56 protein-coding genes and 1 pseudogene (2 of these 57 only partly in view) are annotated in these 57,010 nt (G+C 46.8%); 22 read left to right on the top strand and 35 right to left on the bottom strand.

Annotated features, from left to right (window positions below; all coding sequences use genetic code 11):
• The 6 genes from ACWQXP_RS21055 to ACWQXP_RS21030 form a co-directional block, all read left to right on the top strand.
• Positions 1–86, top strand: the 3' end of a protein-coding gene (locus ACWQXP_RS21055; RefSeq protein WP_454064852.1) for a hypothetical protein. Its footprint begins 139 nt before the window's first position; the window shows 86 of its 225 coding nt (coding positions 140–225); the start codon falls outside the window, past its left edge; it ends in the stop codon at positions 84–86.
• A 176-nt stretch (positions 87–262) separates the two neighbouring features.
• Entirely contained in the window at positions 263–1,033 is a 771-nt protein-coding gene (locus tag ACWQXP_RS21050; protein ID WP_454064851.1) for a hypothetical protein, read from the top strand.
• A 233-nt stretch (positions 1,034–1,266) separates the two neighbouring features.
• Positions 1,267–1,716 (top strand): MarR family winged helix-turn-helix transcriptional regulator, encoded by a 450-nt coding sequence (locus ACWQXP_RS21045; RefSeq protein ID WP_454064850.1) that lies wholly within the window; start codon positions 1,267–1,269, stop codon positions 1,714–1,716.
• A gap of 103 nt (positions 1,717–1,819) precedes the next feature.
• On the top strand, positions 1,820–2,689 hold the full coding sequence (locus ACWQXP_RS21040) for a pirin family protein (protein ID WP_454064849.1): 870 nt from the start codon (positions 1,820–1,822) through the stop codon (positions 2,687–2,689).
• Complete coding sequence (locus tag ACWQXP_RS21035) at positions 2,686–3,630, top strand: glutathione S-transferase family protein (protein WP_454064848.1); 945 nt, start codon at positions 2,686–2,688, stop codon at positions 3,628–3,630. Before ACWQXP_RS21040 ends, ACWQXP_RS21035 begins: the two co-directional genes overlap by 4 nt.
• A 61-nt stretch (positions 3,631–3,691) precedes the next feature.
• Complete coding sequence (locus ACWQXP_RS21030) at positions 3,692–4,039, top strand: SnoaL-like domain-containing protein (protein ID WP_454064847.1); 348 nt, start codon at positions 3,692–3,694, stop codon at positions 4,037–4,039.
• 28 nt (positions 4,040–4,067) lie between these two features.
• On the opposite strand, the gene ACWQXP_RS21025 is transcribed toward ACWQXP_RS21030, so the two are convergent.
• On the bottom strand, positions 4,068–4,478 hold the full coding sequence (locus ACWQXP_RS21025) for a type II toxin-antitoxin system VapC family toxin (RefSeq protein ID WP_454064846.1): 411 nt from the start codon (positions 4,476–4,478) through the stop codon (positions 4,068–4,070).
• On the bottom strand, positions 4,475–4,717 hold the full coding sequence (locus ACWQXP_RS21020) for a FitA-like ribbon-helix-helix domain-containing protein (protein ID WP_454064845.1): 243 nt from the start codon (positions 4,715–4,717) through the stop codon (positions 4,475–4,477). Before ACWQXP_RS21020 ends, ACWQXP_RS21025 begins: the two co-directional genes overlap by 4 nt.
• 377 nt (positions 4,718–5,094) lie before the next feature.
• Here ACWQXP_RS21020 and elbB point away from each other — a divergent pair, with 377 nt between their 5' ends.
• Positions 5,095–5,748 carry an isoprenoid biosynthesis glyoxalase ElbB gene (elbB, locus tag ACWQXP_RS21015; protein ID WP_454064844.1) on the top strand — a complete coding sequence of 218 codons (654 nt, stop codon included), beginning with the start codon at positions 5,095–5,097 and terminating at the stop codon, positions 5,746–5,748.
• Between the two features lie 159 nt (positions 5,749–5,907).
• The gene (locus tag ACWQXP_RS21010) at positions 5,908–6,744 is read left to right on the top strand and encodes an SDR family oxidoreductase (protein ID WP_454064843.1); all 837 of its coding nucleotides are present in this window, start codon (positions 5,908–5,910) and stop codon (positions 6,742–6,744) included.
• Here the strand turns inward: ACWQXP_RS21010 and ACWQXP_RS21005 are convergent.
• From ACWQXP_RS21005 to ACWQXP_RS20990, 4 genes are all read right to left on the bottom strand, one after another.
• Positions 6,733–7,557 (bottom strand): M48 family metallopeptidase, encoded by an 825-nt coding sequence (locus tag ACWQXP_RS21005; protein ID WP_454064842.1) that lies wholly within the window; start codon positions 7,555–7,557, stop codon positions 6,733–6,735. The genes ACWQXP_RS21010 and ACWQXP_RS21005 overlap by 12 nt on opposite strands.
• Positions 7,554–8,024 (bottom strand): YbjQ family protein, encoded by a 471-nt coding sequence (locus ACWQXP_RS21000; RefSeq protein WP_454064841.1) that lies wholly within the window; start codon positions 8,022–8,024, stop codon positions 7,554–7,556. The genes ACWQXP_RS21005 and ACWQXP_RS21000 overlap by 4 nt, the downstream gene beginning before the upstream one ends.
• Positions 8,025–8,032: 8 nt before the next feature.
• A complete protein-coding gene (locus ACWQXP_RS20995; RefSeq protein ID WP_454064840.1) occupies positions 8,033–8,347 on the bottom strand; it encodes a YbjQ family protein in 315 nt (104 codons plus the stop codon).
• 409 nt (positions 8,348–8,756) lie between these two features.
• Positions 8,757–10,346, bottom strand: coding sequence for a cytochrome c4 (locus ACWQXP_RS20990; RefSeq protein WP_454064839.1), 1,590 nt, complete (start codon positions 10,344–10,346; stop codon positions 8,757–8,759).
• Positions 10,347–11,024: 678 nt separating this feature from the next.
• On the opposite strand from ACWQXP_RS20990, the gene ACWQXP_RS20985 reads away from it, so the two are divergent.
• On the top strand, positions 11,025–11,156 hold the full coding sequence (locus ACWQXP_RS20985; protein WP_454064838.1) for a hypothetical protein: 132 nt from the start codon (positions 11,025–11,027) through the stop codon (positions 11,154–11,156).
• Positions 11,157–11,598: 442 nt separating this feature from the next.
• On the opposite strand, the gene ACWQXP_RS20980 is transcribed toward ACWQXP_RS20985, so the two are convergent.
• From ACWQXP_RS20980 to ACWQXP_RS20965, 4 genes are all read right to left on the bottom strand, one after another.
• Positions 11,599–12,213, bottom strand: a complete 615-nt coding sequence (locus ACWQXP_RS20980; protein WP_454064837.1) for a class GN sortase — start codon at positions 12,211–12,213, stop codon at positions 11,599–11,601.
• A 155-nt stretch (positions 12,214–12,368) separates the two neighbouring features.
• Positions 12,369–14,579 (bottom strand): marine proteobacterial sortase target protein, encoded by a 2,211-nt coding sequence (locus ACWQXP_RS20975; protein WP_454064836.1) that lies wholly within the window; start codon positions 14,577–14,579, stop codon positions 12,369–12,371.
• 127 nt (positions 14,580–14,706) lie between these two features.
• Positions 14,707–15,579 carry an OmpA family protein gene (locus tag ACWQXP_RS20970; protein ID WP_454064835.1) on the bottom strand — a complete coding sequence of 291 codons (873 nt, stop codon included), beginning with the start codon at positions 15,577–15,579 and terminating at the stop codon, positions 14,707–14,709.
• A 447-nt stretch (positions 15,580–16,026) separates the two neighbouring features.
• Complete coding sequence (locus tag ACWQXP_RS20965; protein ID WP_454064834.1) at positions 16,027–16,305, bottom strand: hypothetical protein; 279 nt, start codon at positions 16,303–16,305, stop codon at positions 16,027–16,029.
• A 252-nt stretch (positions 16,306–16,557) separates the two neighbouring features.
• Between ACWQXP_RS20965 and ACWQXP_RS20960 the strand changes: the two genes are divergently transcribed.
• Positions 16,558–16,797, top strand: coding sequence for a hypothetical protein (locus tag ACWQXP_RS20960; RefSeq protein WP_454064833.1), 240 nt, complete (start codon positions 16,558–16,560; stop codon positions 16,795–16,797).
• A 22-nt stretch (positions 16,798–16,819) separates the two neighbouring features.
• Here the strand turns inward: ACWQXP_RS20960 and ACWQXP_RS20955 are convergent, their stop codons facing one another.
• The 11 genes from ACWQXP_RS20955 to ACWQXP_RS20905 all read right to left on the bottom strand — a co-directional run bounded on the left by ACWQXP_RS20955 (position 16,820) and on the right by ACWQXP_RS20905 (position 29,362).
• Positions 16,820–17,065, bottom strand: coding sequence for a hypothetical protein (locus tag ACWQXP_RS20955; protein WP_454064832.1), 246 nt, complete (start codon positions 17,063–17,065; stop codon positions 16,820–16,822).
• Positions 17,066–17,446: 381 nt separating this feature from the next.
• Positions 17,447–18,142 carry a TIGR04283 family arsenosugar biosynthesis glycosyltransferase gene (locus tag ACWQXP_RS20950; protein WP_454064831.1) on the bottom strand — a complete coding sequence of 232 codons (696 nt, stop codon included), beginning with the start codon at positions 18,140–18,142 and terminating at the stop codon, positions 17,447–17,449.
• Positions 18,143–18,170: 28 nt separating this feature from the next.
• Positions 18,171–18,827 carry a hypothetical protein gene (locus tag ACWQXP_RS20945; RefSeq protein WP_454064830.1) on the bottom strand — a complete coding sequence of 219 codons (657 nt, stop codon included), beginning with the start codon at positions 18,825–18,827 and terminating at the stop codon, positions 18,171–18,173.
• Positions 18,811–19,833: a radical SAM protein gene (locus ACWQXP_RS20940; RefSeq protein ID WP_454064829.1), complete on the bottom strand. Its 1,023-nt coding sequence runs from the start codon at positions 19,831–19,833 to the stop codon at positions 18,811–18,813. Before ACWQXP_RS20940 ends, ACWQXP_RS20945 begins: the two co-directional genes overlap by 17 nt.
• A gap of 171 nt (positions 19,834–20,004) precedes the next feature.
• Positions 20,005–20,859, bottom strand: a complete 855-nt coding sequence (locus ACWQXP_RS20935; protein ID WP_454064828.1) for a DUF547 domain-containing protein — start codon at positions 20,857–20,859, stop codon at positions 20,005–20,007.
• A 281-nt stretch (positions 20,860–21,140) separates the two neighbouring features.
• Positions 21,141–22,880, bottom strand: coding sequence for a hypothetical protein (locus ACWQXP_RS20930; protein ID WP_454064827.1), 1,740 nt, complete (start codon positions 22,878–22,880; stop codon positions 21,141–21,143).
• A gap of 670 nt (positions 22,881–23,550) precedes the next feature.
• Entirely contained in the window at positions 23,551–24,522 is a 972-nt protein-coding gene (locus ACWQXP_RS20925) for an aldo/keto reductase (RefSeq protein ID WP_454064826.1), read from the bottom strand.
• Positions 24,523–26,097 carry an alkaline phosphatase family protein gene (locus ACWQXP_RS20920; RefSeq protein WP_454064825.1) on the bottom strand — a complete coding sequence of 525 codons (1,575 nt, stop codon included), beginning with the start codon at positions 26,095–26,097 and terminating at the stop codon, positions 24,523–24,525. It lies immediately after the preceding gene.
• Positions 26,081–27,022 carry a glycosyltransferase family 2 protein gene (locus tag ACWQXP_RS20915; RefSeq protein WP_454064824.1) on the bottom strand — a complete coding sequence of 314 codons (942 nt, stop codon included), beginning with the start codon at positions 27,020–27,022 and terminating at the stop codon, positions 26,081–26,083. The genes ACWQXP_RS20920 and ACWQXP_RS20915 overlap by 17 nt, the downstream gene beginning before the upstream one ends.
• On the bottom strand, positions 27,019–27,996 hold the full coding sequence (locus ACWQXP_RS20910; protein ID WP_454064823.1) for a lysylphosphatidylglycerol synthase transmembrane domain-containing protein: 978 nt from the start codon (positions 27,994–27,996) through the stop codon (positions 27,019–27,021). Before ACWQXP_RS20910 ends, ACWQXP_RS20915 begins: the two co-directional genes overlap by 4 nt.
• A 205-nt stretch (positions 27,997–28,201) precedes the next feature.
• On the bottom strand, positions 28,202–29,362 hold the full coding sequence (locus ACWQXP_RS20905) for a glycosyltransferase family 4 protein (protein ID WP_454064822.1): 1,161 nt from the start codon (positions 29,360–29,362) through the stop codon (positions 28,202–28,204).
• 252 nt (positions 29,363–29,614) lie between these two features.
• Between ACWQXP_RS20905 and ACWQXP_RS20900 the strand changes: the two genes are divergently transcribed.
• The gene (locus ACWQXP_RS20900; protein ID WP_454064821.1) at positions 29,615–31,276 is read left to right on the top strand and encodes a hypothetical protein; all 1,662 of its coding nucleotides are present in this window, start codon (positions 29,615–29,617) and stop codon (positions 31,274–31,276) included.
• 80 nt (positions 31,277–31,356) lie between these two features.
• A complete protein-coding gene (locus ACWQXP_RS20895; protein ID WP_454064820.1) occupies positions 31,357–32,418 on the top strand; it encodes a WD40 repeat domain-containing protein in 1,062 nt (353 codons plus the stop codon).
• 121 nt (positions 32,419–32,539) lie between these two features.
• Here ACWQXP_RS20895 and ACWQXP_RS20890 read toward each other — a convergent pair whose 3' ends face one another.
• From ACWQXP_RS20890 to ACWQXP_RS20855, 8 genes are all read right to left on the bottom strand, one after another.
• Positions 32,540–33,061, bottom strand: coding sequence for a hypothetical protein (locus ACWQXP_RS20890; RefSeq protein ID WP_454064819.1), 522 nt, complete (start codon positions 33,059–33,061; stop codon positions 32,540–32,542).
• 255 nt (positions 33,062–33,316) lie between these two features.
• Positions 33,317–33,574: a hypothetical protein gene (locus tag ACWQXP_RS20885; protein WP_454064818.1), complete on the bottom strand. Its 258-nt coding sequence runs from the start codon at positions 33,572–33,574 to the stop codon at positions 33,317–33,319.
• Positions 33,540–33,776 carry a hypothetical protein gene (locus tag ACWQXP_RS20880; RefSeq protein ID WP_454064817.1) on the bottom strand — a complete coding sequence of 79 codons (237 nt, stop codon included), beginning with the start codon at positions 33,774–33,776 and terminating at the stop codon, positions 33,540–33,542. The genes ACWQXP_RS20885 and ACWQXP_RS20880 overlap by 35 nt, the downstream gene beginning before the upstream one ends.
• Before the next feature lie 57 nt (positions 33,777–33,833).
• The gene (locus ACWQXP_RS20875) at positions 33,834–34,445 is read right to left on the bottom strand and encodes a hypothetical protein (RefSeq protein ID WP_454064816.1); all 612 of its coding nucleotides are present in this window, start codon (positions 34,443–34,445) and stop codon (positions 33,834–33,836) included.
• Positions 34,446–35,588, bottom strand: coding sequence for a HupE/UreJ family protein (locus tag ACWQXP_RS20870; RefSeq protein WP_454064815.1), 1,143 nt, complete (start codon positions 35,586–35,588; stop codon positions 34,446–34,448).
• Positions 35,585–36,769, bottom strand: a complete 1,185-nt coding sequence (locus ACWQXP_RS20865) for a tetratricopeptide repeat protein (RefSeq protein WP_454064814.1) — start codon at positions 36,767–36,769, stop codon at positions 35,585–35,587. The genes ACWQXP_RS20870 and ACWQXP_RS20865 overlap by 4 nt, the downstream gene beginning before the upstream one ends.
• Positions 36,770–36,853: 84 nt before the next feature.
• Positions 36,854–38,344, bottom strand: coding sequence for a DUF4331 domain-containing protein (locus ACWQXP_RS20860; protein ID WP_454064813.1), 1,491 nt, complete (start codon positions 38,342–38,344; stop codon positions 36,854–36,856).
• Positions 38,345–38,385: 41 nt separating this feature from the next.
• A complete protein-coding gene (locus ACWQXP_RS20855; protein ID WP_454064812.1) occupies positions 38,386–39,219 on the bottom strand; it encodes a PEP-CTERM sorting domain-containing protein in 834 nt (277 codons plus the stop codon).
• 249 nt (positions 39,220–39,468) lie between these two features.
• On the opposite strand from ACWQXP_RS20855, the gene ACWQXP_RS20850 reads away from it, so the two are divergent.
• A complete protein-coding gene (locus ACWQXP_RS20850; RefSeq protein ID WP_454064811.1) occupies positions 39,469–40,077 on the top strand; it encodes a sigma-70 family RNA polymerase sigma factor in 609 nt (202 codons plus the stop codon).
• Positions 40,074–40,697 carry a cupin domain-containing protein gene (locus ACWQXP_RS20845; protein WP_454064810.1) on the top strand — a complete coding sequence of 208 codons (624 nt, stop codon included), beginning with the start codon at positions 40,074–40,076 and terminating at the stop codon, positions 40,695–40,697. The genes ACWQXP_RS20850 and ACWQXP_RS20845 overlap by 4 nt, the downstream gene beginning before the upstream one ends.
• A 114-nt stretch (positions 40,698–40,811) precedes the next feature.
• On the opposite strand, the gene ACWQXP_RS20840 is transcribed toward ACWQXP_RS20845, so the two are convergent.
• The 4 genes from ACWQXP_RS20840 to ACWQXP_RS20825 all read right to left on the bottom strand — a co-directional run bounded on the left by ACWQXP_RS20840 (position 40,812) and on the right by ACWQXP_RS20825 (position 45,575).
• Entirely contained in the window at positions 40,812–41,786 is a 975-nt protein-coding gene (locus ACWQXP_RS20840) for an alpha-L-glutamate ligase-like protein (protein WP_454064809.1), read from the bottom strand.
• A 22-nt stretch (positions 41,787–41,808) separates the two neighbouring features.
• Positions 41,809–43,329 (bottom strand): inactive transglutaminase family protein, encoded by a 1,521-nt coding sequence (locus ACWQXP_RS20835; RefSeq protein WP_454064808.1) that lies wholly within the window; start codon positions 43,327–43,329, stop codon positions 41,809–41,811.
• Between the two features lie 6 nt (positions 43,330–43,335).
• Positions 43,336–43,860, bottom strand: coding sequence for an ATP-dependent zinc protease family protein (locus tag ACWQXP_RS20830; protein ID WP_454064807.1), 525 nt, complete (start codon positions 43,858–43,860; stop codon positions 43,336–43,338).
• 188 nt (positions 43,861–44,048) lie between these two features.
• Positions 44,049–45,575: a trypsin-like peptidase domain-containing protein gene (locus tag ACWQXP_RS20825; RefSeq protein ID WP_454064806.1), complete on the bottom strand. Its 1,527-nt coding sequence runs from the start codon at positions 45,573–45,575 to the stop codon at positions 44,049–44,051.
• 430 nt (positions 45,576–46,005) lie between these two features.
• Between ACWQXP_RS20825 and ACWQXP_RS20820 the strand changes: the two genes are divergently transcribed.
• The 6 genes from ACWQXP_RS20820 (at position 46,006) to ACWQXP_RS20795 (ending at position 51,580) form a co-directional block, all read left to right on the top strand.
• The gene (locus tag ACWQXP_RS20820; protein WP_454064805.1) at positions 46,006–46,146 is read left to right on the top strand and encodes a hypothetical protein; all 141 of its coding nucleotides are present in this window, start codon (positions 46,006–46,008) and stop codon (positions 46,144–46,146) included.
• Positions 46,147–46,696: 550 nt separating this feature from the next.
• Complete coding sequence (locus tag ACWQXP_RS20815; protein ID WP_454064804.1) at positions 46,697–47,548, top strand: sensor histidine kinase; 852 nt, start codon at positions 46,697–46,699, stop codon at positions 47,546–47,548.
• Positions 47,545–48,891 (top strand): sigma-54-dependent transcriptional regulator, encoded by a 1,347-nt coding sequence (locus tag ACWQXP_RS20810; protein WP_454064803.1) that lies wholly within the window; start codon positions 47,545–47,547, stop codon positions 48,889–48,891. The genes ACWQXP_RS20815 and ACWQXP_RS20810 overlap by 4 nt, the downstream gene beginning before the upstream one ends.
• Before the next feature lie 294 nt (positions 48,892–49,185).
• Positions 49,186–49,422 carry a hypothetical protein gene (locus ACWQXP_RS20805; protein WP_454064802.1) on the top strand — a complete coding sequence of 79 codons (237 nt, stop codon included), beginning with the start codon at positions 49,186–49,188 and terminating at the stop codon, positions 49,420–49,422.
• Positions 49,423–49,731: 309 nt separating this feature from the next.
• Positions 49,732–50,841: a hypothetical protein gene (locus ACWQXP_RS20800; RefSeq protein ID WP_454064801.1), complete on the top strand. Its 1,110-nt coding sequence runs from the start codon at positions 49,732–49,734 to the stop codon at positions 50,839–50,841.
• Entirely contained in the window at positions 50,834–51,580 is a 747-nt protein-coding gene (locus ACWQXP_RS20795; protein ID WP_454064800.1) for a gamma-glutamyl-gamma-aminobutyrate hydrolase family protein, read from the top strand. The genes ACWQXP_RS20800 and ACWQXP_RS20795 overlap by 8 nt, the downstream gene beginning before the upstream one ends.
• A gap of 43 nt (positions 51,581–51,623) precedes the next feature.
• Here ACWQXP_RS20795 and ACWQXP_RS20790 read toward each other — a convergent pair.
• Together ACWQXP_RS20790 and ACWQXP_RS20785 are read right to left on the bottom strand one after the other, a co-directional pair.
• Positions 51,624–52,278: pseudogene (locus ACWQXP_RS20790) on the bottom strand (IS1595 family transposase).
• 63 nt (positions 52,279–52,341) lie between these two features.
• Positions 52,342–54,987: an MGH1-like glycoside hydrolase domain-containing protein gene (locus ACWQXP_RS20785; protein ID WP_454064799.1), complete on the bottom strand. Its 2,646-nt coding sequence runs from the start codon at positions 54,985–54,987 to the stop codon at positions 52,342–52,344.
• A 375-nt stretch (positions 54,988–55,362) separates the two neighbouring features.
• Between ACWQXP_RS20785 and ACWQXP_RS20780 the strand changes: the two genes are divergently transcribed.
• Together ACWQXP_RS20780 and ACWQXP_RS20775 are read left to right on the top strand one after the other, a co-directional pair.
• Positions 55,363–56,274, top strand: coding sequence for a mechanosensitive ion channel domain-containing protein (locus tag ACWQXP_RS20780; protein ID WP_454064798.1), 912 nt, complete (start codon positions 55,363–55,365; stop codon positions 56,272–56,274).
• Positions 56,275–56,514: 240 nt separating this feature from the next.
• Positions 56,515–57,010, top strand: the 5' portion of a protein-coding gene (locus ACWQXP_RS20775) for a hypothetical protein (RefSeq protein ID WP_454064797.1). The gene runs 71 nt beyond the window's last position; the window shows 496 of its 567 coding nt (coding positions 1–496); the start codon lies at positions 56,515–56,517; its stop codon lies off the right edge, out of view.

Genomic DNA, 57,010 nt, shown 5'->3' with positions numbered 1-57,010 from the left:
AATGGTCGAATGGACCTCGAAACAAAAGAGTGCAAGCCAAGAAAATTGAATTGGAGTTACTTCGTCAGCAAAGCGACTCAAAATGAATAATAACCCCATTGTCTCTCAGGAAGTAAAGAGGAGAAAGGTTTTATGGAAAATAACTTCAGGGGTAATATAATTAGTAGTCAAAATATTTGCCTTTCTCCTTTAACTGACGTTTTGAAAATATTCTTTAAACTCGCATAATATCTTACGAGTCTAATCCTTTCGACTCTTTACAATGATCGATTCTGCTTTTGAGGAAAAAATTATACGAAACGTTTTGCAGTCTAAAGGGGTAGGGAGGCATGCAGCAAGATCGGCTCTCCGCTATTTAGAGCGGGGAGTAGAATTAAGTAGTAGCATGCCTGAGCTAGCTGTTTTTTCTGGTATTACCGCTGAAGAAGAGGCTGCTACCGCTGTGTTTCATGCCTTAAGAAAGCGAAAGTATGCTGGAGCAGAAAAACTGAATCCTCGGGATCATGTTCATAAGTCAGCATTGTATCCATTTCTTAATGGGATTGGAAAATGGTTTGAAAAAAATAAATTTTTTGGTAAGGATCCACAGCTAATTTTTGATAGAAGTCTTTCTCCAAACGAGAAAGAATTATTGCAAATAAGATTTAAGATGAAAGATCCTGATGGAAAGCTTAAGTGGGCTCAACTTGATTCGCCATTAGAGTTTAATGTGCGAGTAGATGACAGCCTTACTAATTTTGAGCTTGAATTAACAGAAGTGGCGGCTGTGAATAACGCTCAGAATATCTCGAAATATATTAAATCCTTGGCTAATCGACGTAATAGGGTGCTGTATGCCGCACCTGGTGGAATACCTCATGTCAAGACGGGCGTAGAGTCATTCTTAATATTTAAAAAAGAGGTCGTATTCAAACATCTAATGACTTATCTTTTAATTGAACCGTATTGCAACCGCCAGCAATTTGTCTCACAGTCGCTGGATGCCTTTCTGCAGCTCCTCAAACTTCTAAAGAAGGAAAATTTTGGAAAGTGACTATATATACAATCTGCTAAGGTGAAGACTGCTTGTGGTAAAAAACCATAAAAATATGGAGTAGAAGCTAAATGTATAAGTTGAGAAATAGGTGCTGCTGATCTGTAGGTCTTGACAATTGTACTAATTAGTATTAATTTAATTAGTACTTAATAGCTGATAGTCCAGGAGGGGACGCAAAGAATATGCTGAGCAATAACGTATGAATATGAACATGGTGAGAAAAATCATCTATGCCTATTAAGGACTATCGACAGGACCCATATCTTTCGTTGCTCAGGCCGTTAGTTGAGGCCTATTTAGCTTTTTATCGGGCGGGAACACGGCACATCGAATCGATGGGGCTCACGTCAGCGCAGTTTGATGTGATTGCTGAACTGGGGGGTACCGATGGTCTGACATGCGTAGAGCTTGGTGAAGGGACGCTAATTACCAAGGGGACATTGACGGGTGTGTTGGATCGACTCGAAGTAAAAGGCTTGTTGACGCGAAAAAAAGTCAAGGGAGATCGACGAGCGACGAATATTCTGTTAACTAGCAAAGGTGAGGCACTGTATAAAAAAGTCTTTCCGGCTCACGCTGAATTTCTTAAGCCATTTTTTGAACAGGCTCTCACGAAAGAGGAGGTGAAGCTGATGAAGCCATTATTAAATCGGCTTCGAGATAGCTTTGAAGGTTCCTAGCAGTTCTCTAAGACATGCAGAGTCAAATTGAGATGTTGCATTTATATTTTTATATTGATGAGTCATTTACGAAAAATGTTTTTATGCAGAAGTGAGGTGAATTATGAGCACACGATATAGAAAAGTGAAAACGGTTATTGAGCCAAAGGCGGTTTTGGAAGGGGCGGGTGTGAAACTGAAAAGAAGTCTTGGAGGTGAGGAGCTAAACTATCTTGATCCATTCCTTCTTTTTGATCATTTTGGGTCGCCGCATACTGAGGATTATCAAGCCGGGTTTCCGATGCATCCGCATCGAGGAATTGAGACGGTGACCTACATGTTGGCGGGGGAAGTCCAACACCGAGATACATTAGGGAATGAAGGGAGTATTGGGGCAGGAGATGTCCAATGGATGACGGCTGGAGGTGGGATTTTACACGAAGAAATGCCTCAAGTTCGTCCTGAAGGCAATGCCGGGTTTCAACTGTGGGTGAATCTTCCGGCCAAACTTAAGATGACGCAACCGCGATATCAGGATGTTTCGGCGAGTGAGGTTCCTGAAGTGACCTTAGAGGTTGGTACAAAAGTTCGTGTGATCGCTGGAACAGTTGAAGGGACTGATGGTGCCGTCAAGAATATTGCTGCCAATCCGACATATCTTGATGTCCTGGTTCCGGCCCATGGTTCATTTGTTCAGCCCATCCCGCAAGGATATACGGCATTTGCCTATGTGTTTGAAGGAAAGGGGGCGATTGTTCATGATGATGGACAAGATTGGGTGACTAGCCCAAGACTCGTTGTGTTGGATAAGGGCAAGGAATTGAAGATTATCACTGAAGATGAACCAATTCGATTTTTGTTGATTTCTGCAAAGCCCTTACATGAACCGATTGCACGCTATGGTCCCTTTGTGATGAATACGCAGGAAGAAATTCAGCAAGCCTTGACTGACTTGAGGCAGGGGACTTTTATTTGGACAGGAGCCACATTATGACTATGAAGGGCCAATTTCCAGATGAACAAAACGAAGAAGGGGCATTTACCCGTCAGGAAGATATGTTTCGCAGTTGGGTGACGGAAGAGGTAAGTTCAGAATTCCCAGCCGAAGCGGGACGCTATCATCTCTATGTGTCCTTAGCCTGTCCCTGGGCGCACCGAACCATTATTGGACGAAAACTCAAGGGACTTGAGAACATCATTGGCATGACGGTTGTTGATCCCATTCGTGACGACCGTGGATGGGCGTTTCGAGAAGGACCCGGCTATTCTCTTGATCCCATTAACGGATTTCAATATCTCAGCGAGGCGTACAAGTCTACCGTCCCTTCATATCGGTCTCGCGTGACCGTGCCTGTTTTGTGGGACTCTCAATCCCGAAAGATCGTGAACAATTCCGAGGATGATATCCTGCGAATGTTCAATCAGGCGTTTCATCAAGTGGCCAGGCAGACCCCCGATCTGTACCCTGAATCGCTTCGTGCGGGCATCGACAACCTGAATGCACTCATTTATGACCGTATCAATAATGGCGTCTATAAAGCCGGATTTGCCACAACTCAACGAGCGTATGAGCATGCGGTGGGTCAGTTGTTTGAGACGCTCGATCAGCTTGAGGCGCGGTTGTCGAGTCAGCGGTATCTATTTGGATCACAGATTGTCGAAACCGATTGGCGCCTCTTTGTCACCTTAATTAGATTTGATGCCGTCTATCATGGACATTTCAAATGCAATCTTCGGCGAATCATTGATTACCCAAATCTTTTTGGATATCTCAAAGACTTGTATCAGCATGAAGGCGTTGCTGAAACTGTTAATTTCGATCATATTAAACGTCACTATTACATGACACATGATGATATTAACCCCACGCAAATAGTTCCGCTTGGGCCTGCCCAGGACCTGACGTCTCCTCACGGGCGAGAGCGATTGGGCTGAATCACATGGAAGGACAAGGAGTCATATTGTTAATTTTTCTATTATAAAAGGAGGTAACGCGATGAGTGCAGACAACCAAGCGCAGGCAGTGATTGATGGAATTTTAGCTGGGAAAATTTTGGAAACATTCGATGTGTATTACGCGGATGATGTCGTGATGAGTGAAAATCGAACGGAAGAACGAGTCGGAAAGGCGAAAAATCGGGAATATGAGTTGCAGTTCATCGACAGTATTCAAGAGTTTCATGGTGCCACGGTAGGTAGAACCCTAATCGATGGTGATCATGTGGCGGTTGAATGGACATTTGACGTCACGTTTAAGGGCGATAAGCATGTGGTAATGAACCAAGTCACGATGCAAACCTGGAAGGATGGAAAAGTCATTCGCGAAGATTTTTATCATGGGTAAATCGTAAAGAGTCTTACCTGTTGAAGTGCTAGATTTTTTCTTCCAAGAAGTTCTCCGGTGTGATCGCCACGTCTGGAAAGGTTCTAAGGACCTGGCGGTCGGCCGTTACCAACGTGACTCCCAAGTCTTGTGCGAGGCTGACAAATTCGCAATCATACGCTGAACATGCCGATTGTGCAGCAAGATTCATCACGCGGTGGGAGACGACAGAGTATTCTCGCCCCGCCATCAAGTGCTCTGCTTCTTCAACAATCCCAATCACATGGTCAAGACGGAGACCGTGATTTCTGACAAGGCCTATCAGCGTGTTGCGAAATTCTGACCGCCAAAGAAGGGGGCCAGTCCATACGGGATCTTTTTGTAGGACCGCTTCAGCTTGAGCTGTACGTTGACCTTTGATGTAGAGGTAGATCAGGAGATTTGTATCGGCGACGATCATGGTCGCCCCTCGGTCCTTAGTTTCTGTAGAGTTCGATCTGTGAGGCGTGTTGTTGTTGGGCTCTTCCGAATGGTTCGTGCACGGGCAATAAGACTTTCGGGGTTGAGAGGGACACTCCCAGCAGCTTGCTCTAAGCACTGAATGACTTCGTGATTGAGGCTTCTTCGATGGATCTCTGCTTGGTTTTTAAGCTTTCGCACAAGCGGCTCTGGAATATTCTTGATAGTCAATGTGGCCATTGCAATTCTCCGTCTGGTAATCATTATGGTACCAAAACGGTACCATAATGTTAATTTTAATTCACATGAGCTATGCTGTCAATTTACGTTAGCGCTATGGCCAAGTGTATCGGTGATACGCTTTGCCCGCAATGGTCAAAGGGTTCACAGGACTGTAGGCGATTCTGTCGAACGTTGTTTCGTCCGGGCAGGCTTGCTAGAGGTGGTTCCCAATGTCTGTTTGGGGTAGAGTTGGTAGCGTTGCAAAAGATTGTACAGGCTGAATACTACAAAAAAGTTGAGGGAAGAAGGTAGAGATGTGTCTTCCATTTTACTTAGAATAAAGTATAGTTCATGAATAAAGAGCCTTATTTCATGAGAAATGATAGGAGGATGTCATGAAACAGGTAGCCGTGGTTCTTTCAGGTTGTGGCTTTTTAGATGGGGCTGAGATTACCGAAGCGATTAGTACGCTGGTAGCGATCGGACAAAATGGAGCGGAGTACAAAGTCTTTGCGCCCAACAAAGACGTCGCTGAAATAAATCACCTCACGCAAAAGCCTACAGGTCAACAACGAAATGTCCTGCAAGAGTCCGCACGAATTGCTCGTGGCGATATTCAAGCATTGGAAAATTTGAAAGCTCAGGATTTTGATGCACTGGCGTTTCCCGGTGGTTTTGGGGCGGCCTTGCACCTCTGTGATTTTGCCGAGAAAGGAAGCTCCGGGGAGATTGATCCTCAAGTGACCAGAGTCGTCAACGAGTTTCATGAAAGCCGTAAACCGATAGCGGCTATTTGTATTGCCCCCGCAATCATGGCTCTGGCGTTTGGGAAGAAGGGTGTGAGTGTCACCATCGGTGATGATGCTGGAACCGCGACGGAAATTGAAAAGACCGGGGCCAAACATCAGAATTGCGCCGTAGAAAAATTTGTGGTGGATGCCGATAAAAAAATTATAACGACTCCAGCCTATATGTATGGAACAGCCAAGCCTCATCAAATTTTTGAAGGTGTGAGTGGGGCCATCTCTGAACTGCTGAAGATGGCTTAAATGCGTATCTCGTGAATCGTCTTTCGTATCTCGTAAAAACTGAAAGACTTTTTCCATAATATAGGAGCAACGAGATACGTTTTCCCCCATAGGTGCTGAACGGCGTTTCACAAATTAGGTCTTACTGACCCAGCATTTATATGAAAAATAGATAACTCAATGATAGCTGGTTCGATTCTTCTGTTCGGTGCGACCTCCATGTTGGGGTTTCAGTTAGCCTCGAGATTTCCCAAAGTTATCCACCCATTTACTTCACCGGGAAATCGGGCACAAGCTGTTCGTCATTGGCCTTCCCTGCAGCTCGACAATAGGAATTGGATTGAAGAGCTACTTCATCGAACTCAGCCCAATATTCTCCTGTATTGTCATGCGGTGTGTGATGTGACGAAGTGTGAGGCCAACCCTGAGTGGGCGTATGAGATCAATGTTCAACACGTCAAGCGAGTCGTGCAGGCCTTACCTGAACAGACGAAATTTGTCTATGTCTCATCTGATCACGTGTTTGGTGGGGACGGCGTCTACACCGAAAATTCAGCTTCTTGTCCGATCAGTGTCTATGGCCGGACACGTGTTGACGCGGAACTAGAAGTGTTGCAGCGAGCCGGTTCATTAGTGATTCGAACAGGTCTTGGAATTGGAGCTTCACATAATGGCCGAACCGGTCATCAAGATTGGCTTCGTTATCGTATGCAGCAAAACCTCCCCATTACCATCATTGATGATGAATATCGATCGGCGGTGTGGGTTCATGAATTGGCACAGCGTGTCATGGATTTGGCCAATAGTGCGGAAGCTGGAATTCGTCATCTTTCCGCGACGCGTGTGGTGTCTCGAGTGGAGTTGGCGACGCATTTATTGAACAGTATGGGGCGAGAAGCGCAGTTTACGATCGAAAGTCGTCATCAACAGCGTGCGCCTCATATAGGGCGAGTTGAATTAGGGAGTGTGTATCAGGGAAAATTGTTCAAGCCGTTACGAAGTGTGCTAGAGGGGTAAGGGCTTTTTTAACGGGAGTGGTTCTTCAACCGTATAGCCTTGTTGCTTACTCAACTCATGAATAGCCTCGATTCTCTTCTGAAGTTCTGGATGGGTATCAAAGTAATGTAGTATGTTGATGTCCCAGGTCCCTTCCTGCCGCTGTAAGGCTTCAAATAGTTCAGTGGCTCCGCCCACATGTCCGTAGTGACAGTTAAGAATCTGTAGCGCTGTTTCATCGGCTTGGCTCTCGCGGCTTTGCGAGTATTTCGCTTGGCCTAATGTCATGGATGAGGTGAGCATTTGTGAAATACTGGAATTGGCTCCGGTTAAGAGTGTTGAGAGAGCTGCCAAGACAAGTCCCCGCCCAATTGAGCGTAAATGATCTCGATTCTTGAAATGTCCGAGTTCGTGCGCTAAAACAAAGGCTAATCCATTTTCTGTTTTCATGCTCTTGAGTAATTCTGAAAAGACTACAATTTTTCCGCCCGGGATGGCCATCGCATTGATATTCTGTGATTCGATTATCGTCACTGGTGTGGAAAACCCAATTTCTTGGCATGGACGTAAGGCCTCAATGAGGTGTTGAACCAAAGCTTGTCGTGGTCCTGAGGCGGTTTCCCCAAATTCCCAGTCTAGGTCAATCTTTGCAAATAGCTGAACTTCATCTTCTGGAGAGATATAGCCTACAGCCTGATCTATGAAAAACCCGAGTATCCAAAAACTGATGACCGCAACGCCAATAATGCTGAGGATGAGAATTCCAAACTCTCGGATGGGGTGTTGATGGGAGACATTATCGTTTCGTTCAGGCAACGAAGGTTGGTACTTCACCGAGTGGTATCCTGGATTGTTTTGTCTTGAAGGTAAATGGCCGTTCCGTAAGCCAAGACTTCAACTGAACCGATCCGTTCGTTGTCCCCTTTAGAGATGGACGACGTTTCTAGACGTAAATTGATGATTTGGTCAGCATCAGGACAGCTCTCTTTCAAGCGCAGGACAGCTTCACGACGTGCTCGATCTAAGAGGGTTTCGTACGCTTGAAGGGTGCCTCCAAAAATATTTCGGAGGGTTGCTAAAAAACGTTTGAAATAGTCGACAGAGATCACGACATTGCCTTGAACCAGATGGGCATGACTGATCGGTCCTAGATTACTCATTGATTTTTTACTAGAGGTGGTGGGTAATCCCAGAAAGGCTTGTTCACGCACCTGAATAGATTGGTAGTGCCGTGTTTCTGCGATTCTCCCAAAGATATACCCTAAGGCAATTAAGGCCGCAACGGTGATGAGGCTTTCCATGCTCTAGTTCACTCTACGCTCACGGCCGTACCGTAGACATAAATTTCTGCCGCGCCTGCGGCCACTGATGATGTGGAAAAGCGGACATTCACGATGGCGTTGGCCCCCATTTGTTGGGCTTGCGCTTTCATTCGGTCAATGGCCTGCTCACGTGACTCTCCTAAGAGTTCCGTATAGCCTTTGAGTTCTCCTCCAAAGATATTCTTAAAACTGGCCATGATATCCCGTCCGACATGTTTGGCTCTCACGGTGCTGCCTGACACAATCCCGTGACAAACCGTAATGGTTTTTCCTGGAATTTCTTCAATGTTGGTCACAAACATATTTACTCCTTTTGAGGATAGATGCAGAACAGCGAATGGGTATTTCCCTCTCTGCTATCATCAACGGATGAGGTATCTGTCTTCTCGGTCAGTGATAGTGAATGACCTAAGAAATACTTTGGTGATCTTGACCAGAAACTGTATCGTACGGTGGGATAGAAATCTACGTGTTAGGCTGTATTCAATGTATTTGCTGGCAATTAATTTGATGCTTGAGGTGCGTGTGTTTGCATACTCTCACATAAAGAGTGCCTCTTTGTGAGAGGACTAAGGCTTTTGGAGGGATGACCTGAGAGTCACAGGGGCAAGGTTTCGGCATTGAGTTATGTAATTCCTGGGAGACCCCGGCGACAGGCTCTGTAGCCTGTCGCCGGATAGTTTTTCCCCTATCTGGCCTTGCTTTGTCCGGCTATTCAAGATCAGACGGATCATTAAAGAGCTTTGGCAGGGCAATGCTTCCATGACCGTTTTGAGGGTAATTGGCAGCCCTTGGATTCTTGGGATTCAGGTTGGATGCAGTGTCGTCTGGTGGGAACAGGACGAGCGATTGTAAGAACTCCATCAACAGAGCTTGTTGGCCTGCGGACAGCCGGGCGAAGCGGTTACGTGATGATTGCGCTTCACCCCCATGCCGCATAATCACAGACCACAAGTTAACACTTCGGCCATCATGACCATACGGAGCGCTTGATCCCACTCCCCATAAGGGTTCGGTCATAAATTCCTTCGTGATCGTTCCATCGAAGTTTCGTTCCCAAAAGTTAGACCCGAGATCGTGCCGTTTAAAATCAGCAAAGATGTTGTTGACAATGAATCGTTTTTCCATGGGTTTCTTCACCGGAGGGTTTCCTGAATTCGGGGTGGCCTGGACAAGTGGCGTGGCGACGGCATAGAGCTGATTGAAGGAACCTTTCTGTGCCTGATATTTCGTTTCAACGTCTGCGACTCGTCTGTCGCGTTCTACGATCAATGAGGGAACATGACAGCTTACGCATTGAATTTGTTGAAAGAGTTTTCTTCCTGTCCGAACACGAGAATTTTCTCGGTGGATGGCTGGTTTGAAATAATTCAATAAATAAAATTCCAGATAATCGATAAGACTGACAGGAATTTCGTTCGCGACTCCATCAAGGTCAGAATCATCGCTTTCACTTGAGACCGGTGGCGCTTCTATGGCATCAATTGAACCGTCGAGTACCATGCCCGAAGGTGTGGTGATGTTTCCTCCTGAGGAGGCTTTCGCGAGATCTGGGTCAAAGGCTTCGAGTCCCATTTCTCCATTCAGTGCCCCAACAACAAACTCTCTTATGGATATGGTGCCTCCATGATGAAAAAATGGTCGTACGCGCAAGTCAGCATCGACCCCTTTGACTCCTGTGGCATCCACTGAACCATCGGGGAGCGCTCTAATAAATCCATAGAAAATACCTTTGCTCTGAAGTCTGGCTCGTATATTTTGCCCACTTTTCTGAGCGCGTTCACTTGCCCCATTTTTAATGGCCCGTAGTTCCAGGGTAATTTCGTCGGCTAACATTTCAAGAAGACCAAGGCCGAACAAATGTGGAGCATCTCGGCTGTCAGGGCGAGTAAATACGTCGCCACCGAAGCCCGCTGAGCCTCGTGGACGACCATGGCAAGCAGCACAACTGTCGGCTAGGCCAGCACCCAGTGAGGCATCAGCACTAATATCTCCAAATCCATCACCATTGCGTGGCCCAAGTCCCTGGGCCACGGTAAATTTTCGCTGAAAGAGATTTCTTCCGCGACGAATTGAGCGAAAGGGATCTCTGTTTATCATGTGCAGTGATGATCCAGGAGTATTGATATTGCCTCGACCCGCGCCAATTTGATCTTGTAACGATTTCTGAATTCCTGCATTAATGGAATTGGGATGCTGGGTGATATCAGTTTCCTGAGAGTACCCCCAGACGGCAAAGTACAATACAGAGAAAGGAATAAATATGAGAACTGAGATAACTGGTCGAATAGACTGTTTCATCTTTATCATCTCCAATTCTTTTTTCAACATGTTCAAGAAAAAGGCATTGATCGTGTTGCCACAGATGCGTGTTGCTAGCACCTCTTGTCGCAACGCGGGAGTCACGAACGTTAGAAGGCAGGCGGAGGTCCTATAGACAAACGAGTAATAAGGACGTAGATATGAAGACCAAATATTGTACTGCAGTATTACTAGTGATTCTGTGAGTATTCTCGCAACAGCCTCTAACGTTCGAGGAAGGGTAAGACCTTAGGGTGGTCGTATCTCTTGTTGTCCAAAGTATCCTCGCATGGTGAAATTTTCCCTTTCTTGTGTGTCGTCGCGAACGATCGCTTCGTCGATCCATTTTCGTGTGAATTCCTCGATAAAATAATTAAATTCACTAATTTGTTTCGTGTGTCTGTCGCAATCGGCGTGGTAAGGCCTTTCCAGTTGAGTCGATAAAAAAGTGATGACAGCAAAGGTTCTGTATTTGTCAAGAACAAAAATACATCATAAGAGGTAATGATGAGCAGGTAGGGGGGGACCAGTGGACAACTATTGGAATCCGAAAAAGTAGAAGTTTTATCTATATGTTCAAGTGCATTCTTTCTTCTGAGTAATTATTGGTGTCTGATCTGGTTCATACGTCAGTCGTCAGTTTTCTTATTCAAGTAATCAAGTCGAGCAGTGAAAATCATGAAACTCACACTTTCTGTTCGAGATCTCAAGCAAGCTGCATTCCTAAAAGCACTCCGCTTATATTGTGGGCAGTGCGGCAACAGAGAATTGGAAGAAGTCTTTGAATTACCAGCGAATAAGAAAAGATGAAGGTGAGGTTATTGATGGTGTATGAAAAAGTTATTTCTGTGAATATGGCTTGTAGCAACCGTGAGCATTCGTGGGACCGTAGGGAAGACCCTACGGTCCCTCTCTTTTCTTTCTTTTGAGATTACTCTGCGTCGTTGCGAAGAATGGCAGTAGAAAAGGAAATTCAGGTGAAGAGAAATTCCAGAAATGTTGCATTGGGAAATACGAAGATTGTATGAAATGAAGATCTTTGTGTTCTAAGTGCTATTCTGTATCTGAAATCGTCATGTGCTTGTTTCACGGTTGGTAAACCACATGAATAAAATTTGAAAAATGTGGAGTAGAGCTTTAGGGCAGTTATCAATGGTAGAAGAGTCTCTTTCGAGAGTCGAGCATAGAATAGATTGAATACACAGTCAAAAGATTCGATTGAGTGAATGTGCTCGGATTTTCGAATGAAACGTTAAGCCCCATCCCAAACCGTATGGAGTGGACGTGATATTGCGGATGTCTGCCTTTCCGCGATCACAATATAGCGCAACGGTCCACCGGGTTCGATGGCATCAAAGGGGTAACAGGTCACGAGGACAAGCTGTGTATGAGATTTGTCTTGTGCGATCATGGCCTGACGTGCATCTACGACGTGCAATTCATGAACTGTAAATATTGTCGTTTCCCTAGCAATGTCTTCGATCAGTATCGTTTCACCCAATTGCAGATATTTGAGAAATGCAAAATGCGTATCTCGGTGACCGTTGAGAATGGCGGTCCCCACGGACCCAGGATGTGGACTGCTTGTAACATGACCTGGACCGAAGGCTAGGGTTCGACCACTGGCATCTGAAAGGACAAACATCTCGATGCCATGCTGAGGAACCTGCAGTTTGGCGATGGGCCAGGTATCGGCCCAAGGCCATGGGTGAACGCGAGGTTGACCTCCTTGTGTTTGAGCCCAGGCTCGTTCAAGGAGGTATTGAGCGAGTTCAGCTTTCACATAGATCCAGGCGCCGTACCCTGTCTGCCATGCTCCAAGAAGAAACATGATTGAAAAAATGAGAATCAGAAGTGGACGAGTCATATTCAAATCCTTATCCAGTGATATCCGGCACTATAGCGAATCCAATTAGTTTCCAGTTGAATGAGGAAGGGAAGCCTAGGCGACGGTTGTTGTGTACCTTTCGCAGGGTTGAAGATGTCGCTAATGATGAGACCTGTTTGCCTCTGGAGTGTTAATTATAGGTCGTCTAGACTGCGCCTCAAACATCGGAAGTTGTTTGAAACGGCTATAGCGCCGGCGATGAAAAGGAGAATGAGTCCTGTGAGGAGATGCCATGTTCCATTTGTGGCTCCTGCTGATAGTCCAAAGATTGCCGTGTAATCTTGCCCGTGCGGAAGGTTTGTCTTGATCGCATGTGGAGAAAGCGTTTGACCTGAGGGTCGTGCAGGCGTGATATCAATGGCAACGAGACTGGTATAGCGGCTCACGAGATGATGAGCCATGGCGATATCAATAATTTCCTGACGTATGTGACTATTTTCATTCCTCTCAACATCCTGATCCATTAACGCTGAAATTTTTTGTCGTGCCCAATACGTGGCTATACCACGACGTTGGAGGGCTTCATCCAATGAAACCGTCGTCTCCCAGTTTTTTAATCCGGCTGTTCCTTGCACGTGTATGCGTTCTGAAGGTGCGGTTGTTCGAACGGCCATTATCAACGGTTCTCCGACGTACAAGTCTGGAATGCGTTCTGGGAGAATTTCCCCTGATGTTTTTCCTGCGAGTGTCATGTCGATGTTCGTGATCACTGGATGTTCAAGTTTGTGAAAGAGCTGATTCATCTTGTCTTGCACTTCAGTGGACTGACCGATGTAGGTAAAGGTTCCACGTCCGAATTTGGCTGCATGCCGCATGAAATAACTATTCGGCGCAGACCCGATGCCGATTGTGAACAGCCGAGTGTCAGCAAGGTCGTGCTGGATGGCTTGGAACAATTGTTGCTCGTTTCCGATTTGTCCATCAGTGATAAAGATGACTTGTCGGATATTTTTGCCGGTTTCCTGTTGAACCGGTTCCTGATGAGCAAGAGCGAGTTGTAGTGCAGGTAATATTTCTGTTCCGCCGTCAGTCTCTAGGTTTGAGACATATTGTGTGGCCTGTCGGATGGTTGTGGCTGTGACGGGTTGCGATGAAGAAAATAATGACTGGGTCTCATGATTAAATTGGATCACATTGAATTGGTCTTGCTCTTTCAGGCGTGTCAGGGCGAGGTGTAATGCTAACTTTGCCTGTTGGATAGAGGCGCCATGCATCGAACCTGAGGTATCGATGACAAATGTCACGTCTCGTGGCAAGGTGACGTGATCGGCAAATGCTCCGGCTGGTGGCATGATCATGAGCATCAGGTAGGTGTCGTCATGATGTTGCTCAGAGAAGACCGCCGTATGTGGGATCTGTTCTTGTTTACGCTCCCATGTCAATTCAAAATCTCGATCGGCAGGAACGTCTCCATCTTGTAGTGCGATCTGGTAACGGCTTTGGCTGTTCGATGTCTGGTGGATGTTGTGATAGGTTGAGTCGAGGGAAACGAGTGGAAATCCAGGAACAAGATCGATGGTGAGTGTGGTGGGATTGAGTGGACCGTGTTCTGGATGTTGGACGGGTGGCGTGATACGCGAAGCATCGGGAACCTGATTCGTATTCTTAGCCCATCCATGTCCTTCAAGGATTGTGTCAGATTCATGAGGTGGTACAGGTGAGCCGGGGATATAGCGAGGCCCGACAACCATCGGAAAGCGAAGAGAAAACTTTCCGCTGTCGTAGGACACTCTCTCCTGGTATACAATCTCAACAATAATTGTTTCGTTTGGGCCGATGTTGGCTACTGAGGCTGTGAACATATTGGGCCGTTCTTGCTCAATTAGACTCGTGCGTTTTCCTTCTCGTTTGGCTGTGGTATAGGTTTTTTTTGCTTCTGTTCGCTCTTGGATGAGGCCCTCGATGACCCGTTCTCCAATATGCATGCGCAGGTGATCGATGGCAGCCGTTTCTGGAAGCGGGAAAACGTAGACGCCTTCAGCCCAACCGGACCCCGGATTGCGAAATTCCTGACGAACTGTGGTTCGTGCGATGAACCCGGTCACGATCATATGGGCTTTGGTCTGGAGTGTCGGGGCGGGAGTGTAGGAATTTTGTGTGGATGATCGAAACAATAATGTTCCTTGAGTCACATCATTCGGTGAAACGTGATGTGTGGATGATTGAGCGTAGGCATCAGTTGTCAGTACGAGGAGCAATGCGGCCAATGTCAGAAATATGAACAGGAGAAGCTGGAATGCGGAAACACTTCTTGATGCATGGTTTTTGTTTCTCAAAAGACCAGTGAGTCGATATGTGAGGCCAAGCATTGGATGGATCATCTCGCGGTGGTGGTGAAGAGACATCAGAAGACCCCTTTCATAGAAGAGAACAGAATGGTGTGCCAAAGAGACGGCGCAGGATCGAGTCAGTCGGAGTAAGAGCTGCGAATTGACCGGTAGGCTTTCAGTCCGCAGCTCTCATGAATGGATCTTATGGTAGGGATTCCGATGTTGTTGTTGCTTCGCTTGCAGTTTCCTCTTCAATCGTGTTGGAGAGCAACGCAGTCTCTGTTGCAACATCGTTGTCAGTGAGTGAACGGTTCACGTCCTCTGATTCCACGGTGAGGATGTTTTCTGGTTCAGAGGTGATGATTTCGGCAACGAGGGGTGCTGCCATTGTAGTCGAGGCGTGCTCCGAGCTTAAGGTAATGTGAGCACGCCGATTCTTCTGAAGGCATTCTTCGGAGTCTTCCGTACAGATACTGTTCTGTGACCCCATACTCTCAGTCTGGATGACTGACTCCTCGATTCCTTGAGCCGTGAGATACGCTTTCACCGCTTCGGCTCGTCGAAGGCCAAGCCGCTGATTGTACGCATCAGACCCATGTTGATCGGCATGGCCCTGTACGGTAATCTGCCATCCTTCTTTCTCCTTGAGATAATCGATTTTCTCCTGGAGTACAATGGCGGCCTCCTCGGATAGTGAGGCTTGATCAAATCCAAAGTAGACGTCGGCCTGATCGGGAGGCCCGGCCTCTTCTGAATGTGCGGCGGCTTCCTCAAAGGCGACAAGCGTTGGGTCCATCGATTCTGTGGATTTCTCTGTCTCTGATGTGGATTCAGATATCGAAGGATTCAAGCCCTTGGCCACCTGTTTTATCTCCACGGCATTCGTGGGATTCGCATGTAAAGGCTGATCCTCTGAGATCATCCACATGCCTCCAATCCCCAGGGCCAAGGCCAAGAGGCCCGAGCCCAGCATGAGGGTTTCTTTCGAGGATGGCCCGGAGTCCGAAGATGAAATAGGTAATTTGGGAGAGTCATTCTTTTTTTCGATGTGTGAGTTTTTTCCGTCGTGTTTCATTGAGTCCTCCATTAAAGTGTTGTGCACAGGCAGTTGAATGCCAGATTTATCGATACGGGAGAGTTATTTGAACTGTCCCGTAAGCCTCGAGGTTCCTCAGTCGCTTGAAACTCACCTCCTTTCCGAGGAACATCGCGAAGCCTATGTACGCCGTGAGTTGAGCAATGGCGGTGCCAATTCAAGAATCAATAAAACGTCATAATTTCAAGTAGTTATGAGATGATGAGATGCGGGGATGGAAGCGTCATGCGGTGAGTCGTGCTGGGCATGCGTGGCTATCCACGCATGGGTCGGTCACAGAGAAGTTAAAAATGGTAGATTGGGGAAGCTGAGACAGGGAGATCGTGATGAGGAGATACGAGTAGAAAAGATCGTGGAGACTAAACGGGGGCTTATCCGGAAAGAGTGAGTAGTCAGAGAGGGATAAAGACTGTGAAATACCGTCGACTACACTCCGGTGTAATCTTCAAGGTCAGGCGGGTCTCCTTCTGATTCATTGATGTCTTTGCCGGTTCGAAACATGGTTTCCAACCGTCGAACTTCATTGGATCGCCGTTGACGTTCTTCTAGCAACATCGAGACAATAGCGTTCCAGAAGGCCACTTCTTCCGCAGAGCCTTCAGTCAGGCGTTGATCGCGCCACTCAGTGGCAAAACGAGTATAGACCCGGATTTCACAGTCATCGAAACTTTTTAATGATTTGGCAAGATCCTTAACCGCGTTCATGATATTCCTACTAACAACTGTGTATGTGACTCACGCGCACGAGCCGTTTTTCTCTCTATTTAATAGAGTGTGGCTCTCACCCCCACCTGGAAGTAGTATCGGCTTGTTTCCCTTGAAATCTTTACCCTGAACGAGAAGAAAAAGAGAAGGAATATTGATAAGGGAGATGCTTGAATAAATGGAGTCTACTACTCAAACGGAGAATGAGGAAAGTTGGAGCGACGACAAACATTGCTAAGAGGGAGAGTACTTATGATATCGAATGTGATGGTGAATGGGGTAAGGGTGGCATTGTTGATGTGCGTGCTGGGTCTGTGGGGCTGTGGAGAAGATCCACAGCAATTATTTGAAACCGCACAATTTGAAGAGCAACAAGGTAATCGTACGCATGCCACCCAGATCTATGAACAGATCATTGAGATGAGTCCGGATAGTGTCTTGGCCCAAAAGGCCAAGGAGCGAATAGCACAATTGAAAGAGAAAGATGAATAATGAGAGAGTGGAGAAAGGCGAGTTAGTCTTCTGCTTCTTCTGGATCGACTCCAGTGCGATACATGTACTCTAACCTACGAACTTCGCCTTCTCGACGCAGGCGTTCGTCGATGCAAAGATTTACAACCGTATTCCAAAATCCTGCCTCCGCCATAGCTCCTGCTTCGAGCCGTTGATCACGGAATTCCCCCGCGAAGCACGTATAGTGATTCAGTTCGATGTCATTAAAGTCTCGGAGAAAAGATACAAAGTCGTTCGCTGAGCTCATACTAAAGTTCCTATCCGCTGTATTATTTGCGGTCTTTATCGGTTTCTCCTTGCTCATTCCTTAATTTTCCGTTGATTTTCCCACAATATTTTTGCTCTTTAGAAATGGTTATGGTGTTTTAATTTTTTGTATGAATGTTGTTGCCTCGTATGAGGCGGGTGTCTTCGCTGTTTTGAATCGATGGCGAATGTGTCACGTTAGGTAAATTTCGTGTGGGATATTGATCAGTGTTTCCCCTTTCTTTTCTCTTCTTTGAATGATGAGAGGTGGTGCGAAGGAATGACATGTTGCGCTCTCGAGAGTGAGATAGAGGAAAGCCTACTCTGAAATGAAACAGACTCTTGATGGATAGAGGGTGTACTTTGACGAATGGTCGTAGTTCTAGCGAATATCTTGAAAAAATGCTGGTGTGAGAGTCGGAAGACCGTATTCAACATGCAAGATGATCAGCAAGACTCTAGTTAAACTTTTCCAAATTCCCATACGAAGAAACTTACGGGCATCTGTGATCACCGGTGAGGGGAGGAGGAGAGGGATGGTATAGTGCAGAAGCTTCTTACCAAAGTCGATATCTTCAAGTATTGGCTGGTTGGGGAATCTCCCTATTCGTTCAAATAGCTCTTGCCTGACAAAGAGCGCTTGATCGCCATAAATAATATGTGACTTGGTGCAACGAAAGTTATCTAACCACGAAATGAAACGGAGTCTCCAATCGTTGCCGGAAAATTGGTGGGTAAATCCCCCGGCTTGGCAATTCGGCTGTGCCTGTAGGCGGTGCAAGTGACTCAGCGCATCTGTTGGTAATATTGTGTCCGCGTGGAGAAATAAGAGCCAATCGTCATTCGATTGTTTGAGATTCCAGGCATGGCCTGCTCCCGCATTCATCTGGGAGGCTCGTCCCCTCGGGGCGGTTAACAGGGTGATTCGTGGATGGCTGGCGATGTGGTCACATGTGTGATCTGTACTGCCTCCATCTACCACGATCACTTCGTACTCACCCGATTGGCGAAATAAAGATTTCAGTGTTGACGGTAAGGCACGTTCTTCGTTTAATGTGGGAATGATAACCCAAATCATACGTGTCTGATATCTTTCTCGTTCTGAGCTAGGCTACCGCACAAATTCGTGAATGGTATACCCAATTGGGTAATGTCTTGTGAAACTCCGATAGATACCAATTAGGATCTTCGGTCATCTCGACGAGTAAGGCTTGTCCCTCCAGAATCATTGACTCAGCCAACCTCAGATACACCTGTGCTCGCTCATGAAGATCGTGTTCAGTCATGTCCTGTCTTTCCATCGCGCGTTCGAGAACACGATTTCCAAATCCATGATGGGCTTCTTCTTGTTGTAAAAACACACGCCGCAGTCGCTGGAATGGGGCGTGTCGTTTGAGGAGGCCAATTTCGAGTTTTTTGAGTGTGACATTCCCGAGGCCTTCAAGAATGACTTGCTCTGCTAAAATGGTCTCATACAGATCGCCTCGGCGCAGTGCCGACTCGATAAGACGCTGATAGTGAGCAAAGGGTTCAGTAAATGGGGAAGACCCAAGGTGTCTTGGCGCCATCCAGGAGATGGCTGTCTGAAAAATGTAGGCGTGCAAGCCTTCTTGTCGAGCCTGTTCTTTAAAAAACCGATTGGTACCAAGATCAGGGGCGAAGGCCGATTGAGCTCTGGCGCATGCCTGGGCGATGCGTTCGCCTTGCTCAATGAATTGCAGCAGTCTTGCTAAAGGAAGTCGTTCGTTAGCCTGCAGTAACATGGGTCGGGTTCCGGAGAAATGGTTCGAGTTTTGTTGGAGTGAGTAGCGCATTGATTGGCTGGTTCAGTATGGAGCCAATGACGCGGCTGCAGAGCATGTTGCAAGAAGACTGATCAGAGCATGCTCGAATGGCTACTTGATCGATTTGCATCAGAATTTCGTCTAGCGATGATGTCAGCAGGTTTCCCTGATGTGCGAGTGCTAAGCAGGGGGCGACGTTACCGGACGCATCGATAGCGATACTATAGCGGCCGGCATCACATCGTTTCAGGGAACCACCGCTTAACCATGTAATGTTATCGCGCAGATACTGACGGAAATAGCCACGAGGGACAAGTCCGGAATCTAACACTGATTGAAAGACTGAGACTGCCGTGGATTTTTGATATTGAAGGGCCAAGTCGACTTTCCCGTACCGCTCAATGTCCCAATGGTAGGCTCCGACGACCGGGATAAACCCTCGATCGCGAGCAAATCGAACGACTTCTACTACGTGGCTGCGATTCGCTTCACTGACGATACAGGTCAAGTATTTAGGGTGGGGGTAATCAGTCAATGCGTCAATGCCTTTGAGGACAAGCCGTAATTGATCGGCCCCACGAATGCGTTTGTAGAGCTCCCGATCAAGTGCGTCGAGACTGATGGAAATGTTCAGAGGGATAGACGTCAAATGGCTAATCAGCGTTGGTGTCAGTTTGGTCCCGTTTGTAATTAAGCTCAGTCCAAAGCCAATGTCAGCGAGATCATTCAAGATTTCTGGTAGGTCGTTTCTCAGGAGTGGTTCGCCGCCTTGAATTAGGACATATCGTAAACCGTTTTGATACAGATGTCTGAAAACCTGCCTGATTTCCTGCCGGCTCATCTCATATCGGCCCTTATTGAGCGGGAGATCACAGTATCCGCATGCGGAATTGCACCGGAGGGTGACTTCAAAAATGGCCAGAATAGGGCGTTGACGCAGGAGGTTGAGTGCCGGTTTGGCTGTGTTGGACAGATATGGTCTCATGAGGATACCGTCAATTCAGAATTCGTTGACACCCAGAATTCACTTTCTTGGTTATCGTGTTTGAAAGTATTCTTTATACCCAAAGAATTGCTATGAAATAGAGATGTAAGCATTCAATTGCTGAGTAGTCTGGATACGTTGTTAGTGTTACGGATTCATAAGATAAAAAAATTATCTGCCTGACAACGTGACAACAGATGGACTTGCAGCTTCTCCTGCCATAGAGTTGGCCTTATCCGGAGGGATGCCGTTGAGACTCCAATCATACTCAAGAAATTCCACAGTATACTTCTCTGTTCGTAAGGCTTGAGCCAATGCGATATCATCAAGATATTTGGCCACATAGGCGGTCAAAGAGCCTGAATGATTGACGAAGTCCTCAGTAAACCAATCGAAAATCTTTGAAAGATAGGCAATCTTGTTTTTGTGGTCGAACCGATTTTTCGTTGGATCGTTGATAAATTGTCTGGCGCTATCCGTAAGCTGTTGATCGAGCTGTTCACCTGTGAATGCTTGGGATCGGAGTTTGGGGCATGATTGAGACGCACATACGATGGCGAAGTGAATTCGGGGTTCCCGAAAATCAGGAATAAGGAGTCCTCGTTCCAGATCATAGAGATTGATGCTCTCACCGCCCACAGAGTATCGCTGGTTCACGAAATATTGGTATCGGCCAGTAAACGTACTTGGGGAATAGCCGTCTAGGATACCCTTAATGGCAAAGGCGTTATATGCGTTCATCCAGAATACCAGTCGATCATTTGGCGTCGGGAGTCGGTTCGGAGCAACGTGATTGAAAAGGTGAAGATACTCGGTGAATGTTTGATCCTGCGCAATGGCTGTGTACTGGACGACACCATCCCGTACATGTGCTTTGAGGACCGCATCAAACAATTGGTGTGAAAAGGTCTTTGTGGCTATTGGCTGTTCAGGGGTAAATGAGCGAGGAATGGTCGTGCACCCTACGAGCCAGATCGGGGCGATAATCAGAATAGATACCAACTTTATGGTTTTGGTTTTCAGCAAGAGTTGTCCTCAAAATAGGAGACGATACCCTCGGTTTTGGTGCATTGGTGCTTGTCGCATAACAATCTTGTTCTCTCAGTGAGGTAATCGGACTCCTTTGTATACGAGATAGTCTTGAATGATCTGGAAATGTTACACGGCCATTACCAGGATCTGTGATGCAGATGCGTCATGGTGAACTAATGTCTCGTTGTCTGTGCGCAGGGAGAAGGCATTGCTGTATTCGGCGGAATCGCTTGAGGTGCTGGCTAAGAAACGGCGAAGTGGATGCGTGCTGGATTCTAAATAAAGATATCGACAAGGTTTCCCGTCACTTCAAGTTTCTCTCGTAGCTCGGATTCAGCTTTCTCGAGTACCTCGGCGATAGATTCAAGGAGGCCGTCGTCTTGAGCGGATGGCGAACCGAACAACAGTTGGTTGACGCGAGTTGGATTCTCACGAAGCGTAGAGGTCAAGGCATTGTGGTTCTGTCCAGACAGTCGAAAATCAAGGACCTTATTGGAGTTTGGTCTAAAATCAAATTCAATGCCAAACGGACTCCGAAACCGCGGGCCATCGGAATCAAAAATGTTGGCAACGGTTGATTGAAGATTTGCACGAAGTGTGTTCAAGAATGGTCCGGGATCGGCAGAAAATTTCCTATTGTTGAATAGCGGGTTTAAGGCTTCTCCCACTTCCCGTAATAAAGTCACAAATTCAGCCGTTTGCTTCGGCGAGACGCCTTTTTGGGCTTTATTGACTCCTGCCGTATTTTGAACTGGATCATATGTTCCATCGGTTATTTCGAGTGACGCAAAAAATGCTGTGCTGTTACTGTCTAAGATAAGTTGGTCTTCTGGATCATTGGCCGTAATCGAGATGCGCTGTCTTGACTCATTGAAGCTTGCCGTGACATTGGCTGCCGAACCATTGATTCGGCTCAACACGTCGTTGATGGAATCGTTGAGCACATCAATTGATATCGAGATCGAATTAATTAGAATGGATCCGCTGATGACAGAGGAGAACTGTGCGAGTTCACTCAACGGTTGATGTTCATCTATGATTTCGTCTTGACCTTGGACAGCCGTCGCTCCGTTGAGTTTCGTCGCCGTTAAAAACCCTGCTGTATCGTTTCCGACCGTGATGGTTGGCGCTGATCCAGTTGTTTTCTGAGTCAGGACAACGCTTTCTGTCCCCGCGTCAAATGTGGCAGTGACTCCGGCACTGGACTGCGTAATTTTGGTGAGGACATCGTTTAGCGAGTCGCTCGCCGCTACGGTAATGGAATGGCCGTTGACTTCAAACGAACCTGCAGAAACGGAAAGGCCATCGTCGAAATTCGGATTGTCATTTCGTGTTCCATTGAACGGATTATCAGGATTGATGGCGCTACCGATGGAATCAAGGACGTCGACGGTAAATGTGTCATTGGCTGTCAAAGCTCCGGCGCTCAAGCTTAATTCTAGACCATTATCTAATGTGTTGACACGATCGGCTGAACCTACTCCGAAACTAAATGTTGCGATCACTTGATTTTGACTATCGCGAGCTTCCAATGTAGGCGGAAGAATGAACGACCCGATGGTTCCTCCTCTGGTGACGGTAAACGTCAATGTATCAGTACCATTGTCGCCATCGTAAATACCGCCAAGGGTTGGAAGACTTGTGGAGCTTCCGGTAAAAGATGGTCCAAAAGGTGAGAATGACGTGGGTGTCGTATTGATTTCCTCTGTTGACCGGAACGTCGCGGCCGTGGCTGCCGTCGTTGTGAGGCCGAGGTCGCTACTGGAACGAATGGTGGCCGCTTGGGTGCCTGTTGCGCCAGACTTGCGAATATGTGAAGAGGGAAGCGTGGTATTGACCGCTTGCAGGGCTTTAAGTAATTTTTGAATTTGAGTGCGGGCAAAGGTGAGTTGTTCCCGTGTGTCAGTCGCGACGGGCTGTTCTAGCGTCGAAGTTTTTCCAGATGTTCTGGAAAAACGAACTGAAATGGATGTGGCCGAAAACGGATTGGCCGTTGGGCTTGTATCGACTTCCATCAATCCATCCTTAGAAACTATGTCCTAATTATGACCTGTGAGTTGTCAAACTTCTTCAATGCCTCCTGGGTTGATGAGGAAGTTTGACGCAATCAGAGATAGAGAAAAAGTGGAGTGCTGGGAATCCACGATCTTCCCGTATGGACGGAGCCAGGTGGTACCCTCACGATTTCGATGCCCATAGTCTTTTTTGTTATTCTCTTACTTCTGTATCGGGTATTGTGAAAATTCCTTGCTGACGTTGTTCAGTGATGAACTCTCATACATGGGAATAGGTATTCGTATATAAATTGAAGCAAAGCTTCTTGCTCTCTGATAGTGGCAAGCCCCCGTTTTTATGATTTGTGGTAACGCGGACATTGAGGAGCATTGTTGCTTTTGATTGTGATGTGATTGTTTGGAATATCCTCTCGCCCATCTCTTTCTTCTAGGTTTTTAAGAAATGGTTTTGCCAGGATAAGTTTTGTCTGGATTGTTGGTTTTTCTTTCTGCGCCTGCACATAGCCGATGGATTTGAACGCTCATCGGGAGTCTGGTCAGATTTTACTAACGATCGATGCATGGTTTTGTGAAATATCGATTCCAATATCACTTATTGGTATTCGGTCGAAAACGAGAGAGGTGATTGAGAAGAGCTTCTGGCTTGATCCTCTTGCTGGAAACGCTAGACTCAAAGCGAGGTGATGTGCGTGATGAGTTCGTGACTCAAGGCTGGTTGTTGTCCGGCGAGAATATTACGATGTAAATGATTGACGGATTTCGTTCCCACAATAATCGATGAAATTTGTGTGAATTGTAAAAGAAACTGAATGGCGACATCCGAAATTCTTCGATCTTCTTGTGCGCATAATTCATGAAGGGTTTGTTGCTGTTTTGATATCTCCGCTCGATTCTGAACTTGAGGTCCTGTTTGTATCATGGCTTTCTCTGTGAGGAGACCTCTTGCGAGGGGGACACGCGCCAGAATACCCGTATTGGGAAATGCGTGAGGCAAAAGGTCGGAGACGGCCTGTTGCTCGAATAGATTGATGGGTACTTGAAGTGCCGCAATCTGAGGGTTTTGTAGACAGAACAGACCATCCTCAATCGAATTGACCGAAATTCCGTAGAACCGTATTTTCCCTTCTTGTTGACATTGCTCCAGAAAGCGAAAGGCTAGACCGTTTTCTAAGATCGCAAGAGGCGGGCTGTGTAGCTGATAGAGGTCGATATAGTCCGTCCCGAGTCTGCGCAGGCTTTTCTCGAGTGCCTTCTTGAGATATTGAACATCAAAGTTTTGGCGTTTCTGTGAGAATGTCTTGAGAGTCGCTTTATTCCGTGAAATGACTGAACGAAAGGGACCGATGAATGGAACGAGGTGTTGCCCAATGCGAGCAAGTGAGGAAGGGAGGAATCCGCCTTTTGTCGCAAGAATGACTTGATCGCGCTTTCCTCGAATGGCTTTTCCGAGCAGGCATTCCGAATTCCCATAGCTATAGGAGTCTGCCGTATCGAAAAAATTGATGCCGTGGTCTATGGCAAAATGAAGGAGCGATTCAGCTTCGACCGTTTCGTCTTCGAAGACACTGGCTCCGAGTCGAGAGCAGCCAAGGCCAATGACTGATGTCAGGAGTGGGGTCTTTCCGAGTCGTCGATATTCCATTTAGGCAAAAAGATCGGACAGAACTTTTCCGTCCATAATCTCAGGAACAGGTTCGTGTAATAAATGAAGAATGGTTGGTGCGACATCCATTATATGCGCGTCTCCTAACGTTTGATTTTTGCGGAGATCATTTCCTGAAGCCAGCATGAATCCATTGACCATATGGGCGCCTGTCCGCTTATCGGGTAACATCCCCGAGACTCTCCCGATCTTTTCAGATTCGAGATGATTGATTGGTGCATCGCCTTTCCACTGCACAATCAAATCTTGCAATTCATCACGGTGATTCCCCTGGTACAGGTCCTTGACTTTGATCACGCCGGCGACAGCGTGGTTGCCGGTATCAGGATTGATCAACTCAAGAAGTTCGTTTGTGATTTGGGCGCACAAGCGATCATATTCCTCTCCAGGTTCGACGAGCCCGTTCGGTTCGCGTCCCTTGAGGTTAATACGAATGGCTCCGGAGTAGTCAGATGGAATTTCAAAGGCTTGGCTGTGTTTCCAGTTGTTTCCCATCGTGAGGATATGTCGCGTGATGTGGTCCCATAGTTTTTCTGGAATCACACGCTTCATGCGTTCAATCCGTTGTGGAGAGAGCATGGTCTCGATGCTCTTGATGGCGTAGTATGGCCCAAATTTTTGGTGAGGCAGGAACTGTTTGAGGCCTTTGGGCGACGGTTTTTGAATATGCCCAAGTTTTTCCAAAATCTGAGGAAGAAGGTGTTGACCGCTAAAATTTGGTCCCATGCCGGTATTGGAAACGATCAGTACGGTGGCGTTCGGGGAGATGCTCAGAAGTTCGCCGATGCCTTGATCCACCTCTTGATAAATTCGAAGAACGGTCTCTCCGCAGGCACGCTCAAGTTCCGGATCATATTCAGGGTGTCGGGTATCGGTAATATGCCAAAAGTAATGACCTGCCCAATGTGGTTCAGCGTAGCCAATGACATAACAGTCCCAGGGCTCTTGGGAAAGAACCCATTTGGCGAGTTGGGTGCGACGACGTGTGCCTTCCAGAAGTTTTTCTGAAAATTCTTTCCACGCAGAAATGCTTGTCGGTTTCTCCTGATACCAGAATTCTAAAGGATGGTGTCCAACGCGAGAAAAGACATCGGTTAGCAGGTGCGGAGGCCATGAATGTTGCTTGGAATTCAATCCTTCCGCACCCCAACCGACGAGCATGACACCATTGAGATTGTCGATGGCGTAGGTATCTGGAAGATCCAGAATGGCCACACGTTTTCCGTGTTCACTTAACGAGTGCCAAAATGGTGCTGTGGCAGTTTCCTCTGCGTATTTTTTTCGAATCGTATAGGTTCCCGGTTTTAATTGGCGATGGTAAAAGCCCATCCCATGTTTGGCGGGATTGGTTCCGGTGATGAGCGATGCCCAAGTGGCTCCACTAGAAATTTCTGTTGTGGATTGAAGTCGTCGCCAGCTTCCGTGATTCATAAGACGTTGAATCGTTGGCAAGTATCCGTCTCGAGCCCATTGTTCGATGAGTGTGGGATCTGCGGCTTCAAGACCAATAACGATCACTTGATTTTTTTCAGTAGGATTATTCTCCAGTATCATGTGATTTCCCCTTACGTGCCAGTGATTTATGAGGTGAACCGACGGCATGCCAAACGCCTCTGATATGTGAAGCAATGACCATCCCATTTCCTTGACGAATTAACTTGATGGTCAGCGCAAGCAGCCGAAAGGGCAGATACAGTCCAATACAGATCAACTGTGGGATGCTGGCATGTTCTCTGATGAGATAGAGATAATTCCTGGCCTTGGTCTGTTCATAGGACGGGAGGGGTTTGCGACCCAACTTTGTGCCTTTGTGATGAATGATGGCCGTTGGAACATAGAGCGTCTTCAATCCTAATTGTTTCGATCGGAGGCAAAGATCAACGTCTTCCCATCCATAGGGATTGAAGCGCTCATTGAATCCATTGAGTTGTTCAAAGAGTGTGGCGCGGATAAACAGCCCAAAACAGCCGCAAGCGCTGACATATCGAGTGCGGTCATACTGACCGCAATCTTCTTCACCTGCCCCAATGTCATTAATGACTCCGGTATACCAATTGACTCGAATACCGACAGAATTAATGATCGTTGACGGGGCTCGAGTGTAGCCTTTTCCGCAGGCAATCCCTACTGTCTGATCTGAGTGGAGTGCATGAACTAAATGGTGGACAGCCTCTCGTGCGATCACGGCATCATCGTCAAGGAATAAGATATATTCCACATGAACATGCTTTTTCATGTGTTGCCATCCTGCATTTCTTCCACCTGCGGCTCCAAAATTTTCTGGTAGTTGAATTTTGAATAGCTCAGGATAGCACTCAGAGATGCTTTCCCATGAACCGTCCGTTGAGGCATTGTCAACGACGAGTACGTGATGGTGTGGATAATTAATGGCCAGAGCGCTATCAATGGCCTCGAGGACCTCTGTCCGTTTATTGAAATTGAGGATAATAATGGCAACCGAAGGGAGCGTGGATGTCATGTGCCTACCGCGTGTTTCACCGGGAGCCACGTACTATAGAGTTCAACGAATGCCCCAATGAGACCAAGTAAGAGTGTTCTGCCGAATACCAGGAATGAAAACGCCAGCGCGGTAGCCGGAGCAATGCCAAAGTCGGTAAAGAGAAAGATGATCGCCCCTTCGCGCACCCCAAATCCAGAGACAGAGATGGGCAACAGAAGAAGGAAACCAAGAATGGCTCGAATCCATCCTAAACTCTCAAAACTTAAATCGATGTCGAGCGCGCGTGCCAGAAATACGAAGAACAGGCCGATAAGAACATGCCACAAACATGAAAGGACCAGGATTACGCTATGTTCGCGCACGGATAATTTTCGATATTCCACCGCGGCCTGGATGAGCTGGGACAGGCTACGGACGATGGGTGTGGGGAGCCGCTGAAAGAAGACGTGTTGAGAGACGATCTGGAACGCCGCAGTCACATATGAACTAAAAAGGAATGTATAGAGACAAAGGAATCCAACAGATAGGATGAGAAAAAACAGGCCATAATATTCATGAGTGCTGATTGTGCGGTCAAACGTCCAGCAAATCAGTCCAAATAGTGCCAGGGTGAGCGCATTCACCACTCGATTGAGAATGAGCGCTGCGAAGGCTTCGGCTCGTTTTTTATTATCTTTTGACAGTTTGTGCCAGCGTATAGCTCCTCCCGCCAGGTAACCCGGCAAGAAAAGATTGTAGAATTCCGTTGAGAAATTAATGCCAATAATTCTCATAAAAGATACATGCATCTGATGATTGTCGGTAAACATTTTCAGTTGACCGGCAGCAACAAGGAACGAAATCAGAATGATTGGGATCAAAGAGAGAATGGCCGTTACGTCCAAGCTATTGAGTGCCGTGACAATTGATGCGTATGGAATGATACTGAAAATATAGGTCAGTATGAGTATTGTCACCGTGAATTTGAGCAGCCAAAGTATTCCGTTTTTCATAGCGTTGCCAAAATTTGACCCATCATTGCTTCATGACATGGTTAGTGCCATGAATGGTTATTCGTTCGCGTTCTTTTGATCAGAGCAATCTCTTGGACTTCTCGAGTGAAGGTTCTGAAGTTGTGAGCTCATTCATATGCGATACAGTGTGATGAGTTGATTTTCTCCATAAAGAGCATCACCTGGATGGAGTCTTGCTGAATATTCAATGGCTGTGTTTCTGACGTAAAATTCTACTGTCGCGATCAATAAGTTCCGAAGCTTTTAGGAACATTTCAGAATATTGTTGGGATACGGATCCCCAGCCAAAGTGATCTTCGAGTCGTTTTCTCGCGCTTCTCCCAAGTGTTGTGCAATAGGCTTCGTCAGCAATCAGATGTTGAAGAGCATTTTTGATACTTTCCGAGTCGCGAGGTTTGATAAAGACCGCGGACTTTCCGACAACCTCCGCGCATCCCGTTCCTTCTGTCGTGATAATCGCCATTCCTGCTGCCATAGCCTCCAAAAGCACAATTGGAAAATTTTCAGATACTGATGGAAACACAAAGATGCGGGATGTTTCATAGAGTTCGCGAATTTCCTGTGATTGATTATCAAGAAATCCCCAAAATCTGACATCGAGGTTTTTTTCATCGACCTGCCCTCTGAGTGTTTTTAGGTAGGGGCCGTCCCCCACAATATGAACCTCATAGTGGTAGTCAAGATTTTCAAGGGCCTTCAATAGATACTGAACCCCCTTTCGTTCAAACATTCTGGTCACGATGAGAACACGGTTCAGTTTGTTTCGACTTGGGTTGAATGTGTCAATATTGATGCCGTTTGGAATAATACACGTTCGAATCGTGGGGGCAATGGTATGGATAAGGGATTGGATTGAACCGCTTGGGCAAATGATACGTTCGCTATTTCGTACAACCGATTTCCATAGTGGAGAAAAGATCTTATGTTGAATTTTGAAGCGATCAGGGTTGTATCCTGGAACGTCCGAGCCATGTGCCGTAATCATATAGGGCAATCCCGTCAATTTCTGTAGAATTTGGGCAAGAATTCCATCAGGAAAAATGAAATGCGTATGATTGAGATCATACGCGTGTTGCTTCATGAGGTGAGTGATAACTGGGATGGCTGCTAGAATATAGGGAACCATTTCAGGGGAATAGCACATTGATTTTCGTGTGCGGATGCAGGGAACCCGATGGACAATAATTCCGTCAATGGTTTCTTGTTTTGGAAGGCCTTGATACCCCATGGTGACCACGTCAATCGTATGGCCATTTTTGACAAGCGATTTTGCGAGTCCATAGACAACTTTTGCTCCACCCCCACCAAGTGGAGGAAATTCATAGCTTAATGTGAGAATTCTCATGATGAGTAACCGTGTACATGTGCGTTGGGATGAAGTGAGAATGACTGAGCTGTTTTACCTATGTCAGCCCATTCTTACTCGGTTGGTATTCACTGATAGATGAGTCCCTTAGATCTACGATGCGCAGCTTATGTTTGTGATCGCAAGTTGAGAAACTCGTTGGTGGAAGAAATAATGACTTCTCGAATGTCATGGATTAAGATGGTCAATCCGCAACTGTGTCGAATAGATGATCATGTTAGGAGGTGTTATATGAAAAATGGCTATTTTTGTATTATTTGGACTCAGTTCGTCGTAGTCGTCATGGTCAATCTTTTACTTGTGGGTCAGGCTCTGGCCAATCAAGAACGCGTGCCTCTTCAGAAAAACTTGGGTGAGCATTCTTACTTCGTTTCGACATTGGTTCCAACGGCGCAACAGTATTTTGATCAAGGTCTGATCCTTGCCTACGGGTTTAATCATGCTGAGGCGATGAGGTCGTTTCGTGAAGCAGCTCGGTTGGATCCTTCGTGTGCGATGTGTTACTGGGGGGAGGCGCTGGTTCTTGGCCCAAATATTAATGCGCCGATGGACGCGAGCGTGGTTCCGCAAGCCTATGCCTTGGCGCAGAAAGCCGTAGCTCAGTCCGGAACAGCCACACCGAAAGAGCAAGCGCTCATTCAAGCCGTAGCTGCGCGGTATGCTGAGCATGTTATCGCCGATCGAAGCCATTTGGATCAGGATTACGCTAATGCAATGCGAACCGTTGCGAATCAGTTTCCTGACGATGCGGTCATTGGCTCCTTGTTTGCCGAGTCATTGATGGATTTACATCCCTGGGATTTTTGGACGAAGGACGGAGAGGCTAAGCCTTGGACTCCAGAAATTATTGAGACGTTGGAAGTCGTCTTGCGGCAAAATCCTACCAATCCGTTAGCCAACCATCTCTACATTCATATGATGGAGGCTTCTCCGCATCCAGAGAAGGCGCTCCCCAGTGCTGAACGTTTGGCCACACTCGTTCCAGGGTCTGGGCATCTAGTGCACATGCCCGGGCATATTTATTTGCGTATTGGTCGCTACCGTGATGCCGCGCTGGCGAACCAGCAAGCCGTCAAGGTTGATCAACAGTATCTCAATCATTCACATGCTGAAGGTATATATACGGCGGCATATGTCCCCCACAATTACCATTTCCTCTGGGCAGCAGCCACAAAGACCGGACAACAATCGTTAGCCATGCAGGCTGCTAAAGATACAGCGAGCAAGGTGAATCCTGAGGCTATGCGAGATCCTGTGTTTGCCGGAACTCTTCAACATTTTTGGTTGATGCCTCTTTATACGCAGGCATTATTTGGACAATGGACGGAGATTCTTCACACGTCGGCTCCATCAGAGGACTTAGCGTATCCAACAGCCATTTGGCACTACGCACGTGGACTCGCGTTCATTAGGCGTGGGCAGGTTGAGCAGGCACGACAGGAGCTTGCCGCGTTTCAAAAACGTGCTCAAGACTCTGCCGTTGTGGCGTTGACCATTTTCGATATCAATCCTGTTTCGAAAATTTTATCCATTGCTGAGAACGTCCTGTTGGGTGAGATCGAAGCTTCAAGTGAACAGTATGACGTAGCCATGAACCACCTAGAGAAAGCGGTGGAGCTGGAAGATTCCTTAAACTATACCGAGCCGAACGATTGGTATCTGCCTTCGCGTCAAGTTCTGGGTGCGGTACTGTTACAAGCTGGAAAGGCGGTAGAAGCCGAGATTGTGTACCGAAACGATTTGAATTCCCACCCGCAAAATGGATGGTCCTTGTTTGGTCTTCTGGAAAGTTTGCAGGCGCAAGGTAAAGTTGAAGAAGCCAAGGTGGTCAGGCAAGAGTTAGATCACGCGTGGGCCGAGGCAGATGTCACGCTCACGAGTTCGAGGTTTTAATTGACATCTTAGTATTTTGATATGGCAGACCGAAAAGGAGGTGGAACACCAACACTACTAATATCCCAGGCACTTCTTTCATGCGAACGTCATTGGTTTACCATGGACTCTTGGTCAGTCTTGCCGTCGTTCTCGTCTACTACGTGTTTGTTCCATCCCTTTCCGCCGACTCATGGCCATCTTTCAATCCTGACTATCAACTTGGCAGTGAGAAGCACTATTCACAATATGAAGAACCTTCAGATAGACCACTTCATCTCGTTTTTCATGAAAATGCCTTGCAAGTTTTTACATTTCGAAGCAACGGGTCGATTGAAGAATGGGACTTGACCAGTCAATCTCTCGTACGAACGTTTCAGTCGAATAGCATTTTTTCGTACATCGCGTCGATGAATAGCTTTGTTACGAAAAGTGCGATGGATAATGTTGAAATCCTTTCATTGGATTCTAAGCAGGTCACACCACTTGCGAGAGATTTTTACATCCATAGTGCGGTTGACGGAAGTGGGACATTGCTGCTGTTGTCCATCGGTGGACCATCTCTAGAAATGTGGAAACTTGACGACAAGATGTTGTCAAAGACTTGGGCTGCGCATAGGCCAATTCGAAATGGAGTGGCAATTTCTACTGATGGGAAGTATGTGGCCGCAGCAGAAGGCGCGTACGATCCTGTCACCAATACTCATCAAACGACGATCGAGCTCTGGGACGTGAAGCATAAGACGCCTCGACTTCTCTTTAATGGGGTTGATGATCAAGAAGCCCATGGGGTGTGGAGTGTCGAGTTTTCTCCTGATGCTTCCATGATTGCCGTCGATAGTCACGTAAATCGTCACGCTGGCTTGACCGTTTGGGGAACTCGTTTGGGAAACCCTCTATTTCAGGTTAGGGGGTTAGACCCACATTGGGTGCGGGCCTTGGCTTTTTCTCCTGATGGTAAGTATCTAGCTTCTGGCGATGAGCAAGGTCGTCTCATTCTGTGGAGTCTTGAGCAGCAACGAGCCGTGTGGGAAGGAAAGGTCGGGGGACAAGCTATTCACTCGATTACGTTTTCACCCGATGGCCAGTTATTAGCGGCAGGCATTCAAGATTCGACGATTCAGGTTTGGGAGATTACGTTATCTGATGAGTCGTTGGACTGAATAAATTCGAATGAGGACTGAGAGAAATAAATCGTCACGATTGGATAGGGACTTAAAACTTCCAAGATATCTAAGACACAATCGTCCGAGGTTGTTCTGGAAAGTGCCCGAGATTGAAGATTTATGCATACTCTAGTTCAATTTGTGAGTCGAAGAAGAATTGAGTATAGTTACCATCCGTATTCGTGAGATTGATAACACCAAACATTATTTCAATCGTTTTCTTTGTTGAATGATTGTTGAGTCTGTAGGTCGTCGTCAAGTCAAACGTTGTGAATGGTCGGAGTGATGTGCGAGGAGTCCCGCTATTGTGTCGTTGTCCGATATGGTGCATATGAAATCGACTGTACCATCCCGCTGCCCACTCTCCACGCACAGAGGTGTCGGCCATCAATGTAGGGCTGTGCGGAATACTTTTCCTAGTGTTTCGAATCCAGGTTTTCAAAAATATCAGGCTTCCGGTTATTGAGACTCGTTCTAGAAGACGGAAGCGACTCTGGAAATTCAATCCTTTCCGTCTCGACGGTTCAGTGTGCAATACCTCGTTTCCATTTTCGAGAAATACTCGGTCTGCTCCAAGATCAACGCGCCAGATGGATGCCGATATGTTGATGTCTTCAGATGGTTGGACTCGTACTCGCATCTAATATGATCGAGCGTGTGAGAGTTGTTCAACTGATGTGCTTCCAATGGGCTCTTGATTTTGGAAGCTATGATATCCTGTCCCAACGTTGATAGAGAATTCTGTATTCTTCCAGGGGCGAATGAGCAGATGGCCCTGCATACTTGGTATGACGCGGTCTTTATCATTGATTGGCTGTAACGAACAGGCTGCCGGACGGACGTGTTGCGTATCAAAGTGTAGGTAATGAATTCGAGTGTCTCCACGAAAGGTGATTCAATCAAAAGGGGTAAATTCTCCTGAAAAATATGGCACATACCGTATATTGATTAGACTCAATGGATCTGCTGAACCGACGTGTCGAGCGTTGGTTGACGAGGTATAGTGCATGAGAGTGTCTTCGGCATGTGTCTCGATTCCCAAACGGACAATATGCTGTTTCCCCCAAAATCGACCTTGTTGACGTACGCCAATATGAGTGCGATAGATGAAATGCTGGTCAGGATAGTGTCGGGTCCCAATTGACAGGATCAAGCAGGTACGCCTCAAATTTTTCTAATGGATCATTTTCATCGAGGATTCCAGAGACTTCTGGAAATGCTTCCATGCGTGTCCCAATGGTCTGTTGGTAACGAAAGGTGTTCTGGATGTCATAGGCCAGTTCTATTTGGGGGTTGTTCAAGTCAAGCAGATTGTACATGTCTTTTGAATACACCCATGATTCATTCGGTAACATGATTGCGCATGTCAGAAGAATGCAGCGTTGACAAAAAATAAAATCAGCCTTGTTGGGTCATTCTGAAGAAAATTCCAATTCTTTCAATAAAGCGTTAATTGTTGATTGAATTTCAGAATCATGAGTGTTGATGGTCTTCGTAAGACGTGACGGGCTTGAGGGTGGCTTCTGATCGACGAGTTGAATCAGTGTCTCAACCGCTTCCACTAAGGTAGTCAATTCAGGTTGTTGCTGTTTCATTGGGAACATCTTGACCTCAGTCTCAGTGGATGGTGAATGGGTGGACAAATGCGATCGTGGCAGAACGATTATTTCTTTAAGATGGGTGGGGTGAGAAGCCTGAACGCCAGAATAAAGCAGTGCGTAGTCTTGGCCTTGAAGAAGCCGTTCAATTCCCTGTTCTACAGGAAGAGCAGTGAAGCGAGTCGAGAGTCGAGTGCTTCCTTCGAATTCAAGCAGGGTAATCGTGATCGACAATCGATTCGCGAGTACTTGCAACACGTCACGGAGAGGAACCCTGTCTATATGTGCCGTGAGTGTTTGATCTGATCTCGAAAAGATAAGTGCGTGTGATGTGATTGTGTCTGGAGCAGCGCACATGACGTTCGTTGGGTTTGTCGTAAAAATGATAATGGCCATAGCTATGGTTATTAGTGCTCGTGTTGGCATTTACCACGCTCCCATTCCTACGCTGATGTCCATGCTTCGTTCCAACAACCAAGCAAATGCCACGATAGCGATTACCATGGAGCCAACGTTAACAACGACACGTTGATAGGACCAGGAACGACGAATCAAGAAGGCTAGAGGAATAAACAGGCTGACAATCAAGATCTGTCCAAGTTCCACGCCGAAATTAAATCCAGCCAAAGCCAGGGCCAATGACTTCCCCGGTAGGCCTAAGTCGATGAGGACGGATGCAAACCCTAACCCATGAATTAAGCCAAAGATAAACGTCATGACCCATAAACGTTTGCGAAACACTGGATAAAGGTTGTGGAGTGCCGCGATGAGGACAGAGGCCGCAATGGTTGATTCGACCCAACGTGTCGGGAGACTCACCAGTCCTAATACAGCTAGACTCAATGTGATCGAGTGGGCCAAGGTAAACGCTGTGATGATTGTGAGGACTTCCCATAGTGCTGGACGAAAGGTTTGTTTGGGGATCCAACGTCCTTCGCTCCACCATAATACGGCTGGTAGTAGAAGACTGATCAAAAAGAGGATGTGGTCATAGCCGATCCAAATGTGCCAGACACCCTCTCGTCCAAATTGGACAAACTCATGCCAAGGTGAGCTTCCCTTTAGATTGAAGTCTGTCGTTGGTTGCTCAGGACTCAATACCGCGGTTTGCACGTGTCCACCGTGATTAACTTGTAGCAAGCCGCGATGAAGAGGGTCTAAGTCAAAGAGTAAACTGTACCCGATTTGCAATGTGTGTATAGCCTCAGGACAGACGACCGAAAAGCGTATAACCGCATAGACTCCGTCGGTGTGTTCATCGACAAGATCTTCAGTCGGGTTGCTCCAACATCTGAAGTCGTCTCCCTGTATGTGTAGACGAGGAAGTGCATAATTTCTAATCGCTGTATATCGATTGCGAAGTTCACCCCAGTTGATCTTTCCGTCTCCGTTTCTATCTATTCCAATCGCGTATTCGAGGTCTCGCAGGGCAATATCCCATTGGCCTTGAATCGTGTTGCTGTTAACTTTGAAACGCAAGTAGCTGTCGCTCGCTTTATGGGCTTGTGTGAATTCCGAACAGAGGAACAACAGAACGCAGATGAGGAGAAAAATGGATTTTGGTTTCATGAGAATTTTTCCATGAGATTCGTCAATTCCACATCTTCCACGTTCTTCGAAGTCAGCCAGTCGACGATGGGTTGAGCGGCAATAGAATCTCCACTCTGAAGTGCTGCCTCTAACACTATGCGAGCATCCCAAGGCTCTCGTTGAATGCTCCAATTTTCCAATGCGAGGTTCAACGCGTGTTTGGGTTTATGTAAAAGATGGAGTGTGAAGCGTGATTCTTCTCGGAGGTGTCGAGCATCGCCTCTCAATCGATTTGCTGCAAAACGTGCCTTTAATGTTTCGATATGCTGCTGCAAGGTTGGAGTGTGGAGTTCTTGTTCCGCAAGAGCTAATCGTAAGAGCAACCCATCGGAGCGGAGGGTATTTTCAAGTAGAGGTCGAACCACTGCCGGTCGACGTTGATCTAACAAATAATCGCTATAGGCTGCTAAGAGATAGGTGTCTTGGTTATCGATCGTGAGTGCGTCTTGAAAATAACGTTCAGCTTCTGACGTGTTGCCTAGCCGCATGGCCATTTCAGCGAGGATTGTCAGGGTCCATAGTTTTTCTTCTGAGGATGCGGTCTCGTTCTCCATGGCTGTCTGTAATGCTTGAAAGCTTTCTTGCGCATGCCCGTTTAAGCCCATCACATGAGCCAGGCATGTTGTTGAAACCAAGGTGTTCGTGAGTCGCCGCAAGAGGAGGCAACTTCGTCGAGCCTCATGATAGTGTCCCCGTACCGTTTGGATAACGGCCTGCGTGAGCCATGCTTGTGCATGGCGAGGTTGTTGCTGCAGCACTCGGTCAAGGTCCTGAAGTGCACGGTCAAAGTCATGTTGGCGTTGCCGAAGGGTCGCCCGTAAAATAAGAACGTTAGTCGGCGCATGACTCAAGTTCCACCAAGGCGTGAGTGCAGCTTGAGCGTATCCGTCATAACGAGGATCGTCGTTTGTGTGCCCCAATTGAATGTAGGCTCGTGCAAGACGAGTCGCGAGCGTCAGGTCATTTGGGCTGTTTGATAACTGAGTTCGAAGTTTGCGGAGTTTTTGGATTTGTGGGTTACTTGTTGTCGGAAGCTGTTCTAACACGACGGAATCATTCTGAGGAATGTACGGTTCGGCCCAAAGGCTTGTGATAGGCCCTACCTGAAAAATTATGGCCAAGCTGAATAGAAGTATGTTGAGACCATTTATCATGATCATGAAAGCTCTTAGCTCCATTCCCCTCCCTTTCCACAATTAAGGGAAGGGGGAGGATGGTGTACGCTGCTGTGTCCTATATATTCGCTAGTTGCACGGATTGGCTCCTGCTTCGTCACAATCGATATGCCGACGATTACGCCCATCGTGCGGCCTGGGCAGGAAAGGAAATTGTGTGGCAATCCCGTTGGCGGTCACATTTGTCCCTAAGGCTCCGATATTGAAGTTTACGCCATCTCCCAGGTTTGGCACATTATCTGGATCTACAAGGATTCCGGCGACGACACGTAACACGATGTCTGTGACGTCATCATTTGGCCGTCGGCCATTTGGAAAGCCAGCGAGGTCACCAGCCAAACCGCCAAGGCGGTTCTGAGATACTGGTGGGGTAGGATCAATGCTAAGATTTACTCGCAACAGTTCAGAACAGGAGTCATCTTTCTTTTTCGTGCAGACACCATTTTGATTTGGACCAGGATATTTGAGAAGCACATTCACCAGATCAGTGCGGCTAGTTGTGGGGAAAGAAGTCCCAAATGCAAGGTTCATGACTGCCGTCAGTCGAGGATTAAGGTAGAAGTCAATGAAGTTGCCTTCTTCAATTGGGTCGGTGGTGTTCCATAGATCTTTCTTTCCGGTTCCGATGAGGAGTTCGTTCACCAGGGGGTTGGCCATGCGTGCGACTTGAATGAACTTTCCTAAATCTCTCACCTTGCCATTTGTTCTCAATACCCTAATTTGTTGGCGACTTGTGGAGGCGTACATGCCGATTACCGCATTTGGATCGTCGGTGATATCTGCAATGGGTACGGCAATGGCCAGTGTATTGACGTTGAAGCCCGAGAACATATCCTGACCAAATGGGTTCACGGAATCGTCACCATCTTGATCCGAGCTCAATATGGGGGTCGCTCGGAAATTCAGCGTATCAAATGTGGCCCCGAGATCAATATAAAAGGTCTCATCTCGCTGGCCAGCGAAGACGTTTCCGCCGTTTTTCAGGTCGTAGATTCCTTGGGTCGTGAGGTTCTCATAGTCCGGGATGGTACGCGGACCGATGTTCGATGGGACAGCAAACATCGTCCCAGTTCCAAGACGACGGCGCTTTTTGCCCTTTACCTCAGTGACGGTGTAGCTTTGCCGCATTCCAAGACCTTCAGACCCAGGACCGTCAAGCGCACTGATTGCGGGGGGAAGTCCTGCAACTGAATCGACGCCAGCGTAGGCAACCGGTAAGTCCTTAAACGGTGGACGAATCTCTGTTTTGAAACGAAAATTGTAGACAATATCTTCAGCCTTTCCATCCTGGTTCGTGTCGAGGTGGAGTTGATAGAGGACATCGTCATCGAAATTGAAGTAGTTGGGGCCAGCGCTCGGCTCTTGAGCTGGAATCACGTTCATGATGAATATCACCTTGCTGGGATCGGTCCAGCTTCTGAAAGCATAGACATCTGTAATGTCCGCCTCTGGGTCCATCGCAATAGCCGGGGCCTCCCGATGGCTGGCACCGAAGACTGGCGCTGCCATGCACGTAATCAGCATCAGGGCGACGAGTGTTTGTCTATTCGAACTTCTCATGTCAGGACCTCCAGGAAAATGAATGGTTGCCGGTAAAATAGTTAAGGTTTTTCGGTGAGTTGCACGAATTTTTGATGAAATTCTTGTTTCAGATGTCTCACTCTCCATTGTTGTTTTCGCCATTTTATGATTGCTGTCCCGAGCAGTCCTATTCCAAACAACGCCAGTGTTGATGGCTCGGGTACTGGTGCGGCCGTCGCTGCAACTCCTGCTGAGTTGATGGTGAGGCTCAACACATCCGATTCACCTGGGAGAAGAGAAATTGAAAATGGTTGAGTTCTGTTGTCAGTAAGCAGACCACCGCCGAAATCCGAGTCTGAACTCACGGTAAGATCAAACAAGGAGCGATAGATATGGCTTTCGAGAGAAATTTCACTGACCGCAATAGCAAATTGAGCAGTAACAGGTGTGGCGTTCGTATCTACCAGATATGACCAATCTGCCTCGAAATCGATCGTATATGACTCAGTTTGAGAAAGATTGTTGATTGCAAGAATTCCCTGGGTAAAGGCAAATGACGAGGCAGTTCCTGAGATGGCCTCACCCGTGGCAATTGCTTGTTGAGAAAGACCATCGTTAACGAGCAGGTCATTCGTGTTATGGCCAATGACCGCAGCGTCGGCAAATTGATCGGCAAATGCGTTGCCCTCGGCTATTGAATCAGCTTCAATCACGAAGGCATTGCCTCTGATTCGCAAATCGTCAGGTTTTGAACCAAGTGTCCCTAAATGATTGGAGTAATCTGTGATGCTCAAATCGCCAAGAGTAATAACGTTGTAGATCGCATCAGCTCGAGAAAAGCTTGGAAAGCCCACCAGGACACTCAGTGAGAGTGCTATGACCATACTAAACTTCGCATCTTGCGTGTATTTCATTGTAAGGCTCCTTTTGGTTTATTAACGTTACGAGACGATGGATCTCTTTGGATCTCTTTTGTTAAAAATTTCGTCACTACTCTCTATTATGCGTTCAAGTCATTGCTCAACTTTTGTAGAAAAGTCCGTAGATGTGATTTTTTATGTGTGATAAAGTCATCATTCCCACCCATGTTCAAATGGAACTTTCTTGATGCAATATGAATCCATTTAGATTTTTCAGCCCGTATTAACTAAAGGATGGGTAGTGTGTCCGACTCGGATGTGCAGGTAGAAACAGCTTTCGGCTGTCAGGATCAGCAATTAGTGGATCTGATCGCGAATGTGGCTCAGGGAAATGAGCAGGCGCTTGGATGTTTGTATGACCAGACGTCTTCTCATGTGTACGGATTGGCGTTCCGTATCCTGAATGATCCAATGCTTGCCGAAGAAGTTACGATGGACGTGTATATGCAAGTATGGCGTCAAGCCTACGAGTTTGATCAAAAGCGTGGCAAACCGATTGTGTGGTTAACGGTCTTAGTCAGAAGTCGTGCCATTGATCGACTTCGCTCCAATCAGAAAGAGCGAACTAGTAAACAATCGCTAGACACGATTGAAGATGCCCCAGCGACAAAGGCGAATCCTGAAGAGTCGACCGCGTATAGTGAACAACGTCGTGTTCTTCAGCAGGCATTGGCCTCTTTGACGTCCGACCAACGGAAAGCGATTGAGATGGCCTATTTTGGAGGACTCACACATCGTGAGATTGCCGCTCAGATTGGAGAGCCGCTTGGGACCGTGAAAACTCGGGTACGATTAGGTATGGTAAAATTACGAAACATTCTTGGTCCATTGGAAAAAGGTCTTATCTCGTGACTCCTCAAGAACCCAGCGATGAAATGATTGAACAGGCTGCATTGTATGCATTGGGTGCGCTTGAAGGGCTAGAGCGGGAGTCCTTTGAAAAAATTGTGGCCGAAGGATGTGCGACCTGTCAGGCCGTCAAAGATTTTCAGGACATTGTAGGGCGACTGGGTTCTTCGGTGGCACCTATAGCCCCACCTGCTTCCCTTCGCGCGACATTATTACAACGTGTTGCAGTTGAGCAAAAAGCTAAAGGAGTAGAACCAACACGCGAACCTGACATGTCAACTGAAGAAGGAGGATTCACTGTCGTTCGATCGACAGACGATCTTTGGCGTGAAGTCGAATCTGGTATTCGTGTTAAGCCTCTTTCATTCGATAAAACTAATGGGCGAATGACGGTTCTTGCACGTATGGCACCTCATAGCCGTTACACGGCTCATCGGCATACCTCTCCTGAAGAGTTTTATATTCTGGAAGGGTCGTTGTTTTGTGGCGGATATTTACTGTATCCTGGTGATTATCATCGTGCAGAAGCTGGAACCGTTCATCATGAGACTTCGACGGAAGATGGCTGTTTGATGCTGATGATTTTCTCACCGAATAATGAGCTTCTTGAGTCGCTTGCCTAGTCGAACTTTTTTCATGACGAGTCTTCGCGTCTTCAATCCTAACAACAACCCTCCGATCTGTGTTTATTTTTTGGGAATTTTTAAAGAAGGCGCCAGATTGTTGGGAAGTTAAGTTCAACCTTCAACGGCTGATTGGCTTTCTTTTGATGACGCTCCAAAGTGCTGGGTCGCAAAGGCCACGCGATCTTCAAGCTTGACGAGGTTTTTGGATTCTTGTTCAACCATGTGCAGCCTTGGCAATAAGCCGGCTTGATTGGCAATTTGAATGTTCAAGCCTGGTCGGGCATTGAGTTCTAAAATGAGTGGTCCTTGATTTTTATCCAATACAAGGTCGACCCCTTGATATCCGAGACCTGTGAGTTCATAACATTGTGCGGATTGATGCAACAACGTTTCCCAATGCGGAATTTGGATGTTCGTAATGGATTGTTCCGTGTCTGGATGTTCCTTCACAATCTCATTTTTCCAGACGCCGCTCAATGTACGACCCGTTGCGAGGTCGATGCCCGCTCCGATCGCTCCCTGATGGAGATTGGCTTTCCCATCCGACATGCGTGTTGGCAAACGAACCATAGCCATGACGGGAACACCAAGGAAGACGATAATGCGGATGTCTGGAATCCCTTGGAAACTGATCTTTTCAAAGACAGGGTCAAACTTTACACGATATTCAATTAAAGCTTTGTCAGGGTGTCCGCCAAGGCTGTAGAGACCACTGAGAATGTTCGACACATGGTGATCGATTCCAGCTTGTGTGGTAAATTGACCGCTCGCTTTCCGGTAACGATGGGTTCGTCGGCCCGTAATGACCACAATTCCATCACCCCCGCTTCCTTGTGCCGGTTTAATGACAAAGTCATCATATGGCTTGAGCAAGGCCGCTAGCCCACGAACCTGTCGTTCGATTTCAACGACCCCGTAGAGCATTGGAACGGCCAAACCTGCCTCTTCAGCTAGACGTTTTGTGGTTAATTTATCATCAACGAGGGGAAAGAGATGACGGGGGTTATGCCAGAGCGTATAGCCCGCATTGCGATGGTTTAACCCCAAAACTCCATGATTGGCTAATGCTTTCCTGAGTGAAAACATGAAATTTATGCCCTGGTCGATCCTATTGCGTTAAGGCTTTAAAACGACGAAGTTCCAGGAGTCTGAATCCAGAGTATCGTCCCATTAGTAATGTTCCCGCCAGGAAGAGTAGCAGCAATTCCGGAAACACAAAGAGGAGGTGTTCCATGTATGGCATCGTCATCGCGAGATAGGTAAGAGAGGCGACAGCTAAACTCCCCAGTCCTTGCTGAATGGATTCACTCGCCCCTCGTTCTTCCCAGACGATGCACATACGCTCAATCGTCATTGTGAGAATGACCATGGGAAACAACGCGACAGAGAGCCCACGATCGAGTCCAAGCTTATGGCTGAGGACACTGAGTGTGGCCATCAGCAATATCACAATAATGAGAAGAGAGGCCAGGCGAGGAACGAGGAGAAGCTTGAGGTGTTCGAGATAAAAGCGTACCCCCAATCCTAGGGCCACAACGAATGAGAACAGAATAATTCCCCATATTAATTGAGTTTCTCGAAAGGCCAAGGCCATAAGAATGGGCATGAACGTCCCAAATGTCTTTATGCCAATGACGTTCCGAAGTATAAGTAACAACAATGCCCCCATTGGAACCATGAGTAAAATCCGATAGACCGCCTGTGCCTCAAGAGGCAGGCTAAAGAGAGAAAATTCTAACAATTCGGGGGAAGCGAGCTGAGTGTGATACATGGCCGCCTGTATGGCTTCTTCCTGGTTGGGGGCCACGGTCATGGTCATGGTGAGTCTGTCACCGCCGTCGATTTCTGTTAACGGCTGGAGTCCACGCCACCAGGTGAAGTAGTTACTTGGAATTTCAGGACTACCTGTTTCTGGATCATGTGACTTCCATTCGCCTTGCTCAAAAATTTGTAACCAGTGGACAATCGTGGCTTGTCGTTGAAATTCAGCGAGACGGACTCCATGGACAATTCGATTTGGGATTTTTGCAAGATCCAGAATGTCGGTAGCCAATTCCAGTTTATTTTCTGGCGTGTAATCTTTCGAAAGGAGCAATTGAAGGTTCGGGTCGGAGTTCGGATGTTTCATCCGAGAGAAGAGCTCGGCCACAAGGGTGGTGGCATCGGCTGACTTTTCTTTAATGTCAGTTAAAAGTGCTTGAGCTGCTGCCAATTGTGCGCCGAGTAGAGGGGGGATGGAAATGGCGGGAAGTCGAGACTCGGTGTGCGGATCATCAACCTCGACTCGTCGAACCGTGGCTCGATAATATAAGTGTTGCTTCCCATTTGCCTTTCGTATGGACCATGTGGCTCGTCGGTTCTCATCATCTTTGACCGTGGTTAACCCATATCCTTGAGAAATAAAGTTTTCATCGACGATCGCATATCGTCGAGTGTTCCTCGGTAACGCGAGCGAAGCCTTCACCGGCTTGTTTTTGGCAAAAAACGTGAGATGGACTTCGACGTTCCAAAGTTCAGCCTGTGTTTGCGGGACTAAGGGGAATTGTAGGACGACGGCCTTGTAGAGAAATAGACCAAGACCAATGACAGATAAACACAGAACCAGTAGGTACAGATGATGTTTGCTCAAGAATGCCTACTCTTCTTTTACGCAATTGGGTTCATGTTTGTAGGTCTCGGAGGAATCGACGACTGCCGTGCGTTTGAGGAAGTTTCGACCAACGAGCATGTTAAATTTGAAGTTTTTTCGATCGGCAAGATTGACTTGTACATTTTTTTTATAAATGTTTCCTAAGCATAAATCAAATTTCACCACTGGTCGTCGTTGAGAATGCGCCCCTTTTCTTTTGATTTTGACGTACCGGTGGACAGGCTTCTTAAGATTGACGCTCTGCCCTTCCTTCGTGGTCACCGTAAATTTCACCCAGCGTTCCGAATCACGAACAATATCTGAGAGATCTGACACATTGAGCGAAGAAGTATCTGCTCCGGTATCGACTTTGGCGTGAAGAAGGATATTTTCCGGGAGGATTTGAACCTTTTCAATCCATCCGACAATAAGTTTTGGGCTATAATCTAAAACCAATTCAGCGGTAGAATACGCTGGAGGTGTAAGAACCGCAAGACAACACAATGCCAAGAATAACCTTAAAAGTTTCAATGGATACTCCTTCGAACGCAACTTTGTCTGAAAAAAGTATTCTATTGAACGTTAATATTGGAGCCTTGGGCAGGTCAATTTAGTTGAAAATACTTTAGCATCAAAATTGCTTCGTGTGACTATACAGGATTTTTTAGGTTTATCAAGTGGTCTGAGGTCTGAAAGCATTGGTTTTTAATGGGAAATTCTCACGTATCTGAAGAAATAGTCAGAAACATTGATGTATTCTCACGTCGAATGAGAAGAAGGGCCGTATCCTTTCGTTTTAAGATGTCTTGTTGGCGTAGGAAGTCTTTAACCGTTTGCATGGATGTTTGATTAATGTCTAGGATGACATCGCCTTCCTCTAATCCTTGAGTGTCTGCCAAACTTCCCGGGGTGACTGTGCTGACGAGAACGCCACCCTTTCCCTGTACAAAATCCTTGGGAACCACCTCAACGGTCACGCCACCCAAAATGTGAACTTTATTGACCGGCTTCAGTTGAGGCGGGGAGCGTGTTTTGAAAGGAAATTCCCTGATTTTTACCGTCACGTCTTTTTCTTGTCCATCACGGAAACGTGTAATCGTGACCTGGGTGCCTGGTTTAGTAGTTTCAACAAAGGCTTGGAGTTGTCGTGGTTCGCTCACTGATTTTTCTTGAAAGGATCGAATAATATCCCTTCGCTGAAATTGAGCGCGATCTGCCGGTCCATTGTTCGCCAATTCTGTGATAACCACACCTTTGGCGATTGGGTCGTTGAGTTGTTTAGCGATAGCTGGAGTTAGCTTCTGTGTGGCGATTCCCATCCATCCACGAATCACCTTTCCATGTTGACGTAATAACGTTGAGATTGTGTTGGCCAGTTGGCTTGGAATGGCAAAGCCAATTCCCATATTGCCATGGCTTTCACGGAGTAACTCCGTGGTGATTCCTATGAGCTCACCTTTAAGGTTGATAAGCGCTCCACCGGAAAGACCTGAATTGACGACAATATCGGTTTGTATGAAACTTTCGTAGTCGATGACATCGAGACTTGCATGTCCCACGGCACTGATCACACCCATCGTCATGGTTTGGTTCAGTCCAAATGGGTTTCCGATTGCCATCACAATCTCGCCAACTTTGACATCGCGTGAATCGCCCCAAGTCAATGCAGGGAGATCATTCGCGTTAATTTTCAAAACAGCAAGATCGGTTTTAGGATCTTGTCCGACGACTTGTGCTGGAATTGATCGTTTATTATCAAGTAAGACACGTATATCATATGCCTGGTCAATAACATGATAGTTGGTCAGGATGTACCCATCTGAACTGATAATCACTCCGGAGGCAGAGAATCGTCCAGGACTCTCCGGGAGGGGGATTTCTTCATCAGGAACTGTATCGGGGTCGAAATATTGTTGAGGAAAAGGGTTATTGAAGAAAGGAAAAGGTTCGTACAGGCCGGTCTTATCCGTCACATGAGTTTTCACCGTGATATTGACGACCGATGCATGTGCCTTCTGCGCGACCTGCCTCAACGCGTGGGAAAACACCGATGCCTCAAGGATGGATGTTTTCTTGTCGACTTGTTCCTGCGGCCGTTGAGATTCTGATGCGAATGAAGTGTCTTTTGATAGAAAGGGTATCGTAATCAATGTGAGTGCGTAGACGAGCATAGGCACAAGTCGAGTAACACGATGCAATATTTGATACGTCTTTAAGAGTGTCGTGGGCCATACGATTTCATTCATTCCTTCCTCCGCAATATTCATGATCACTTTTGGATTACTTCAAACTTCCTAGGTGTTAAGTCATCTGTAGGCTGAGCAAAATCTATTCCACAATTTCTATTTGAAATCTTGACGCATAGTTGTCATTAAAAGTAGGTATCTGCTGACAATGGCATACGTTGAGTTTTGGCCGCAGACAAGTTGTCTGTGCGCGGGACAAGTTGTCTGCTTCGTAGAGGATGAGTTCATAGGAAAAGAGACGAATCTCTAATTTTAAGGCAGTTTTCTCGTAATGGCCAGAGTGAAATTTCGTGGGAAGCGTTAGGTACTTCCCTTGCATTGTCTATATGGTCTCTTGAGTAGAATTTTATTGAAGGGACTTTTACCCTTAATCACTCGGGAAGGATGAGCTATAGTCGGTTCAATTAACTTCCAATGTTTGACGTGGGTCATGACGCTGAGTGACTCGGATACCTTTGATGCTGGCATCAAAAAAATTATTATGTCCCTATTTTCGATTGTCCATCAGTCACGCTTGGTCTTGGGATCGATCGTATCCACTGAGGCCATCTATGATCACCATATTGAATGATCAGAGGAATCCTCAGTAAAGGTTGGACAGAGAAGACCAGTGGGGCGTTGAACGTTCATGGCCTCAGCACACCGCTAAGGCCATCTATGATTACCATATTGAATGGCCAGAGGAATCCTCAGTAAAGGGTGGACAGAGAAGACCAGTGGGGCGTTAAACGTTCATGGCCTCAGCACACCGCTAAGGCCATCTATGATCACCATATTGAATGGCCAGAGGAATCCTCAGTAAAGGGTGGACAGAGAAGACCAGTGGGGCGTTAAACGTTCATGGCCTCAGCACACCGCTAAGGCCATCTGTGATCAAAATATTGAGTGACCCTAGCGATTCTCAGTAAAGATTGAACCTACAAAGCCTGTGGAGCGTAGATCGTTCGTGGCCTAGCACCTCTTGGACCTTATTGGGATTCGCTATAGATGCCACCATAGGCGAGTCATGAGACTGTGTTTCCCTGGTTGATTCGTCCCTCATCTATTTTTAGATATGCCTAACTCGGGTGATGTGGACAAAAGGCGTGGTATTTGACAGAGTGAAGAATTCAAGACGATTGATGAAGCTTTCTGGCAGTAAAAATAGGGTCCATTGCAGGCCACGGGAGGAAAATATTCGAGATACCACACAAGATCTCAAGCAACGAAACGAAGAGCTTTCCCAAGTGAATGAACGTTTGGTGGGAGATCAACGGGAGTTGCTGAGACAGCAGCGTTTGGCCGTTCTTGGAAAACTCGTAGCAACAATGGCTCACAAAATCGGGACTCCGTTGACTGCGATTTCAGGACACCTTCAACTTTTGCTGGAAGATTCTCAACTTTCGCCCGAAGTCCAACAGAGGGTTCGTATCATCTTTCAGCAAACGCACCGACTCAATACAGTCATGCAAGATTTGTTGAATTTTGCGAGAACTCCGACATTGTCACTTGAGCCGGTTTCCATTCCGCAATGTTTAGACCAGGCCATGCAATTGTTTCTTCCAATTCTTGAAAAGCAGGGGATTCAGCTCAAGACTCATTATGTTTCATCGTTGCCGCTTTCGAGCGCTGACTTCCCCCAGATTCAGGAAGCCTTCAATAATCTCATCGACAATGCTATTGATGCTATGCCTAACGGTGGGCATTTGACGGTAAGTGCATGGCCACAACATGGGCCAGGAACTCTTGACCACGAACCAGGAATTTGTATTGAGATTCGTGATACAGGAACAGGGATTCCTTCCGAACTGCTTGAATCGGTCTTTCAGCCTTTTTTTACCACCAAAGGTATTGGTGAAGGAACGGGGTTGGGGTTAGCCATTGCCTCGGAAATTGTCCAACAACATAATGGTAAGTTGACGGTGCAAAGTGATGCGGGAAACGGCACAAATTTTTTAATGTGGCTTCCATCATGGAATGAGAGAACCTCATGACACCAGCTCGCGTCTTGATCGTTGATGATGACGTAGAAACCTGCGCTTTACTCCATGAAATTATGGAAAAAGAGGGATACGATGTGTGCATGACCCATGACGGTCAAACGGCATTGGATCTCATGACCGGTAAGCCTCCTGATGTTGTCCTCAGTGATATTCAGATGCCGGGAATCAATGGCATTGAATTGTTGACCTCCATTCACGAACGACAGCCGGAGATACAAGTGATCCTCTTAACAGCTTACGGATCATTGCATACTGCTGTTGAAGGCATTAAGGCTGGAGCCTTTGATTATTTGAGTAAACCCTTTGTTTTAGATGAAATCCGAACAGTCGTTCGTCGCGCCTTGGATCACAAGCGGCTGGTTGGAGAAACGTGGAGTGTTCGTGAACAGACTCTACCATCCAATCCTTTGAATAACATTCAGGGTAAAACTCCGGCGTTGGTGGCGGTGTACAAACTGATCGCCCGAGTTGCCCCAACAAACTCGACGGTATTGATTCAAGGAGAAAGTGGAACCGGCAAAGAGTTGATTGCCCGTGCCCTCTATGCCAATAGCTTACGCAAAGATGGTCCTTTTGTGGCGGTCGACTGTGGAACGTTAGCGGAAAACCTCTTGGAAAGTGAATTGTTCGGACATGAACGAGGAGCCTTTACTGGCGCGATTTCCAGCAAGAAAGGATTACTGGAGTCTGCTCAGCACGGGACCTGCTTTTTGGATGAGATCGGTGATATTTCCCCGGCGCTCCAAAGCAAATTGTTGCGTGTGATTCAAGAACATGAAATTCGCCGAGTGGGGGGAGTGGAGTCCATTCCTGTCGATGTACGTATTTTGGCTGCGACCAATAAGAATTTGAAGAAGTTGGTGGAAGCCGGAAAATTTCGTGAAGATTTGTACTATCGATTGAACGTCGTGGCGATGACATTACCTCCTCTTCGAGATCGCCTTCAGGATGTTCCGGAACTCGTGGACTTTTTTCTTGCAAAACATGGTCGGACTGGTTCGACGCCAGTTACCGCTGTCAGCTCTCAGGTGATGGAGCTGTTGATGCAGTATGATTGGCCAGGGAATGTCCGTGAGCTTGAGCACACGATTGAGCATGCCGCGGTTTTGGCGGGACAGTCAACAATCCTTCCTCAGGACTTGCCTGAAGTAATTACTTTGTCACACGCGAAAACCACCGTTCAGAATGGATGGAAGACTCTCGAACAACTTGAACGGGAGCATATACTTCAGGTCCTTGAAGCTTTCGGAGGTGATGAGTCTCGTGCCGCTGAGGTTTTGGGCGTGCATCGTAAAACGATTCAGCGTAAGCTGAAAGAATACGGCCTACTATAGTTTTTCCAAATTCGTTAACTATTCATATTCACTTTCTCTCTCTTCAATATTTCCTTCCCTCCATTTCATAAATCAACACGTTGGATCAAGTTTGTCGCGAAACTTTTTTCGCGACCTGGACAATATGTCCAAACTCTCATTTGAGATTGTGTCCCCTCTCATCGTCATTTGCGGAAATCCCTATTATTTTAAAGGCTATGAGTTGTGTGGATGGCATGATTTCAAACGGCGCGTATTATGCATGGTCGAGTCTCGTATGGTGGCATAAATTTTTTCGCAAGAGGAGAGGGAGCAATGGGTAGCGGTTCAATGCTGCATGGAGAAGTCCTTGATGTGAAAGGGCATGATTACCTGGTTCGTTTGGCAGACGGGAGCACCAAATTATTATATACGGACAACCGCACCTTCGGTAATGGTCCAGCCCATCCAGGTGAAGCCGTTTTAGCTTGCCTTGAAAACGATGATCGGATCTCGGTGTTGACTCGTGTTTTTTGGATTCCTATGACTTCCAAAGTCATCGTCCAACAATGAGTGAGTCGTATCAAAGATGGCACGGATTATCATCGTTGTTTATGCTGTCTGTCTGGATATCGTTTTACCGTCATCCCGTATGAAATACCAAAAGTACGGAGATGACTGAATAAGATTCGCGGCAGAATCTTCTTGGAAGAGTTCATTCCTATTTAAGACTTCTCACTGTATTCAGTCCCTAGCCATGCGAGGCCACGACCTCGAGCAATGTGGTCAGTCCAATAGATACGAGAATGCAGAACGAAGAGACATTAGAATGTCAAACCCTATGGGTAAGGTGGATCTTTCAATTGCGAGTTACTGTCTAGAATGATAGATGTTCCGTTTCATAAGCGAGTTGTCATTGGTATTGAAATCGAGGCCTATAGTATTAATGTGGCTGATCATTCAATTGGCCGGCGCCTCTCACGGCCCAAACCAGGCACATCGGAAGATGGGGAACGTTTTACGAGGGACGCCTCTATTGGAAGTGAATATAATAGTCGTCCATTTCAGACTGTGCGTGAGTCATTATTTCTTTTGAAAGCCGGACTCAGAAAGTATATGCGGAACTTATACCGCAGCCGGGACGAGGAGCTGGATTATCGAATTCCTTTGTTAGTCGGCGGGTGGACAAATCGATTTGCCGGAACTCATCTCCATATTTCACTCCACCAGAAGGCCTTGACGCAATCAGCCGCGTCCTCGCTTGCCCGGCACATTCATGATCAGATTCCATTCTTTATTGCCTTGGGAGCCAATTCGCCGATCTGGAATAGGCGTATGACAGGCCGAGCCTCGAATCGTGTTCTTCGAGGAAGCAATATTCATTTCGTTCCAGGGAAAAAAGGACAATTGACGTCGATTAATAACCAAGAACTGGTCTATAGCCCTGGCCGTAAAACGAAGCCAGCAACTTTGGAACTTCGCGTTCTTGATTCCAATGTACCGGAATATATTGTGGCAGCATTATGTTGTCTGAAAGCCGTTTGTTTGCGATGGTTGCGGGGCCTTCGAGTCGCCAATAGTCTGACACATCCCGAATATCTGCAAGCCCGTATGGACACGGCTACGAAGGGATTGTGTTGCCACATTCCTTGGCGAGGAGATTGGCTTCCTCTCTCGGATTATCTTGACCGATTCCTTTGGGAACACCGAGAGGAATTTGAACTGATGGATATTCCTGATGAAATTTTCGAAGTGCTGCGTCTCCTTAAGTGTGGCTATAACGGCTCTCGACTGCTTCATGATGCTGTGCTGATTGCTCAACACGAACATCCCCAGACATGGCAACGACGATTTGCGAAACGTTATCAAACGGGCTTGACCCACCTGCTAAGCGGCAATACTTTGCATGATTTTGCTCAGGAACTGCGAGTCCCTCTCCCGAATACACAACGCGTATGGTTGGGACGAGAACGAGGGTCGATTGATGAGTAGACGACGGTCCGTTCCGTTAATTGGTATTACCTGTGAGGCTGTTTCAACGCAACAAGACTTTGCCGACTATGATTTATTGTGTGATCATCGGTATAGCTTAATGGTGACCCAGGCTGGGGGCCATCCCGTCTTGCTTCCGATTGCACATCGGAAATCGTTGCTCCATCGCTATCTGGAGGGAATTGATGGCCTGGTAATTGTGGGTGGGGATGATTTGGATCCTCATTGGTATGGAGAGCATCCCAAGCGGATAACAAAAGTTGCGTTTCCCCAACGTTCGGAATTTGAGGCCTGGCTCTATCGAGCAGGGCGACGACGAAAACTCCCAATGTTTGGGATTTGTTACGGCATGCATTTAATCAATGTGTTGGAAGGCGGTACGCTGTATCAACATTTACGAGCTCCACGCTCTGGCCCTCGAATCGACCATCAAGGCCGATACAGTGGTGTACATGACGTGTCAATCCTTTCAAAAACTCGTTTAGCTCGGATTCTTGGGATTGGTCAAAAGCGGGTGGCGACCGAACATCATCAAGGCATCCGACTGCTTGCCAAAGGATTTATTCCATCGGCGATCGCAGCTGATGGCATCATTGAAGCAATGGAAGATCCCACGGCCCCTGAATTGTTTGCTGTACAATGGCATCCTGAGCGCTTGCCGAAGAGTCAGGCCACGCATCGGTTGTTCAAAGCTTTTATTCGAGCCTGTTCACGGTACCAACAGAATCGTGAGACCTAAGGCCGTCTTTCGGAGTACAGGAATAGGGGCTGTCGTAGATTAGTTATAATCTGCACCACTTTTTCAGGGTGATAAATTGTTGATGATGCGACCCATAATTAAATCTGAATTCCGATTCTTTCAAGAACCAGTAGAATTGTTTGGCCGGAATATCGTTATATTTGCGTCACACGCGTTTGGCTTGATTCCAGAAATTCTCAATCCCATTGATATGATTTCGTCCTTCTGCAAATACGGCGGAACGATTAATCCGGTAATGTTTGAATTCGGAGATATCTAAGGCATTGATTGTATGAACGATAACTATCGGTGTACACAATGCTATCAGGCTGGATTTTACGGCGGATAATCGGCATCAGTGTGTCAGTGCGTGTGTTGTCAATAATCTGGGTATAGACCTTCCCACCCCGCTTCAGAATGCCGAACACCGGAACTTTTCCTGCCGCCCCTCGTACGCGCTTGCCTTTTCGAACTCCTCCAAAATAGTTTTCATCTAACTCAATTTCTCCAGCAACTTCTGAGGCGGCGGCTTCGAGTTGCTCCGCAGCAAGGGTTCGAACTTTTCGATAAAACAGCGTCGTCGTATTCGCCTGAAGTTCCAGAAGGTCTGCCGCTGCACGGGCCGTAACCTCCAACACAAAAAACTCGAGAAGCTTTCTTTGAGTATTCTTAGTTAATTTGCAATGCTTTACGCTCATAAACCATCATAGATAATCTTCGTTATCTACGACAGCCCCCTGGAATATGTTATGGTTCCTCGATTATTCCCCATTGGGATATTGTTCCATCAGTTTTGCCACTAATGCGGTCCAGCCTGTTTGATGACTCGCGCCAATGCCAGCTCCATGATCACCATGGAAATATTCATGAAATTGAATGCATTCTCTCCAGTGAGGATCATGTTGGAACTGAGATGTTTCACCATAGACCGGTCTGCGGTCATGGCCATCCCTGAGAAAAATTTTCTTGAGGCGATGCGCTAATTCACCTGCGGTTTCCCAAAGTGGAACGAATTGCCCTGATCCTGTTGGGCATTCAATCGTATACGAGTTTCCCAGAAAATGATGAAATTTCTGTAGAGACTCGATCAGCAGATAATTCACTGGAAACCAAATCGGGCCACGCCAATTGGAGTTTCCGCCAAAGTCCGGCACCGTTGACTCTGCCGGTTCATAGTTAACTTGATACGTGTTCCCGTTTGTATGAAGGACAAAAGGTGAATTTTGATGGAATTTTGATAGCGAGCGAATGCCATAGGGTGAAAGGAATTCCTGTTCATCGAGTAGAATGTGAAGCACCCGTGAAAGGCGATCTTTCCCAACAATGGATAGCATGCGGCGAATGCCTCCGTCCGGTCTGGATGCTGTCGCGACATGTCGATGAAATTCTGGCCGATTTTCTAAAAACCATTGCATGCGTTTTTTGAATTCTGGCAAGGCATCGACGATTTCTGGTTCGAGAGTTTCGACGGCAAACAGGGAAATTAACCCAACCATAGACCGGATCTTCATTTTTTGGTGATCGCCATTAGGGAGATGTAAGACATCGTAATAGAATCCATCCTGTTCGTCCCACAGGTCCAGGCAATCGTCTCCCTTCCCATTTATGGCGTCGGTAATGTAAACGAAATGTTCGAAAAATTTACTCGCGACTCCCTCATAGGCGGAATTTTTTTTCGCGAGCTCCAAGGCCATCGCCAGCATGTTGAGGCAATACATTCCCATCCAGCTGGTTCCGTCTGATTGATCAAAATGTCCCCCTGTCGGGAGCTGTTTTGAGCGATCAAATATCCCAATATTATCAAGCCCCAGAAATCCTCCTTGAAAGAGGTTTTTCCCTTCAAGGTCTTTTCGATTTACCCACCAGGTGAAATTCAGCAGGAGTTTATGAAAAACCTGTTCGAGAAAGTTACGATCGGCTTTGCCTTTAATCCGACGGTCAATTTTATACACTCGCCAGACAGCCCAGGCATGCACCGGAGGATTGACATCATCAAATGACCACTCGTATGCCGGTAACTGTCCATTCGGATGCATATACCATTCACGTAGGAATAAGAGAAGTTGCTCCTTAGCAAAATCTGGATCGATCTGAGCTAGAGGAATACAGTGGAAGGCGAGATCCCATGTGGCATACCACGGGTATTCCCACTTGTCCGGCATAGAGATGATGTCTGCGTTATAGAGGTGAGCCCAGCCGTGATTTCGAATCTTCTCTCGTTCTCTGGGGGCTGGGGGACCTAAATCATCTCCAGTGAGCCAGGTGCGAACATCGTAATGATAGAATTGTTTTGACCAGAGGAGACCGGCAAATGCCTGTCGTTGGATCTGCTGCTCGTCTAGAGAAAGTTGTTGAGATCGTTTAGCATAGAATTCATCGGCTTCAGCCTTTCGTTTTGAAAAAACTGTGTCGAAGGGAGAACCAAATCCTTGACTTTTCTGGAGTGTATCCGTCAATCGAAGTTTGAGAGTGACTTCTGCGTCAGGACCGAGTCGTAGCTGATAGCAGGCTGTGGCTTTTGTTCCCTGTTCGTGTGGATTCACCGCATCGTGTTCCTTGTGAATCAGATATCGATGAAAAGCATCCTTCACATACGGTGTGAGATTGGGAGCATTCCAGTGCCACGCTCCATTTGACTCATTTTCTGTAAAGAGGAGTTCAGGCTCACCTTCACATTGCAGCCAACGTTTTCCATAGTGCACATGTTGGGCTTCAAGAGCGGTAAGTCCCTCAATCGAGTTTTCCCGTTGGATGAGAGGTTTTTCAGTTGTCTGTTCCCATGACCAGGTGTTGCGAAACCACAGGGTCGGGCAAATAACGAGATCGGCAAGATCTGGTCCTCGATTTACCGCTGTAATCTTGATCAGAATGTCTTCCGGGCTGTTTTTGGCGTATTCGATGAAGACATCGAAGTACCGGTTTTCCTGAAAGACTCCGGTATCAAGTAACTCAAATTCACCATCGTGTCGATTTCGTTGTTGATTTTCTTCTACGAGTTGCTGATAGGGAAATGCGCGCTGGGGGTACTTGTAGAGAAATTTCATGTACGAATGGGTTGGCGTTGAGTCAAGATAGAAATAGTACTCTTTGACGTCTTCTCCGTGATTGCCTTCCCTGTTGGTGAGACCAAATAAACGCTCCTTAAGGATTGGGTCTTGTCGATTCCAGAGCGCAAGAGCAAAACACAAATACTGGTGCCGGTCACTGATGCCGCCCAGGCCATCTTCTCCCCATCGGTAGGCGCGTGAACGTGCCTGGTCATGTGAGAAATACTCCCAAGCTGAACCGTCGGCACTGTAATCTTCGCGTACCGTACCCCATTGCCGTTCACTTAAATACGGTCCCCAACGCTTCCAGTGCTTTTTATGACTTTTAGATTCGTTGAGCCGACGTTCTTCGGATGTCATGTTTTTGTCTTTCTATTGGAATGGATAGAATGTTTTTAGCCCATTACCCGAAGCCTAAGCTACTTCGAAAGTCATGAATAACCATGGATAGATCGATATGTAGACAAATTGTCCGGCATCCAGACAAATTGTCTTAGTCAATGGGACGGCGCTACAAACTTCATAGGCCAAATAGCCCTATTTTCTGGATTATTTTCAACCGATACACATATTGTATTTTTCTATTGATCTTCTTTCTGTAGGCATGGCAATTGCTTTGATTTTCTGTAGATATAGGTCTATCGTCTAGTCGTAGTCCCAGATATTGGAGGTGAGGCTTCGTTGAAACTCATGGGCATTCTGATTATGGAGAACATCTAGTTCCTGAATCTTGTTATGGAATTCTTTTCAGTATTATCCGTCGAGTCTCTCTTTCGTTTTGGGTTAAGCACCCTTATTCTGCTGTTACTTATTTTTTCCCTTCGCGTTGGTCTGCACCATTCGATTCTTGAGGGAGTCGAATTAGCCGGAGACACCCGCCGACGATGGTCTGTCAATATCAGAAACATCTTAGTTTTTGCTTGTCTTGTCGGCCTCACTTTTATCTGGGCTCCTCATCTACAAAACACGGCAGTTTCTCTTCTCGCATTTGCTCTGGCTTTTGTGATTGCCACCAAAGAGTTGCTGGATTGTCTCATTGGTTCAATCTTTCGAACGGCCTCACGAGCATATTCTATAGGAGCGCGCATAGAAATCAATGGCATCCGAGGGAATGTCGTGGATCATAATTTTTTAACGACAACCTTGCTGGAAATTGGACCCGGTCAAACGTCTCACCAATACACCGGGCGAGCAATGGTCCTTCCGAACAGTTTATTTCTGAGGTACCCGCTGACGAATGAAACGTATATCAAGGATTATCGGCTTCACATTATCACCGTACCATTAAGCATTAAGGATGACTGGAAGTTAGCGGAGACGATTCTGTTGGAAGCGGCACACGAGGAATGCCAGGCGTACCTACAGGATGCCAAGAAAAAAATGAAAGCTTTGGAGGGGAAGGTGTGGCTGGATTCGCCTTCAGTGGAGCCACGAGTGACCGTCCAACTTCCCGAGCCAGGACAAATCACGTTGTTATTGCGAATTCCCTGTCCCACCTCATTTCCTTCACGTCTTGAACAGGCGATTCTCAAAAAATTTCTTACCAAATTTCATTTTGGTCAAAAGTTTCATATTCCTAGTGCCATCGAGAGTACAATTGAACCTGCCCTTCAGAATCAAATTGAAACCGTCTTTGCGGAACCATGAGTCTATAGTCTTCAGTGCGTGTCAATTTGGCATACTGTCCTGTTGAGATCTGTGACATACAAGAGTTAGAAGGACGGTTATTTCATGAGAGTTAGGACTGGTTTACCTGATGAGTGGAGTTTTGATATTCTCCAGGTATGATACCAGGGTATCAATTCTAAAAAGAGGTCAACTCATGCAAAATGTTCAGACCGATAAATTCGTTGTTAGTCGGGAGTTGTTAGGAAATACGACAATCCTATGATGATACGATTGGGCATTATTCAGGTTTTGATTGTGCCTATCGTTTCCCTGTTTCTCTTCTCTCCATCTTGGGCTACTCATCCAAAATTTCCTGATCGACTCTCATTTTCTCAGGTTCCTGGAGTTCAAGTTGAAATGCTTGCCTATGAGAATATGGACGAGGTTTCGTTGAAGCCAGAAGAGATTAAGGCACATGTGGCCAAGCAACTTAGGAATGCCGGGATTCACGTCGATGAGGGGAGCCAAATACACCAAGACATACACTCTCCTAGAAAGAACCAATCGTCCAAGTCGGATGGTATGGCGATTCTGGGAGTACGAGTCAATAGAACCGAAGACTCCGCCATGTTTGTGGCAAAAATCGGAAATGTTGCGATCACGCTCCATCTTTTTCAGCGAGTGAAGGTTGAACGCAATCAGCATTCGACTCAAGCGATTACCTGGAGTGAGAGTCGAAGCATCCTTGGCGGGTCCAAACGGCCTAAGAAAATTT

Source organism: Candidatus Nitrospira salsa (genome assembly GCF_965152625.1).
Note: the sequence above shows the minus strand (reverse complement) of the source record. Positions and strands in the feature narration are given on the sequence as shown.

Bases quoted from the DNA above. Each gene is read 5' to 3' on its own strand.
- ACWQXP_RS21050 (WP_454064851.1), top strand. From the start codon at position 263: ATGATCGATTCTGCTTTTGAGGAAAAAATTATACGAAACGTTTTGCAG.
- ACWQXP_RS21045 (WP_454064850.1), top strand. From the start codon at position 1,267: ATGCCTATTAAGGACTATCGACAGGACCCATATCTTTCGTTGCTCAGG.
- ACWQXP_RS21040 (WP_454064849.1), top strand. From the start codon at position 1,820: ATGAGCACACGATATAGAAAAGTGAAAACGGTTATTGAGCCAAAGGCG.
- ACWQXP_RS21035 (WP_454064848.1), top strand. From the start codon at position 2,686: ATGACTATGAAGGGCCAATTTCCAGATGAACAAAACGAAGAAGGGGCA.
- ACWQXP_RS21030 (WP_454064847.1), top strand. From the start codon at position 3,692: ATGAGTGCAGACAACCAAGCGCAGGCAGTGATTGATGGAATTTTAGCT.
- ACWQXP_RS21025 (WP_454064846.1), bottom strand. From the start codon at position 4,478: ATGATCGTCGCCGATACAAATCTCCTGATCTACCTCTACATCAAAGGT.
- ACWQXP_RS21020 (WP_454064845.1), bottom strand. From the start codon at position 4,717: ATGGCCACATTGACTATCAAGAATATTCCAGAGCCGCTTGTGCGAAAG.
- elbB (WP_454064844.1), top strand. From the start codon at position 5,095: ATGAAACAGGTAGCCGTGGTTCTTTCAGGTTGTGGCTTTTTAGATGGG.
- ACWQXP_RS21010 (WP_454064843.1), top strand. From the start codon at position 5,908: ATGATAGCTGGTTCGATTCTTCTGTTCGGTGCGACCTCCATGTTGGGG.
- ACWQXP_RS21000 (WP_454064841.1), bottom strand. From the start codon at position 8,024: ATGGAAAGCCTCATCACCGTTGCGGCCTTAATTGCCTTAGGGTATATC.
- ACWQXP_RS20995 (WP_454064840.1), bottom strand. From the start codon at position 8,347: ATGTTTGTGACCAACATTGAAGAAATTCCAGGAAAAACCATTACGGTT.
- ACWQXP_RS20990 (WP_454064839.1), bottom strand. From the start codon at position 10,346: ATGAAACAGTCTATTCGACCAGTTATCTCAGTTCTCATATTTATTCCT.
- ACWQXP_RS20985 (WP_454064838.1), top strand. From the start codon at position 11,025: ATGAAACTCACACTTTCTGTTCGAGATCTCAAGCAAGCTGCATTCCTA.
- ACWQXP_RS20980 (WP_454064837.1), bottom strand. From the start codon at position 12,213: ATGACTCGTCCACTTCTGATTCTCATTTTTTCAATCATGTTTCTTCTT.
- ACWQXP_RS20975 (WP_454064836.1), bottom strand. From the start codon at position 14,579: ATGTCTCTTCACCACCACCGCGAGATGATCCATCCAATGCTTGGCCTC.
- ACWQXP_RS20970 (WP_454064835.1), bottom strand. From the start codon at position 15,579: ATGAAACACGACGGAAAAAACTCACACATCGAAAAAAAGAATGACTCT.
- ACWQXP_RS20965 (WP_454064834.1), bottom strand. From the start codon at position 16,305: ATGAACGCGGTTAAGGATCTTGCCAAATCATTAAAAAGTTTCGATGAC.
- ACWQXP_RS20960 (WP_454064833.1), top strand. From the start codon at position 16,558: ATGATATCGAATGTGATGGTGAATGGGGTAAGGGTGGCATTGTTGATG.
- ACWQXP_RS20955 (WP_454064832.1), bottom strand. From the start codon at position 17,065: ATGAGCTCAGCGAACGACTTTGTATCTTTTCTCCGAGACTTTAATGAC.
- ACWQXP_RS20950 (WP_454064831.1), bottom strand. From the start codon at position 18,142: ATGATTTGGGTTATCATTCCCACATTAAACGAAGAACGTGCCTTACCG.
- ACWQXP_RS20945 (WP_454064830.1), bottom strand. From the start codon at position 18,827: ATGTTACTGCAGGCTAACGAACGACTTCCTTTAGCAAGACTGCTGCAA.
- ACWQXP_RS20940 (WP_454064829.1), bottom strand. From the start codon at position 19,833: ATGAGACCATATCTGTCCAACACAGCCAAACCGGCACTCAACCTCCTG.
- ACWQXP_RS20930 (WP_454064827.1), bottom strand. From the start codon at position 22,880: ATGGAAGTCGATACAAGCCCAACGGCCAATCCGTTTTCGGCCACATCC.
- ACWQXP_RS20925 (WP_454064826.1), bottom strand. From the start codon at position 24,522: ATGGAATATCGACGACTCGGAAAGACCCCACTCCTGACATCAGTCATT.
- ACWQXP_RS20920 (WP_454064825.1), bottom strand. From the start codon at position 26,097: ATGATACTGGAGAATAATCCTACTGAAAAAAATCAAGTGATCGTTATT.
- ACWQXP_RS20915 (WP_454064824.1), bottom strand. From the start codon at position 27,022: ATGACATCCACGCTCCCTTCGGTTGCCATTATTATCCTCAATTTCAAT.
- ACWQXP_RS20910 (WP_454064823.1), bottom strand. From the start codon at position 27,996: ATGAAAAACGGAATACTTTGGCTGCTCAAATTCACGGTGACAATACTC.
- ACWQXP_RS20905 (WP_454064822.1), bottom strand. From the start codon at position 29,362: ATGAGAATTCTCACATTAAGCTATGAATTTCCTCCACTTGGTGGGGGT.
- ACWQXP_RS20900 (WP_454064821.1), top strand. From the start codon at position 29,615: ATGAAAAATGGCTATTTTTGTATTATTTGGACTCAGTTCGTCGTAGTC.
- ACWQXP_RS20895 (WP_454064820.1), top strand. From the start codon at position 31,357: ATGCGAACGTCATTGGTTTACCATGGACTCTTGGTCAGTCTTGCCGTC.
- ACWQXP_RS20890 (WP_454064819.1), bottom strand. From the start codon at position 33,061: ATGCGAGTACGAGTCCAACCATCTGAAGACATCAACATATCGGCATCC.
- ACWQXP_RS20880 (WP_454064817.1), bottom strand. From the start codon at position 33,776: ATGTTACCGAATGAATCATGGGTGTATTCAAAAGACATGTACAATCTG.
- ACWQXP_RS20875 (WP_454064816.1), bottom strand. From the start codon at position 34,445: ATGCCAACACGAGCACTAATAACCATAGCTATGGCCATTATCATTTTT.
- ACWQXP_RS20870 (WP_454064815.1), bottom strand. From the start codon at position 35,588: ATGAAACCAAAATCCATTTTTCTCCTCATCTGCGTTCTGTTGTTCCTC.
- ACWQXP_RS20865 (WP_454064814.1), bottom strand. From the start codon at position 36,769: ATGATCATGATAAATGGTCTCAACATACTTCTATTCAGCTTGGCCATA.
- ACWQXP_RS20860 (WP_454064813.1), bottom strand. From the start codon at position 38,344: ATGAGAAGTTCGAATAGACAAACACTCGTCGCCCTGATGCTGATTACG.
- ACWQXP_RS20855 (WP_454064812.1), bottom strand. From the start codon at position 39,219: ATGAAATACACGCAAGATGCGAAGTTTAGTATGGTCATAGCACTCTCA.
- ACWQXP_RS20840 (WP_454064809.1), bottom strand. From the start codon at position 41,786: ATGTTTTCACTCAGGAAAGCATTAGCCAATCATGGAGTTTTGGGGTTA.
- ACWQXP_RS20825 (WP_454064806.1), bottom strand. From the start codon at position 45,575: ATGAATGAAATCGTATGGCCCACGACACTCTTAAAGACGTATCAAATA.
- ACWQXP_RS20820 (WP_454064805.1), top strand. From the start codon at position 46,006: ATGACGCTGAGTGACTCGGATACCTTTGATGCTGGCATCAAAAAAATT.
- ACWQXP_RS20815 (WP_454064804.1), top strand. From the start codon at position 46,697: ATGAAGCTTTCTGGCAGTAAAAATAGGGTCCATTGCAGGCCACGGGAG.
- ACWQXP_RS20810 (WP_454064803.1), top strand. From the start codon at position 47,545: ATGACACCAGCTCGCGTCTTGATCGTTGATGATGACGTAGAAACCTGC.
- ACWQXP_RS20805 (WP_454064802.1), top strand. From the start codon at position 49,186: ATGGGTAGCGGTTCAATGCTGCATGGAGAAGTCCTTGATGTGAAAGGG.
- ACWQXP_RS20800 (WP_454064801.1), top strand. From the start codon at position 49,732: ATGATAGATGTTCCGTTTCATAAGCGAGTTGTCATTGGTATTGAAATC.
- ACWQXP_RS20795 (WP_454064800.1), top strand. From the start codon at position 50,834: ATGAGTAGACGACGGTCCGTTCCGTTAATTGGTATTACCTGTGAGGCT.
- ACWQXP_RS20785 (WP_454064799.1), bottom strand. From the start codon at position 54,987: ATGACATCCGAAGAACGTCGGCTCAACGAATCTAAAAGTCATAAAAAG.
- ACWQXP_RS20780 (WP_454064798.1), top strand. From the start codon at position 55,363: ATGGAATTCTTTTCAGTATTATCCGTCGAGTCTCTCTTTCGTTTTGGG.